Source organism: Sphingomonas psychrotolerans (assembly GCF_002796605.1).
Classification (GTDB): domain Bacteria; phylum Pseudomonadota; class Alphaproteobacteria; order Sphingomonadales; family Sphingomonadaceae; genus Sphingomonas; species Sphingomonas psychrotolerans.
In genome coordinates this window covers 4,755,261-4,812,931 of record NZ_CP024923.1, presented here as the reverse complement: position 1 = coordinate 4,812,931, position 57,671 = coordinate 4,755,261, and the positions used below count along the sequence as shown (strand labels likewise).

Annotated in this window: 48 protein-coding genes (2 of these 48 cut by a window edge); 20 read left to right on the top strand and 28 right to left on the bottom strand. The window is 66.1% G+C overall.

Features of this window, described 5'->3' with window-relative positions:
* The 5 genes from CVN68_RS21785 to CVN68_RS21765 form a co-directional block, all read left to right on the top strand.
* Window positions 1–1,233 carry the 3' portion of a UDP-glucose dehydrogenase family protein gene (locus CVN68_RS21785; RefSeq protein ID WP_100284053.1) on the top strand. Its footprint begins 84 nt before the window's first position, so the window shows 1,233 of its 1,317 coding nt (coding positions 85–1,317); its start codon lies beyond the left edge, outside the window; the stop codon is at window positions 1,231–1,233.
* A 401-nt stretch (window positions 1,234–1,634) separates the two neighbouring features.
* A complete protein-coding gene (cysD, locus tag CVN68_RS21780) occupies window positions 1,635–2,552 on the top strand; it encodes a sulfate adenylyltransferase subunit CysD (protein WP_100284052.1) in 918 nt (305 codons plus the stop codon).
* The gene (cysN, locus tag CVN68_RS21775) at window positions 2,549–4,462 is read left to right on the top strand and encodes a sulfate adenylyltransferase subunit CysN (RefSeq protein WP_100284051.1); all 1,914 of its coding nucleotides are present in this window, start codon (window positions 2,549–2,551) and stop codon (window positions 4,460–4,462) included. The genes cysD and cysN overlap by 4 nt, the downstream gene beginning before the upstream one ends.
* A complete protein-coding gene (locus tag CVN68_RS21770) occupies window positions 4,459–5,178 on the top strand; it encodes a 3'(2'),5'-bisphosphate nucleotidase CysQ (RefSeq protein ID WP_100284597.1) in 720 nt (239 codons plus the stop codon). Before cysN ends, CVN68_RS21770 begins: the two co-directional genes overlap by 4 nt.
* A gap of 168 nt (window positions 5,179–5,346) precedes the next feature.
* The gene (locus CVN68_RS21765) at window positions 5,347–6,489 is read left to right on the top strand and encodes an SET domain-containing protein (RefSeq protein WP_100284050.1); all 1,143 of its coding nucleotides are present in this window, start codon (window positions 5,347–5,349) and stop codon (window positions 6,487–6,489) included.
* Between the two features lie 92 nt (window positions 6,490–6,581).
* Here CVN68_RS21765 and CVN68_RS21760 read toward each other — a convergent pair whose 3' ends face one another.
* Together CVN68_RS21760 and CVN68_RS21755 are read right to left on the bottom strand one after the other, a co-directional pair.
* The gene (locus tag CVN68_RS21760; protein WP_233503482.1) at window positions 6,582–8,411 is read right to left on the bottom strand and encodes a sensor histidine kinase; all 1,830 of its coding nucleotides are present in this window, start codon (window positions 8,409–8,411) and stop codon (window positions 6,582–6,584) included.
* An 8-nt stretch (window positions 8,412–8,419) separates the two neighbouring features.
* Window positions 8,420–10,234 carry a two-component system response regulator gene (locus CVN68_RS21755; RefSeq protein WP_100284596.1) on the bottom strand — a complete coding sequence of 605 codons (1,815 nt, stop codon included), beginning with the start codon at window positions 10,232–10,234 and terminating at the stop codon, window positions 8,420–8,422.
* A gap of 384 nt (window positions 10,235–10,618) precedes the next feature.
* Here CVN68_RS21755 and CVN68_RS21750 point away from each other — a divergent pair, with 384 nt between their 5' ends.
* The 4 genes from CVN68_RS21750 to CVN68_RS21735 all read left to right on the top strand — a co-directional run bounded on the left by CVN68_RS21750 (window position 10,619) and on the right by CVN68_RS21735 (window position 15,234).
* Window positions 10,619–11,491: an HpcH/HpaI aldolase/citrate lyase family protein gene (locus CVN68_RS21750; protein ID WP_100284048.1), complete on the top strand. Its 873-nt coding sequence runs from the start codon at window positions 10,619–10,621 to the stop codon at window positions 11,489–11,491.
* A 72-nt stretch (window positions 11,492–11,563) separates the two neighbouring features.
* Window positions 11,564–13,714 (top strand): PAS domain-containing sensor histidine kinase, encoded by a 2,151-nt coding sequence (locus CVN68_RS21745; RefSeq protein ID WP_100284047.1) that lies wholly within the window; start codon window positions 11,564–11,566, stop codon window positions 13,712–13,714.
* Complete coding sequence (locus CVN68_RS21740; RefSeq protein WP_100284046.1) at window positions 13,711–14,067, top strand: response regulator; 357 nt, start codon at window positions 13,711–13,713, stop codon at window positions 14,065–14,067. The genes CVN68_RS21745 and CVN68_RS21740 overlap by 4 nt, the downstream gene beginning before the upstream one ends.
* 273 nt (window positions 14,068–14,340) lie before the next feature.
* On the top strand, window positions 14,341–15,234 hold the full coding sequence (locus tag CVN68_RS21735) for a hypothetical protein (protein ID WP_100284045.1): 894 nt from the start codon (window positions 14,341–14,343) through the stop codon (window positions 15,232–15,234).
* 42 nt (window positions 15,235–15,276) lie between these two features.
* Here CVN68_RS21735 and CVN68_RS24235 read toward each other — a convergent pair whose 3' ends face one another.
* The 5 genes from CVN68_RS24235 to CVN68_RS21715 all read right to left on the bottom strand — a co-directional run bounded on the left by CVN68_RS24235 (window position 15,277) and on the right by CVN68_RS21715 (window position 19,970).
* The gene (locus tag CVN68_RS24235; RefSeq protein ID WP_267893723.1) at window positions 15,277–15,405 is read right to left on the bottom strand and encodes a hypothetical protein; all 129 of its coding nucleotides are present in this window, start codon (window positions 15,403–15,405) and stop codon (window positions 15,277–15,279) included.
* Window positions 15,406–15,703: 298 nt separating this feature from the next.
* Window positions 15,704–18,259, bottom strand: coding sequence for a bifunctional lysylphosphatidylglycerol flippase/synthetase MprF (gene mprF, locus CVN68_RS21730; RefSeq protein ID WP_100284044.1), 2,556 nt, complete (start codon window positions 18,257–18,259; stop codon window positions 15,704–15,706).
* Between the two features lie 5 nt (window positions 18,260–18,264).
* Window positions 18,265–18,627: a DUF2147 domain-containing protein gene (locus CVN68_RS21725; protein WP_233503481.1), complete on the bottom strand. Its 363-nt coding sequence runs from the start codon at window positions 18,625–18,627 to the stop codon at window positions 18,265–18,267.
* Window positions 18,628–18,698: 71 nt separating this feature from the next.
* Window positions 18,699–19,382, bottom strand: coding sequence for a virulence factor (locus CVN68_RS21720; RefSeq protein ID WP_233503741.1), 684 nt, complete (start codon window positions 19,380–19,382; stop codon window positions 18,699–18,701).
* A 186-nt stretch (window positions 19,383–19,568) separates the two neighbouring features.
* A complete protein-coding gene (locus CVN68_RS21715; RefSeq protein ID WP_233503480.1) occupies window positions 19,569–19,970 on the bottom strand; it encodes a hypothetical protein in 402 nt (133 codons plus the stop codon).
* Between the two features lie 835 nt (window positions 19,971–20,805).
* Between CVN68_RS21715 and CVN68_RS21710 the strand changes: the two genes are divergently transcribed.
* The 8 genes from CVN68_RS21710 to CVN68_RS21675 all read left to right on the top strand — a co-directional run bounded on the left by CVN68_RS21710 (window position 20,806) and on the right by CVN68_RS21675 (window position 31,284).
* Entirely contained in the window at window positions 20,806–21,045 is a 240-nt protein-coding gene (locus tag CVN68_RS21710; RefSeq protein ID WP_100284040.1) for a hypothetical protein, read from the top strand.
* A gap of 427 nt (window positions 21,046–21,472) precedes the next feature.
* Window positions 21,473–23,041: a capsular polysaccharide export protein, LipB/KpsS family gene (locus CVN68_RS21705; protein WP_158299021.1), complete on the top strand. Its 1,569-nt coding sequence runs from the start codon at window positions 21,473–21,475 to the stop codon at window positions 23,039–23,041.
* Window positions 23,038–24,276 carry a capsule biosynthesis protein gene (locus CVN68_RS21700; RefSeq protein WP_100284038.1) on the top strand — a complete coding sequence of 413 codons (1,239 nt, stop codon included), beginning with the start codon at window positions 23,038–23,040 and terminating at the stop codon, window positions 24,274–24,276. The genes CVN68_RS21705 and CVN68_RS21700 overlap by 4 nt, the downstream gene beginning before the upstream one ends.
* Window positions 24,273–25,541: a glycosyltransferase family 4 protein gene (locus CVN68_RS21695; protein ID WP_233503479.1), complete on the top strand. Its 1,269-nt coding sequence runs from the start codon at window positions 24,273–24,275 to the stop codon at window positions 25,539–25,541. The genes CVN68_RS21700 and CVN68_RS21695 overlap by 4 nt, the downstream gene beginning before the upstream one ends.
* Complete coding sequence (locus CVN68_RS21690; protein WP_233503478.1) at window positions 25,538–26,347, top strand: ABC transporter permease; 810 nt, start codon at window positions 25,538–25,540, stop codon at window positions 26,345–26,347. Before CVN68_RS21695 ends, CVN68_RS21690 begins: the two co-directional genes overlap by 4 nt.
* Window positions 26,348–26,351: 4 nt before the next feature.
* Entirely contained in the window at window positions 26,352–27,596 is a 1,245-nt protein-coding gene (locus CVN68_RS21685; protein ID WP_100284036.1) for a capsule biosynthesis protein, read from the top strand.
* Complete coding sequence (locus CVN68_RS21680; RefSeq protein WP_233503477.1) at window positions 27,596–30,064, top strand: glycosyltransferase family 4 protein; 2,469 nt, start codon at window positions 27,596–27,598, stop codon at window positions 30,062–30,064. The genes CVN68_RS21685 and CVN68_RS21680 overlap by 1 nt, the downstream gene beginning before the upstream one ends.
* Window positions 30,065–30,216: 152 nt before the next feature.
* The gene (locus CVN68_RS21675; RefSeq protein ID WP_158299020.1) at window positions 30,217–31,284 is read left to right on the top strand and encodes a DUF4214 domain-containing protein; all 1,068 of its coding nucleotides are present in this window, start codon (window positions 30,217–30,219) and stop codon (window positions 31,282–31,284) included.
* A gap of 6 nt (window positions 31,285–31,290) precedes the next feature.
* On the opposite strand, the gene CVN68_RS21670 is transcribed toward CVN68_RS21675, so the two are convergent.
* A complete protein-coding gene (locus CVN68_RS21670) occupies window positions 31,291–32,079 on the bottom strand; it encodes a glycosyltransferase (protein ID WP_100284034.1) in 789 nt (262 codons plus the stop codon).
* Window positions 32,076–33,209, bottom strand: coding sequence for a hypothetical protein (locus CVN68_RS21665; protein WP_100284033.1), 1,134 nt, complete (start codon window positions 33,207–33,209; stop codon window positions 32,076–32,078). The genes CVN68_RS21670 and CVN68_RS21665 overlap by 4 nt, the downstream gene beginning before the upstream one ends.
* An 89-nt stretch (window positions 33,210–33,298) precedes the next feature.
* Between CVN68_RS21665 and CVN68_RS21660 the strand changes: the two genes are divergently transcribed.
* On the top strand, window positions 33,299–33,961 hold the full coding sequence (locus CVN68_RS21660) for an ABC transporter ATP-binding protein (RefSeq protein WP_100284032.1): 663 nt from the start codon (window positions 33,299–33,301) through the stop codon (window positions 33,959–33,961).
* Between the two features lie 11 nt (window positions 33,962–33,972).
* On the opposite strand, the gene CVN68_RS21655 is transcribed toward CVN68_RS21660, so the two are convergent.
* The 6 genes from CVN68_RS21655 to CVN68_RS21630 form a co-directional block, all read right to left on the bottom strand.
* Complete coding sequence (locus CVN68_RS21655) at window positions 33,973–34,158, bottom strand: hypothetical protein (protein WP_233503476.1); 186 nt, start codon at window positions 34,156–34,158, stop codon at window positions 33,973–33,975.
* Window positions 34,159–34,207: 49 nt separating this feature from the next.
* Window positions 34,208–35,341 (bottom strand): polysaccharide biosynthesis/export family protein, encoded by a 1,134-nt coding sequence (locus CVN68_RS21650; RefSeq protein ID WP_100284031.1) that lies wholly within the window; start codon window positions 35,339–35,341, stop codon window positions 34,208–34,210.
* Window positions 35,338–36,690: a glycosyltransferase family 4 protein gene (locus CVN68_RS21645; protein ID WP_100284030.1), complete on the bottom strand. Its 1,353-nt coding sequence runs from the start codon at window positions 36,688–36,690 to the stop codon at window positions 35,338–35,340. The genes CVN68_RS21650 and CVN68_RS21645 overlap by 4 nt, the downstream gene beginning before the upstream one ends.
* The gene (locus CVN68_RS21640; protein WP_100284029.1) at window positions 36,687–37,934 is read right to left on the bottom strand and encodes a glycosyltransferase family 4 protein; all 1,248 of its coding nucleotides are present in this window, start codon (window positions 37,932–37,934) and stop codon (window positions 36,687–36,689) included. The genes CVN68_RS21645 and CVN68_RS21640 overlap by 4 nt, the downstream gene beginning before the upstream one ends.
* A gap of 262 nt (window positions 37,935–38,196) precedes the next feature.
* Window positions 38,197–38,679, bottom strand: coding sequence for a helix-turn-helix transcriptional regulator (locus CVN68_RS21635; RefSeq protein WP_100284028.1), 483 nt, complete (start codon window positions 38,677–38,679; stop codon window positions 38,197–38,199).
* Window positions 38,680–39,064: 385 nt separating this feature from the next.
* On the bottom strand, window positions 39,065–39,694 hold the full coding sequence (locus CVN68_RS21630; RefSeq protein WP_158299019.1) for a hypothetical protein: 630 nt from the start codon (window positions 39,692–39,694) through the stop codon (window positions 39,065–39,067).
* Window positions 39,695–39,948: 254 nt separating this feature from the next.
* Between CVN68_RS21630 and CVN68_RS21620 the strand changes: the two genes are divergently transcribed.
* On the top strand, window positions 39,949–40,773 hold the full coding sequence (locus CVN68_RS21620) for a cell wall hydrolase (RefSeq protein ID WP_100284025.1): 825 nt from the start codon (window positions 39,949–39,951) through the stop codon (window positions 40,771–40,773).
* 10 nt (window positions 40,774–40,783) lie between these two features.
* Here CVN68_RS21620 and CVN68_RS21615 read toward each other — a convergent pair whose 3' ends face one another.
* The 12 genes from CVN68_RS21615 to CVN68_RS21560 form a co-directional block, all read right to left on the bottom strand.
* On the bottom strand, window positions 40,784–43,198 hold the full coding sequence (locus tag CVN68_RS21615; RefSeq protein WP_158299018.1) for a tetratricopeptide repeat protein: 2,415 nt from the start codon (window positions 43,196–43,198) through the stop codon (window positions 40,784–40,786).
* Between the two features lie 78 nt (window positions 43,199–43,276).
* Window positions 43,277–44,122 (bottom strand): type II secretion system minor pseudopilin, encoded by an 846-nt coding sequence (locus tag CVN68_RS21610; protein ID WP_100284023.1) that lies wholly within the window; start codon window positions 44,120–44,122, stop codon window positions 43,277–43,279.
* Window positions 44,119–46,173 (bottom strand): type II secretion system secretin GspD, encoded by a 2,055-nt coding sequence (gspD, locus tag CVN68_RS21605; protein ID WP_158299017.1) that lies wholly within the window; start codon window positions 46,171–46,173, stop codon window positions 44,119–44,121. The genes CVN68_RS21610 and gspD overlap by 4 nt, the downstream gene beginning before the upstream one ends.
* A complete protein-coding gene (locus CVN68_RS21600; protein WP_233503475.1) occupies window positions 46,173–46,682 on the bottom strand; it encodes a hypothetical protein in 510 nt (169 codons plus the stop codon). Before CVN68_RS21600 ends, gspD begins: the two co-directional genes overlap by 1 nt.
* Window positions 46,642–47,196 carry a type II secretion system protein GspM gene (gene gspM / locus CVN68_RS21595; protein ID WP_100284020.1) on the bottom strand — a complete coding sequence of 185 codons (555 nt, stop codon included), beginning with the start codon at window positions 47,194–47,196 and terminating at the stop codon, window positions 46,642–46,644. Before gspM ends, CVN68_RS21600 begins: the two co-directional genes overlap by 41 nt.
* Window positions 47,193–48,212 (bottom strand): PilN domain-containing protein, encoded by a 1,020-nt coding sequence (locus tag CVN68_RS21590; RefSeq protein WP_100284019.1) that lies wholly within the window; start codon window positions 48,210–48,212, stop codon window positions 47,193–47,195. Before CVN68_RS21590 ends, gspM begins: the two co-directional genes overlap by 4 nt.
* Window positions 48,209–48,874: a prepilin-type N-terminal cleavage/methylation domain-containing protein gene (locus CVN68_RS21585; RefSeq protein ID WP_158299016.1), complete on the bottom strand. Its 666-nt coding sequence runs from the start codon at window positions 48,872–48,874 to the stop codon at window positions 48,209–48,211. Before CVN68_RS21585 ends, CVN68_RS21590 begins: the two co-directional genes overlap by 4 nt.
* Window positions 48,875–48,898: 24 nt before the next feature.
* Window positions 48,899–49,267 carry a type II secretion system protein gene (locus tag CVN68_RS21580; protein ID WP_100284017.1) on the bottom strand — a complete coding sequence of 123 codons (369 nt, stop codon included), beginning with the start codon at window positions 49,265–49,267 and terminating at the stop codon, window positions 48,899–48,901.
* Window positions 49,264–49,704 (bottom strand): pilus assembly FimT family protein, encoded by a 441-nt coding sequence (locus tag CVN68_RS21575; protein ID WP_158299015.1) that lies wholly within the window; start codon window positions 49,702–49,704, stop codon window positions 49,264–49,266. The genes CVN68_RS21580 and CVN68_RS21575 overlap by 4 nt, the downstream gene beginning before the upstream one ends.
* Window positions 49,688–50,110 carry a type II secretion system major pseudopilin GspG gene (gene gspG, locus CVN68_RS21570; RefSeq protein WP_100284015.1) on the bottom strand — a complete coding sequence of 141 codons (423 nt, stop codon included), beginning with the start codon at window positions 50,108–50,110 and terminating at the stop codon, window positions 49,688–49,690. Before gspG ends, CVN68_RS21575 begins: the two co-directional genes overlap by 17 nt.
* A gap of 18 nt (window positions 50,111–50,128) precedes the next feature.
* Window positions 50,129–51,340: a type II secretion system F family protein gene (locus tag CVN68_RS21565; protein WP_100284014.1), complete on the bottom strand. Its 1,212-nt coding sequence runs from the start codon at window positions 51,338–51,340 to the stop codon at window positions 50,129–50,131.
* Window positions 51,340–53,049, bottom strand: coding sequence for a GspE/PulE family protein (locus CVN68_RS21560; protein WP_233503474.1), 1,710 nt, complete (start codon window positions 53,047–53,049; stop codon window positions 51,340–51,342). The genes CVN68_RS21565 and CVN68_RS21560 overlap by 1 nt, the downstream gene beginning before the upstream one ends.
* Before the next feature lie 554 nt (window positions 53,050–53,603).
* On the opposite strand from CVN68_RS21560, the gene CVN68_RS21555 reads away from it, so the two are divergent.
* Entirely contained in the window at window positions 53,604–55,550 is a 1,947-nt protein-coding gene (locus CVN68_RS21555) for a type 2 periplasmic-binding domain-containing protein (protein ID WP_100284013.1), read from the top strand.
* Window positions 55,551–55,924: 374 nt separating this feature from the next.
* On the opposite strand, the gene CVN68_RS21550 is transcribed toward CVN68_RS21555, so the two are convergent.
* On the bottom strand, window positions 55,925–57,671 hold the 3' portion of the coding sequence (locus tag CVN68_RS21550; RefSeq protein WP_100284012.1) for a tetratricopeptide repeat-containing sulfotransferase family protein. The gene runs 92 nt beyond the window's last position; only the last 1,747 of its 1,839 coding nucleotides appear in the window; the start codon falls outside the window, past its right edge; it ends in the stop codon at window positions 55,925–55,927.

Here is a 57,671-nt window from a genome sequence, read left to right as displayed (position 1 = left end):
GTCGACAAGGACGCGCGCAAGATCGAACTGCTCCACCAGAACGTCATGCCGATCTATGAGCCGGGGTTGGCCGAATTGGTCGCGTCGAACGTGAAGGCGGGCCGCCTGACCTTCACCACCGATCTTGCCGAGGGCGTCAAGGACGCGGACGCCGTGTTCATCGCCGTCGGGACACCCAGCCGCCGGGGCGACGGTCATGCCGATCTCTCCTATGTCTATGCGGCAGCGCGTGAGATCGCCGAGCACCTGACCCGGCCGAGTGTGATCGTCACCAAATCGACGGTGCCGGTGGGCACCGGCGACGAAGTCGAGCGGATCGTCGCCGAGATGGCGCCGGACAGCGGCGCCAAGGTCGTCTCCAATCCCGAATTCCTGCGCGAGGGCGCGGCGATCGAGGACTTCAAGCGCCCCGATCGCGTGGTCATAGGCACCGACGACGAAGATGCCCGCCAGGTGATGCGCGAGATCTACCGGCCGCTGTCGCTCAACCAGGGCGCGCCGCTGCTGTTCACCGGACGCCGCACCTCCGAACTGATCAAATACGCTGCAAACGCGTTCCTCGCGGTCAAGATCACCTTCATCAACGAGATCGCCGACCTGTGCGAGACTGTCGGCGCCGACGTCCAGGAAGTGTCGCGCGGGATCGGGCTCGACAATCGCATCGGCGCCAAGTTCCTGCACGCAGGCCCCGGTTATGGTGGCTCGTGCTTCCCCAAGGACACGCTGGCGCTGCTCAAGACCGCGGCCGACAACGAGACGCCGCTACGCATCGTCGAGGCGACGGTGCAAGTGAACGACAATCGCAAGCGCGCGATGGGCCGCAAGGTGATCAAGGCGATGGGCGGCGACGCGCATGGCAAGACCGTCGCGGTGCTCGGCCTCACCTTCAAGCCGAACACCGACGACATGCGCGACGCGCCCAGTCTGTCGGTAATCGCGGCGCTGCAGGACGCCGGCGCGACCGTGCGGGCCTATGACCCCGAGGGTGTCGAGCAGGCGCGCCCGATGCTGCCCGGCGTCGACTTCTGCCCCAATCCCTATGCCGCGGCCGAAGGCGCCGACGCGCTGGTGATCGTCACGGAATGGGACGAGTTCCGCGCGCTCGATCTGGGCCGGATGGCCAAGACGCTGCGGACCCCCTTGCTCGTCGACCTGCGCAATATCTATCCTGCGGCGGAGGCCGAGCGCGCCGGGCTCAGGCTGGTGGGTGTGGGCAAGCCCAAAGCGAACTGATCGTCAGGCGATCTTGCCTAGCCGCTCGCCGGCATAGGTCGACGCACGGATCGGCTCCCACCGCGAGGGGGGGGGCGAGATACCAGTCGATCGTTTGCGCGAGGCGGGGTCGAAGGTCTCACGCTGTCGCCGATAGCAGTTCGTCGGCGACCGTAGAAGCCGGTGCGGCCATATGTCCCTTCGCGCACATCGCGTCGCCGTGGGTATTGTCGTCGGGGACCGCGCCGCAGGGCACCGCGAGAAACGCCTAGCAATCACCGCAACGGCGAAAATGGGCTGACAATTTTTCTTCTCCGCTCCGAATTAGGAACGCCTCGCAAGCAAGGCCCCCTGCCCCCTACATCCAGATTGTCGAATAGCGGTAGAAGGTTCACGAAGCTTTAGCCGTGCACAGCGTGCCAATGGGATCCGAATTGCCTTCCTCCCCCCTCACCCATCTTCAGCGCCTCGAGGCCGAGAGCATCCACATCCTGCGCGAAGTGGTCGCCGAGGCCGAACGGCCAGTGATGCTCTATTCAATCGGCAAGGACAGCGCGGTGATGCTCCACCTCGCCAAGAAAGCCTTTTACCCCGCGCCACCACCCTTCCCGCTGCTCCATGTCGACACGACGTGGAAGTTCAAGGCGATGTACGAGTTGCGCGACCGGGCCGCGCGGGCCGCGGGGATGGAACTGATCGTCCACCGCAATCCCGACGCGCTGGCGCAGGGGGTCAATCCGTTCGATCATGGCAGCCTGCACACCGATCTTTGGAAGACCGAAGGGTTGAAGCAGGCGCTTGATCTTCATGGCTTCGACGCGGCGTTCGGCGGCGCGCGACGCGACGAGGAGAAGAGCCGCGCCAAGGAGCGTGTCTTCTCGTTCCGCACCGCCAGTCATCGCTGGGACCCGAAGAGCCAGCGCCCCGAGCTCTGGCACCTCTACAATGCCCGCAAGGCCAAGGGCGAGAGCATGCGGGTGTTCCCGATCTCAAACTGGACCGAGCTCGACATCTGGCAATATATCCGCGCCGAGGGGATCGAGATCGTGCCGCTCTATTTCGCCGCGCCGCGCCCGACGGTGGAGCGCGACGGGCTGATCCTGATGGTCGACGACGAACGCTTTCGACTGGAGGCTGGCGAGACGCCGGTCGAGCGGTCGGTGCGCTTCCGCACGCTGGGTTGCTACCCGCTCACGGGCGCCGTCGAGAGCGAGGCCGCCAGTCTCGAGGACGTCATCCAGGAAATGCTGCTCACCACCACCTCCGAACGCCAGGGCCGCGCGATCGATCACGATCAGGCGGCAAGCATGGAGAAGAAGAAGCAGGAGGGGTATTTTTGAACTCCTATCGCCCCGACGCGCTGATCGCGTCCGACATCTCCGCATACCTCACGCTGCACCAGAACAAGTCGCTGCTGCGGTTCATCACCTGCGGCAGCGTGGACGACGGAAAATCCACGCTTATCGGACGCTTGCTCTACGATTCGAAGATGATCTTCGAGGACCAGCTGGCGAGCCTCGAAGCCGACAGCAAGCGTGTCGGGACGCAGGGCCAGGAGATAGACTTCGCGCTCCTCGTCGACGGACTCGCAGCCGAGCGCGAGCAGGGCATCACTATTGATGTCGCCTATCGGTTCTTTTCCACCGAAAAGCGCAAGTTCATCGTCGCCGACACGCCGGGTCATGAGCAATATACCCGCAACATGGTCACGGGCGCATCGACCGCCGATCTTGCCATTATCTTGATAGATGCCCGAAAAGGCGTGCTTACCCAGACACGGCGGCACTCTTATCTGGCGCATCTGCTTGGAATCAGGCACATTGTCGTCGCGGTGAACAAGATGGATCTGATCGGGTACGATCAGGCCGCGTATCAGGCGATCGTCGACGACTATCGCGAGTTCGCGAAATCGATTGGAATTCAGGACTTTACGCCGATCCCGCTCTCGGGATTCAAGGGCGACAACGTCACCGGGCCGTCGGCGAATACGCCTTGGTACGCCGGGCCGGCGCTGCTGGAACATCTGGAACAAGTAGACGTCGAAGTTGACACCGACCGCACCAGGCCGTTCCGCCTTCCGGTGCAATGGGTGAACCGGCCGAACCTCGACTTCCGCGGCTTTGCCGGACTGATCGCCAGCGGTGTGGTCAAACCCGGTGACGCAGTGAGAATCCTGCCCTCGGGACGGACCACCAGTGTGGCGCGGATCGTGGCGATGGACGGCGACCGCGACGAAGCCGGCGCCGGAGAATCGGTGACGCTGACGCTCGCCGACGAAGTCGATTGCTCGCGCGGCGACGTCATCGCCGCTGCCGACGCCCCGCCACAGGTGGCGGACCAGTTCAAGGCGACGATCGTCTGGATGGACCAGGCCGAATTGCTGCCCGGCCGCGCCTATTGGCTCAAGCTCGGCACCCAGACAGTGAGCGTCACCGTGCGCGAGCCGGAGTACACGATCGATGTGAACACGCTGGCCAATGCGCCAGCCAAGACGCTCAAGCTCAACGACATCGGCGTGGCCGAGATCGCCGCCGACCGCGGAATCGTGTTCGCGCCCTATGCCGACAGCCACGATCTCGGCGGGTTCATCCTGATCGACAAGGCGACCAACGCCACCGTCGCCGCCGGGATGCTCCACCATGCACTGCGGCGCGCGCAGAACGTCCATTGGCAGGCGATCGAGATCACTCGCGAGGCGCATGCGGCGCAAAAGGGCCAGCAGGCACGTCTGTTGTGGTTCACCGGGCTTTCGGGCTCGGGCAAGTCGACCATCGCCAATCTGGTCGAGAAGAAGCTGCACGCGATGGGCAAGCACAGCTTCCTGCTCGACGGCGACAATGTCCGCCACGGGCTCAACCGCGACCTCAGCTTCACCGATGCCGACCGGGTCGAGAATATCCGCCGCGTCGGCGAAGTCGCCAGATTGATGACCGATGCCGGGCTGATCGTGCTGACTGCGTTCATCTCGCCGTTCCGCGCCGAGCGCGAGATGGTGCGCGCAATGCTTCCACCAGGCGACTTCTTCGAGATATTCATCGACACGCCGATCGCCGAAGCCGAGCGGCGCGACCCCAAGGGGCTGTATCGCAAGGCCAGGGCCGGCGAGATCGCCAACTTCACCGGCATATCGAGCCCCTATGAAGCCCCCGAACGGCCGGAAATCCGGATCGACACGACGAAGGAGACGCCCGAGGCCGCGGCCGAACGGATCGTCGAGACGATCATGGGAACGTGGAGCCCGGTGATTTGACCGACGCCGAACTTGCCCGCGATATTGCAACCGAGGCGGGGGCGCTGCTGCTGCGCATTCAGGACGAATGCGCCGGCGGCGATCGCGGCGACCGCGAGGCGAATGTGCTGATCCTCGAACGGCTGCGCGCGGCGCGGCCCGAGGATGCGATCCTGTCGGAGGAATCGGTCGACGATCCGACGCGACTGGCGCGAAGCCGGGTGTGGATCGTCGATCCGCTGGACGGCACGCGCGAATTCGCCGAACGGCGCGATGATTGGGCAGTGCACGTCGCGCTGGCGGTCGACGGGCGGGCCGAGGCCGGCGCGGTGGCGCTGCCGCGTCTGGGCGTGACTCTATCGAGCGACGCACCGCAGATGCTGGCCGAACCGCAGACGCCCCCGCGGCTACTGGTCAGCCGATCGCGACCGAGCGCTTTGTGCGTCGACGTCGCCGGGCGGATCGGCGCAGTGTCGGTGGGCATGGGATCGGCCGGGGCCAAGGCGATGGCAGTGGTGCGCGGCGCGGCCGAGATCTATCTGCACAGCGGCGGCCAGCACCAATGGGACAATTGCGCGCCGGTCGCCGTGGCGTTGGCTGCGGGGCTGCACGCGTCGCGGATCGACGGATCGCCGATCGTGTATAACGGGCGTGCGACGGAGATCCCCGATCTCCTGATCTGCCGGAAGGAATGGGCCGAGACGGTGCTGGCGGCGGTGAGGGAGTGCGGGCGCTGAACGTCATCCCGGCGGAAGCCGGGATCTCATGCCCGTCGTGCCTTCGCTCGAGATCCCGGCCTTCGCCGGGATGACGCATGGAAAGGCGCGACTCGCGGATTCACCGCGAGTCGCGCGTGGACGAGAGTCAACCGACATGGTAAACGCCGCCTTCGGGAGGGGCGTTTGTTGGGGCTCGACATCTGGTTCGTGCTGGCGATCGGGCTGAGCTTTGCAGGCTATGCCGTGTATCTGCTCGGGCTGCGGCACCAGACGGTCCGGCCCAATCGCGCCTCGTGGCTGATCTGGGCCGCGGCGACCTCGCTCGAAGCGCTGACCTATGCCGCGGTGAACCCCGGCGCACCGCAAGGCTGGGTGTTCGCGCTTTCCGCGATAGCCTGCGTCGCCGTGACGATCAGCATCTGGCGGCGCTCGTCCTGGGCACCGCCCTCACCCACCGAGACCTTTTGCATCGCCACCTGCCTGACCGCGCTGGTGCTGTGGCTCGTATTTCGCGAAGCCTTCTGGGCGCACATGCTGGTGGTGGCGGCGGTTCCGGTGAGCTTCTGGCCGACCTGGGCGAGCGCATGGGCCGATCGTTCGCGCGAACGATCGCCGGCCTGGGGGCTGTGGACCTTCGGCGATCTGGCGACCTTGCTGATCGCGGTACGGGGGGCCGAACTCGGCCTCGCCGAGCTCGGTTATATCCTCGTCGAACTGCTCTGCCATGCCAGCGTCTGGTTCCTGATCGGGCTGACGACGATCAACCCGCTGCGCGCGTTCGGCGTCCGCCGCGGCGGCCTGCGTATCTTCGAGCGCTACCGGGCTTCGAACAATCTCTTCAGAGTCGGCGACAACCACCTCGGCAAGGCCGTGTTCGCCGCGGCGCCCTTCGCCGAGGGCGCCATATTGCTCGAATTCACCGGGCGCCGGCTGCCCGCACACCAGCTGCCCAGCCTGATGCAAGGGCGCAGCGACCGGTTCGTCCAGGTGACCCCCGATCATTATATGGGGCCTTCGGGCCAGCTCGACGATCTGGTCAACCACAGCTGCGCGCCCAATGCCGGGCTGCGCTTCACCGATGAGGGGGTATTCCTCGTCGCGGTCCGCGCGATCGCGGCGGGCGAGGAGATCAGCTGGGACTATTCGACGACGCTGCGCGAATCCAACTGGCACATGCTGTGCAAGTGCAAGGCGCCCGAATGCCGGCGGGTGATCGGCAATTTCGAGTCGCTCGACGCCGAGCGACAGGAGTGGTTTCGCGCGCGGAACCTGGTGGCGCCGTATCTGCGGCGGCGGGATGATGTGGGTGGGAAGCGGGCTGCCGGGTAGCGGTGCCGTGCTCCTGCGCAAGCAGGAGCCCAGGATGATCGAGCGGTTACCTTTGTGACTCCGGGTTCCTGCTTTCGCAGGAACACTGTTGGTCAGGCGGCGAGGTCTTCGGCGGTAATCGCGGCGTTTAGTGTCAGCACCGCCCGCGCGCCCATTCCTCTGCCCTCGCTGCGCAATTCGAGCGCGCCCTCCATCGCCAGCATCGAATTGGCGCACCAATGCAGCCCGAGCCCGCCGGATTTGTGCGCGCGAGTCGAGAAGCCGCGCTGGAACAAGGTCGGCGTCTGCGCGGGATCGAAGCCTTCGCCATCGTCGCGGATGACGATCTCGGTGCGCTCGCCCTTTTGGTGGACCGAGACGGCGATGCTGCCCCCGTGCCTGCCCGTGGCGGCGATCGCCTCGGCGGCGTTGGCGAAGAGATTGCCGATCACCTGGCTCAGGATCACCCGGTTGGCGCGCACGGGATGCGACTTCGACGGGAAGCTGAACGCGATCGAATTCTCGCCCGAATAACGCGCGATCGTGGCGTTCTGGGCGACGATTTCGCTGATGTCGCAAATGGCCAGCGCAGGGCGCGCATTGGCCGCCTGCTGCTGCTCGCCGATGATCTCGAGCACCTGGCGAAGCGCCGCGCGGCCGACGCCGAACTGTTCGCGGCGATCCGCGCGCTCGCGTTCGATCGCCTCGAACGCCGCGGCGAGGAAGGCGAGGAGCTTCTGCCGGCGTTCGGCGGGCAATGCCGGGTCGGCGATCTCGGCGAGCGCCCGATCGATCGTCGCCCGATCGACCGTGGCCGGCCGATCCGCGCTTTGGCTCAGCACCATGGTGACCGGGTTCAGCGCGTTGCGGACATTGTGCATCACCGCGACAGCGCTTTCGCTGCGGCCGAGGCTGAAGCTCTGGACCTCGAGCCGCTCGCGCAGATCCTTCAGCTGGCGCAGCATCGAATTGAAGCTGGTGACCAGACTGCCGATCTCGTCGTCGCGGGCACGTTCGGTGAGCAGGCCGAGATCGCCCGAATTGCGCACCACGCCCATGTGGCGTTCGACGCGGTGAAGCGGGCGGAGCACCAGCCGGCCGATCATCCGGCGCAGCACCAGCAGCACCACGACCAGCAACAGCGACGAGCCGAGCACCGCGAGCATCAGCATGCGCTTGCCGAGGGTCGAGAGATCGCGCGGGACAACGTAGGCGGCAGTGGCGACGGCGCGTCCGTCGGCCCCCGGTATCGGCACCGCGATGCGGGTGCGCGCGGCGCTCGACGCGATGGTCACCGCATCGGCGGGCGCGGCGAGGGTCGCCTCGATCTGGAGCAAGGTGCCGAGTTGTTGCGACGTGACCGTGCGCGCCATCAGCACATAGCCGCGCGGACTGCCGCTGCCGTCGCTGCGGCGCACCCGGGCGATGCCGATCGCGGCTAGCGTGTCACCCAGCTTGAGGTAGAATCCGGCCGAGCTGCGGCCGTGCAGTGCGGCTTCGAAATCGAGCCGTCCGATCGCCGCGGTGAGCGCACCGCGCATCGCGGGCAATTCGACTTCGTGGGCAACATCGATCCAGCGGGCGATCACCACCGAGCGATCGGGGCGGACATAGGCCATACCGTTGACGTCGAGATTGGCCATCGCGAGAGTCGAGAAGCTCTCTTCCTCGAAGGCCCGCCCGGGATTGGCCATATAGTCCCACGACGCATTCCAGTCGCCATAATCGCGCACTGCATTCTCGACCTTGGCGGCGAGATCCTCGACCACGGCCCGGGTGCGCGCGACATGCGCGGCAACGGCATCGCGTTCGAGCCGATTGAAGTTCGGCGTGATGACGGTGGCGAGCAGCAGAGTCAGCGCCGTCGCGCCGAGCAGCCCGACCCCGGTCAATATCAATACGAGCTTGGCGCCGAGCGAGCGCGGCAAACGCAACCGCGCCATGCCGCCCATCAGCCGTGAGTCCCGGTGCCTGCGACCTCAAATTCGGGCTGGGGCGCGAGGCTGCCCTTTTCGGCGAGCACCAGCGCGTCCTCGGCATCGACCGGACGCGAGAGATGATAGCCCTGCATGTGGCTGCAACCGGCGATGCGCAATGCTTCCAGCTGGGCTGCGGTCTCGACGCCCTCGGCGACGACTTCCATGCCGAGCGCGCGGCCGAGATGGATCACCGAATGGACGATCGCGGCGGATTCGCGCTCGCGGCCCATGCCGTCGACGAAGCTGCGATCGATCTTGAGGCAATCGAGCGCGAAGCGGCGGATATTGTAGAGCGACGAATAGCCGGTGCCGAAATCGTCGAGCGCGATGCGGAAGCCCATCTGGCGCAGCTTGAACAGGATCTCGGCGGCGCGCTCGACATTGTCGAAGATCGCGGTCTCGGTGATCTCGATCTGGAAGCGGCCGGGCTCGACTCCGGCGCTGGCGACGCGCTCGACGACATGCGCGACGAAATTGTGCCGGCGGAACTGACGCGGGCTGAAATTGACCGAGACATATTGGCCGGGCCAGCTTTTCAGCACGTCGATCGCTTCGTCGATCACCCAGTCGCCGAGTTCGTGGATCAGGTTTGATTCCTCGGCGATCGGGATGAACATCGCCGGCGGGACCATGCCATATTCGGGGCTGCACCAGCGGATCAGCGCCTCGAAGCCGGTGATGTCGAGATCGCGGCCGACGATCGGCTGGAAGACCAGCTTGAGTTCGTTCTTGGCGATCGCTTCGGACAGCCCGCCCTCGATCTGGCGGCGGAAGCGGATCGATTCGTCCATGCTCTCGTCGAACACGCGGACGCAGCCGCGGCCCTGGCGCTTGGCTTCGTTGAGCGCGAGATCGGCGCGGCGCATCACGTCCACCGGATCGCCGATCCGGCCGGGCTCGACCACGATCAGCCCGATCGAGGCGCCGCCCTGGACCGAATGGCCGAACACCTTGAAGCTGGTGCTGACGGCTTTGAGCAAGCGCTCGCAGCGCATCACCGCATCGTCCTCGCCCGCGACATGGATCAGCATCGCGAATTCATCGCCGCCGAGCCGGGCGACGAATCCGTCGCGGAGGCTGGTCTGGAGGATCTCGCATACCATGCGGAGCAATTCGTCGCCGGCGAGATGACCGAGCGTGTCGTTGACCAGCTTGAATCGATCGAGATCCAGCATCGCCATCGCGAAGCACTGGTCGCCTTTGACGGCCTGGCCGAGCGCGTGGAGGAAGGCGAGGCGATTGGGCGCGTCGGTGAGCGAATCGTGATTGGCCATGTGGATCGCGCGCGATTCGTTGGCGGCGAGCTCGAGCTTCTGTTCCTCGAGCAGGAGAATCGCCTTTTTGAGGTCGAGATCCACGGTCCAGCGGTGCGCGAGCGCAGTCGCGGTCTGGAGGACCTCCTCGGCCTGGAAGGGCTTGGCGATGTAGAAGATCTTGTCGGCGGGGCCGGCGGCGCGGCTGATTTCGATCGGCGAGAAGTCCGAATAGCCGGTGACGATGACGAGGTTGATGTCGGGATCGAGCGCGCGGATGCGCTTCGCGGTTTCCTTGCCGTCGATGCCGGGGGGCATGCGGACGTCGATGAAGGCGACCGAATAGCGTTCGCCGGTGCGCAGCGATTCCTCGACCGCGGCGACGGCGTCGAGGCCCTGCATCCGGTGGTCGCAGACGAAGCGGAGTGCGGGCTCGGCGGGGGTTTCGGCGCCGAACAATTCGGCCGCCATCGCGCCGAGCGCCTCGGCACCGCCATCGGGCACGGCGAAGCACTGGCGATAGGAATCGTGCATCGCCGGCTCGTCGTCCACGATCAGAATGCGAAGCAAGCCTATTCCCCCCGAAATATGTCCGAACACGGTAACCGAACAAGGTTAACGCGGCGTAAAATCCGCACCTTGGCGCCGCGTGCCGTCCCCCCGGCGCGCGGTAGAAGCCCGTATCGGATTTTTCCCGAACGGACGCGCGGCGGCAGATTGCGTAGAGAGACGCCGCGGATGCCGCCGCCTCCCAGCGGCTTCGCCTGTAATGCGTGCCGTGCCTCCTCCCCCTGGAGCGGCGCTGTCCGGGAGCGAGCCGAAGCCGATGGATCCCCCTCTGCGGCTTCGGCTCGAGCTCCCCCCGGTTTACCCGGACCCCACCGCGCTCTAGGTCTTCAACCTCAACCCGGAGGATCCATGGCCGACCCGCTGATTGCACGCTCGCTGTTGTTCGCGCCGGGCGATTCCGAGCGCAAGCTGGCCAAGGCCGGCGCGAGCGGCGCCGATCTGGTGCTGCTCGACCTCGAGGACGCCGTCGCCCCGTCGAACAAGGCGGCGGCGCGCGCGCTGGTCGCCGGGCATTTGCGGAGTGCGGAGCGGGCGCAGCCGCAATGGGTGCGAGTCAACCCGCTCGACAGCGCGCATGCCCTCGCCGATCTCGCCGCGATCGTGCCGGGGCGGCCCGACGGGATCATGCTCCCCAAGGCGACCCGCGCCGACGCCGAAAGGCTGCATCATTATCTCACTGCGCTCGAGGCCGCCGCCGGCCTGACGATCGGCGGCATCCGCACGATCGTCGTCGCGACCGAGACCGCCCCTGCCTTGTTCGGGCTCGGCGATTATGCCGGCTGCCCGCGCCTCGCCGCGCTCACCTGGGGCGCGGAAGACAGTGCCACGGCATTGGGGGCGACCGACAATCGCGACGAGAATGGCGAATACGACTTTCCCTATCAGCTGTTCCGCGCGCTGGCGCTGGCGGGCGCCGCTGCCGCCGGTGTTACGCCGATCGAGACGATCCATGGCGACTTTCGCGACCTCGACGGCCTCGCCAAGGTGGCCGCCAAAGCGCGCCGCGCCGGCTTCCGCGGGATGATGGCGATCCATCCTGATCAGGTCCCGGTGATCAACCGCGCCTTCTCGCCCTCCGAAGCCGAGATCGAGCGCGCCGGGCGGATCGTCGCGGCATTCGCGGCGAACCCGGGCGCGGGCACGATCGGGCTCGACGGCGCGATGCTCGACATGCCGCATCTGAAGCGCGCCCGGGCCGTGCTCGCAATGCCGAGAAACTGAGCGTTTCGATTGGATTATCCGAAGGTTACCCCTACGAAGACAGGACAGCAGGTGAAGGGCGCGTACCACAGGATGAGCGAGGCCGAGCCCGGGCACGAACCACTGCCGGTTGGCGAGGACGAGTTCCGCATGATCGCGGACAGCGCGCCGGTGGTGGTGTGGGTGACGCGGCTCGACCGCACGCGGAGCTTCGTCAACCGCGCCTATGTCGCGTTTCTCGACGTGCCCTATGAGGAGGCGCTGGCATTCGACTGGCGCAAGATCATCCACCCCGACGACGCAGCGCGCGTGCTGGCGCAATCGATCGCAGGCGAGGCCAGCATGGAGACCTTCGAGCTCGAAGGCCGCTATCGCAACGCCAGAGGCGAATGGCGCTGGCTGCGCTCGACCTCTTCGCCGCGCCGCGACACGCATGGGCGGCATATCGGCTTCATTGGTGTTGCGCACGACGTGACCGAAGCCAAGGAGGCCGAGCGCTCGCTGCGCGACAGCGAGGCGCAACTTTCGGCCTTCATCGCGCAATCGACCGCGGGGTTTGCGCAAGTCGATCTCGATGGGCGCTTCACTCTGGTCAACGACCGCTTCTGCCAGATCGCCGGCTGGAGCGGCGACGAACTGATGGGGATGCGGATGCTCGACATCACCCATCCCGACGACCGTATTCATAACCGGCCGCTGTTCGATCGCGCCGTGGCGGAGGGCACGCCCTACACCCACGAGAAGCGCTATATCCGCAAGGACGGCGGCGTGGTCTGGGTCAACAATTCGGTTTCGGTGATCCGGCGCCCCGACGGCGAGCCGTTCGGGGTGCTCGCGGTAACGCTCGACGTCACCCGCCGCCGCGAGGCCGAGGCGCAATTGCGCAAGAACGAGGAGAGCCTGCGCCTCGCCACCGAAAGCGCCGGCATGGCCACCTGGGAACTCGATCTCGAGACCATGGACGGCGAATGGTCGCCCAACCGCTTCGACCTGTTCGGCATGCCGCGGCGACCCGACAGCCGGGGGACCTTCGCCGACTGGATCGAGCGCATCCATCCCGAAGACCGCGAGATGGCGGGCAGCGCCGCGCAGCGCTGCTTCGCGACGGGCCAGTCCTATACGATCGAATATCGGGTGTGCCGCGCCGACAATGGCGAGGAGCGCTGGTTGCAGAGCCATGGCAGCCGGATCGATTATGCCGACCACCGCCCCAGCCGCTTCGTCGGCGTTTCGCTGGACATAACTACGCGCAAGCGCGCCGAGGAGGAGCTTCGCGAGAGCGAAGTGCGGTTCCGCACCATCTTCGAGCAGGCGAACGATTTCCTGATCACCACCACGCTCCACCAGGTGATCACTTCGGTGAACCCCGCGGTGCTCGCGTCGCTCGGCTATGCCGAGGAGGAAGTAATCGGCGCGACGATCGGCCAATTCATGGACCCCGATCAGGTCGCGCTCAGCATGGAGGCGTTCGAGCGCAAGATGCGCGAGGGCGGCACCACCCGGCTGACGGTGACCGTGCGTGCCCGTGACGGGCGGCCGCTGATCTGGGAAATCAACTCGCGCCTGACCACCGACGCCGACGGCAAGCCGACCGGGCTCCACGCGATCGGGCGCGACATGACCGAGGCCAAGCGCGCCGAGACGCATCTGCGGCTGCTGGTCGACGAGCTCAATCACCGGGTCAAGAACACGCTGGCGATCGTCCAGGGGATCGCCCAGCAGAGCTTCAAGGATGCCACCGACCCCGCGATCGCGCGCAAGGCGTTCGAAGGCCGGCTCGCCGCACTTTCCGAGGCGCATAACCTGCTCACCCGCGAGCATTGGGGGCCGGTTTCGATGGCGCAGATCATCGGCGACGCCGTCGCGCCGCACGGCCGCGATGCCGGCCGGTTCGAACTCGACGGACCCGATCTCCCGATTCTCCCCAAGACCGCGATCAGCCTCGCGCTCGCGATCCACGAACTCGCCACCAATGCCGTCAAGCACGGCGCGCTGTCGCAGTCCGAAGGGCGCGTGCGCATCCATTGGGCGAAGATCGAGGCCGGCAGCGGCCCGCGGCTTTCGCTCGTCTGGCAGGAACGCGACGGCCCCGATGTCGTCACCCCGGCGCGCCGCGGCTTTGGAACGCGGATGATCGAACGCGGCCTTGCGGCCGAACTGGGCGGCACGGTCAAGATCGACTTCCGCCGGGAGGGACTGATCTGCACGGTCGATGCGCCCTTGCCGGAGGGGGGCGCCCAATGAGCGGCTATCGAGGATTGCGCGTGCTCGTGGTGGAGGACGAACCGGTCGTGGCGATGTTCCTGGAGGACATATTGCAGGGGCTGGGCTGCGAGACCGTGGGTCCCGCCGGCCGGCTGACCGAGGGACTCGCGCTGGCCGAACACGAGATACTGGGCGCCGCGATCCTCGACATCAATCTCGCGGGCGAGCGCAGTACGCCGATCGCCGCGGCACTGCTTCGACGCGGTATTCCCGTGGCCTTTGCCAGCGGGTACGGTGCCGCGCCCGAAGGCTTCGAGAGACTGCCGCTGATCGAGAAGCCCTATCGCGAGGCCGATATCGACGCGGTGCTCATGTTGCTGACGGCGACATAGTCCGCGCATTGCCCGGAGTGATGTGCACCATCGCTGGCCAGCGGCGCTTGACGAGTGCAGTGCGGCGCGGTCAGAACGCGCAGCATGAAAGAACTTGTTCCTGACGGCTTCGCCATGCCCGGCATCGTGCGACGGCGGCAGGTCGGAACGACGTCGACGGATGGCATTTCTGTCGGACGACTTGCCGGCCGGTATCAGGGCCGGATCTGATCAAATAACCTTGGGCAAATCGCCAGCCGATGCTAGGGGCGCCTGCCCATTCAGGAGACTAAGGTGTCATCCAAGCCTGTAACGAACGACGAGCCGGTCGACCTTGGCCTGTTTGTGCGTCGTGCGCATTCCCAATATGGCGAGGATGGCATTCTGCGAGAACTTTTCGAGCGGAAGGGCATCAAACACGGCTATTTCTGCGAGTTCGGCGCGTGGGACGGCCAGCACCTGTCAAATACATATGCCATGTATGAGAACGGCTGGTCCGGCTGTTACATTGAAGGGCTGGCGGAGCGTTTCGAAGACCTGAAGCGAAATATAACCCGCGAAGAGATGGCTCTTGTGTGCGCCTTTGTCCGCGCTTCGGGGGAAGACACACTCGACAACATCCTCGATCGCTCCCTGCCCTCGGGGACTCCGCTGGACCTGCTTTCGATCGACATCGATTCCGACGATCTCGCGATCTGGGAATCGGTGCAACGGCATCGCGCCAAGGTTGTCATCATCGAGTTTAATCCGACAATTCCCATCGACGTTCGCTACAAGAATGCGCCTGGCAAAAATCGCGGCAATTCTCCCCTGTCGATCTACGAATTCGCGACGTCGCAAGACTATGAGCTGGTCGCAGCCACGCACTGCAATCTCATTTTCGCCGATCGCGCCTTCAACAACGGGCAATTCCGGACCCTCACCTTGCAGGATCTCGGTGCGAACCGCGGTTATCGCTATTTCTTCGGTTATGACGGGACCTTGATGCAGGTGGACCCTTCAACCGGAGGTGATGTGATCGAGCGCGAGTTTTACGTCGTTCCGTGGAGCAACACCGTCTTTCCACAGCCGATCCCGAGGGCCTTCCGTAAATTCGCCGAAGGTTCGCTCCCGTGGAAGATCAGCGGCGTGTTGTCGCGTGTGGCGGCGGTGGCATCGCGGCCGATTACGGCGCTGAAGCGACGCTGATCCGGCGGGCCTTTCCGCAGCGACGATGCGCTCTCACGAGGATCAAAAGCGCAAGCCAAGCGCGGCGCTCGCCATGTGGTCCTGATTGCGCTGCGAAACGATTCCGCGATAGCTGAGATCGAACGCCAGCTTCGAGCCGAGCGCCGCGACGATCCCGAGATCGCCGACCACATTGTCCTCCGCTATCGGCAGACCTGCTTTCGAACCGCGCCCCGTCGATCATCATCGGCACCCGCGGCACGCGATCGCCGAACGCAATGCTGCCACCCCGCGGAGCCGCGCAGCCAAACGGTGCGGCCGCCGAACGGCAGCGCGGGCCGCAACGGACCTGAACGTGCGTCCGCTTCCGGTCAGCGACGCGGCGATGCTGAATGACAGACTTCGGGCGCACAGCTGCCGAACGGTTGCTCAGGCTAGCCAGGAACTCCCGGATATGGTGGCGGCTTCAGAGCGGCTCAGCGCTGGCGGGTTAGCCACCAACGACATGCGCGAGGTCCACGATCGCAGCGGGCACCGATACGCCGGGAGATATTCCTACATAGCGCGGAATCCAGCGGGGCGCGAACTTGCTCTTGAACGCGCGCAGGCCCGAGAAGCCATATAGCCGTTCGCCATGCCCATATACTGCGGCACCCAATCGCGACCAGATTGGCGCAAGCGTGCCACCCTGGAGGCCGGAAAGCGGTGCCATGCCGAGATTGAAACGATGAAACCCGCGCGCCGCCGCCAATTGCAGCAGCCGCACGAACAACAGATCCATCGCGCCGTAAGGCGTACCCGGCAGATGCCGCATCAGATCGATCGACATTTCCTCGCGATTTGGTGTTTCCCAGATATTGGCGAATGCGACGATCTCGTCCTCGAGGCGCAGTATCGCGCAATCGAAACGCGACAGATAGCCCATGTCGAAACGGCCGAGGCTGAATCCCTTCTCCGGTCCTGCCTTGCCCGCAAGCCAGGCGCCGGAGACGCGACGCAGCGGCCCTTCATGCGCCAGAACCTCCTCGGCTCGAATGACATCGAACACGAGCCCCGCTGCAGCCGCCTTGTTGGTGGAGTGACGCAGCGATTTGTATTGGCTACCCTGAAGCGCATAGCCCTGCGTGAGATCTACAAGGGCCTCCTCGCCATACTTCATCGGCTGAAGCCCCAGCTCCACGATGAGGGGAAGCATGTCTGCGCTCACCTCGTAGAGGCATAATCGCCCGCGCGCGGCGTCACATCGACGGCGGAACTCCCAGATCAACTCGGGCCAGGCAGCGGCAGACCCCACCGGATCGCCCATCGTAATCCAGGTCCGGCCCTGGACGCGGTACATGAGGAACGCATCGCCGGCCGCCGAAATCAGAAAGCTCTTGTCTCCCGTAAACGCCAGCATGGAGTCGGTCCGCTGCGTCGACGCCAGCGCCGCCACCGCCACTTCCGCAGGAAGCTCCGAGGGCTCACTCGTCGCGGGTGCGACCGACAGGATCCGCCAGAAGGCCCAGCCCGCGACGAACATGGTCGCGCCCAGTGTCGCTCGCAGGAAACGCGGCGCGTCTCCACGCCAGGCAAAGTCCCACCAGAGATCGCCCGAATAGGGAATGTGCTTGTAGGCGAAGAAGCCTGCCCAAGCGCTGAGTGCAAGCGCGATCATCGCAGCCGCCCACCACCAGCTCTCCACGGGCGCGGATCCGATGCCCGAGCGACGATAAAAGGCCGGCCGGCTATATTGAAGGAGCCCCGCCACCGCGAGCAGCACGCCCGCCTCCTCGAAGTCGATCCCCTTGAACAACGAGAACAGCGCGCCGATCAGGAGGAGCGCACGCGCAACATGGAAGCCGCTCTTCAGCCGCGCCTGGATCGCCGGTGCAACGAGCAGCAACGCAGTGCCTGCGAGGCTCGCCGCGAAGTGCGAGGCCTCGATGAAAGGGAGCGGCACGACGTCCCGCAGCACGGCTATGCGCCCATGAAGCGGCGGCAGCGCGCCGGACACGAGCAGGACGAGCCCGCCTGCGAACACGAGCATCGACAGGAGCGGCGGCGCGAGCACCTGGCCGATACGCGCTGCGACACCCAGCCCGACCTGCATCCGCTTGCGAAGCCGGTGCCCCTCGAGCGCGACCAGAATGGCTCCGGCTATTCCGAGCGGCAGCAGATAATAGATTATGCGGTACAGCAGCAACGCGGCGAACAGCTCAGCGTGACCCAGCGGAACCAGAGCGAGGATCGTGGCTTCGAATACCCCTAGCCCACCGGGCACATGCGAGATGAACCCGGCGATGATCGCAAGGGCATAAGCGAGAAGGAAGGTGCCGAAGAGCGCAGGCGGTGCTCCGGGCAGCAAGATGTAGAGCGCCGCGGAAGCACAGGCCAGGTCCATCACGGACACGACGATCTGAGCGGACAGGAGGCGGACCGGCGGAAGCGGGATGGCATTGCCGCCGATCCGAAGCTCGGCAACGCCGCGACCTCGCAGCACCAGCGCCGAGATGAGCCCGACCAGCAGGCTGGCCCCGAGCAGATGCTGCGTCACCGGCCCGATGTGGAGGCTTGCGATGGGAACACTCGTCCCCGCAAACAGCAGGGCAACCGAAGCCACTGCGGCGAGGCCGGACCAGAATGCCATGGAGGTGATCACTGTGATCCGGGCGACGTCCGCGAAGTCGAGGCCAGCCGCGCCATAGGCACGAAGCCGCGCCGCTCCTCCGGTCAAAAGCGCGAAGCCCAGATTGTAGCTGAGCGTATAGCTGGTGAACGAAGCGATGGCGGCGGTCCGCCAGGGCAAGTCGCGACCGATGGCGCGCAAGGCGGCCCAGTCATAGAAGGTCAGCGCCAGATAGCTGCCCGCGGTGAGGAAGCAGGCCAAAGCGAGCCGCCAGATCTCCATCGAGGCGATTACCTCGCGGATCTCGTGATAACGAACCTCGGCGAGAATTCCCCGGATCGCCTCGAATGCCAGAATGGCGATCACGAGCACGGCGAGGGCGAGCAGCTGACGGCGTCGCCCCCACACCAGATCGCAGACGCGCAACGGGGCGACCATCGCACTCAGATGCGCGTCCAGTCTTGCGACTTGCAGATCAGGCCCCCGAAAATACATCCGGAAATGCGGAGCACATCGGGTGAGCGCTGAACGATGCGCGACGAGAAACTTCGGGCCATATCGGGAACGAAGACCGTCCCCGTCCATCGGCCGCTCCCGGTCTTCCGATAATTTTGCAGCAACTCGGTGCCGACGAGGCGCTCCACCCCCGCCTCGCGTGCGTCGTTCTGCGCTTCGGCACCGGCGGCGACGATCTCGCCGCACAGCTCGGCGCCGCAAAGCAAGGTCTTCACGACGATAGTGCGCCCGGGGTTGGTCCAGGTGCCGAAGATCGGATCGCGCGAAGCCGACGCTGTGGACGGGCGCACAGGCCCGGAGGCTTGAGCAGGCATTGCAGCCGCTACGCACAGCGCCAACGTCAAGGGAAGGAAGAGCCGCATCAGAAACGCTCCTGAAACTTCAGCACAGGACCCAGCTCGCGCAGGATTGTCTGCACGAGCAGACGATGATCGTTGCGCAGGAAATGTCCGCCAGGCAGCGCAATCCGCCGGGCATTCGTCATCGTGAGCGCTGGGCACAATGTGTCGGTCTCGGTCACGCCCTGGATACAGGTGAGCGGCAGCCAGTCGAGACGCGACGCTTCGGAACCATCGGCATCGGGGGTGCCGCGATAGCTCAGCCCTGACGGATCGGCGCGAAAATAGGCGGTCGCACCCGGCACCACCAGCACGGCAGCGGCGACCCGGCCGCGCAGATCTTGCGGCAGATCGGCCAAGCCGACGCGAACGATATCGGCGCCAAAGGATTGTCCAAGCACGACGATGCGGCTGGCTCCCGTCTGCCGCAGGGTCTGCCGGATCGCATTCGCGACGATCGCGTCGGTCTCGGCCCGCGTGCGGCGCGATGCGAACGCAGTGGAGGAAGAAACGCCGAGAACCGGAATGCCCGCCTTGACGAGCCCGTCGGAGATATAAGGGCCCATTCCGAACCGCAGTCCCATGTCCCCGGAGAAGAACACTGCCGCTACGGGTTTGCCGCGGGTCCCCGCGCCGAACAGGTGGACAGGATCACGGTCGAAAAAACCGGCAACCGCGTACAGGCCCAGCAGAACGGCGCCCGCCATCGCGAGCACGACGCACAACCAGCCGAGCCCGGTCCTTGGAAGCCAGCGCGCACTAGAACGGGGGTTCGTGGACTGTGCCATGCATCGATACTGCCCCATCCTGTCTGTCGAGATCGTGGCGAGTGAATGAACTATAGTTCATCTTGAAAGCTGGCCTGGCCATAGTCGCTCGCGAGCGCCTCGCCTTCACTTGCTCACGGCATAGGTGATCACGAAGCAGGCAAAGGTGAGCAAAAGCATCGCTGCGATGAAGGCGCGGTCGGCGATTTGCTCGAGCCAATGGACGCGGCCGGAAGCTTGCCTGCGGATCGCGACATACGAAGCGAGGGTGGCTATGAGGAACAGCACGGCATCCACCGAGAGGATGTCGTCGGCGAGCGTCTCGTGCCCGTGGACGACGGCCACCACCCTGAGCAGTCCGATGCCGGTAAGACAGACGCCGACCAGTGCAGCGGCAACCGGGCAGATCAGGCGACACGTCCGCTCATCCAGCGCAATCTGCCGCGACTCCCGTCTTTCCGACTCGCCGCGCACTCTCCGGCCCGTCATGTGTCTGATCCCACTGCCTGAAGTACCGAGCGCAAGCATGATAGTGCGCCTCGCTGGCCAGGGAAGCGGAAAGCGCCCGAATGCGAAGCGGTACGGCGCCCCGTGCCTCTCGGGACCTTGCGCAATGGAAAGCAACCTAAGTTAGTACGCATCTCGGGTTCATGAAGATCGCAGATATTCGCCGCGTGACCGAGGTACGCGCTTGCGGTTGCCGGGGAGAGTTGTCGGCGCGTCTTAAGACGGCGGAGTCATCCCCCGCAGGAGATAACGAAGGGAGCATAGCAGCGGGACCGAGTTTCGCCCGTCGCGTAAGCTTGAGCGGGCGCGCCGTTAAACATCTCATCCCAACAAGACACGGTTACCCTGCCTCGTACATCGCTACGAGACTCAGCTATTTATTTCGGACTCAGCTTTTGTTTCCCGACCCCAAGTCGTGGCATCTTTCATCTAAGTTCTGACACTTTGCCCTCGTTGCAACGCGCGACTTTGCGGTGAAAGTTTTGACACCAAGCTCAAGTTGCTCTTGGCTATTCCAAAATGCCCTATCCGGCTACACGGCGATGATTTAATAGATTGAACGCCTTGCGGCGAGTTCCTGATACTCCCGCCGGGGCCGAGGCGCTTGAAGACACGCTTCCCATAATATGTACTATTGCCCCTTGATGCGAATGCTGCAGGAGGATGAACTCCGTGTCTTCGCCGAAACTTCCGGGACCGTATCACTTCACAGAAGAGAAATACGCATCCTGGTTCCAGGAAGGGCGGGGTCAAGGGGAGGGCGTTGCCTACAAGCCCTTTTTGCAGGTCCGGAACGTTAGATCCAAGGGGCGCAAACAGACTTCCTGGGATCCTGCATGAACGTTTAGTTCACCTGATGACTGACTTGCAGCGAAATGCATTTTTGCATTTCGAATGGGTGGACAATGTCGTCGACATTCAAGAGCAATTTCCCCTTGAACGAAGCGTAACCCGGCGCATCGGCATCGCTGCGGGCATGGGTATCCTGCACGGCCAATCTTTGTCGTGCTCGATCTGGCGCTTCGCGATCCTCGGCGAGCGCTCTCGCGCCTGCTGGCGTTTCGGAGGTTCGCGCGAGAGCCACTCGATGCAGTGACCCTGCGCAAACGCTGCGGGTCGCGGAGGTGCGTTCGAATGCCGCAATGTTGATCGCGACTCCGTCAGTCAGATCCGGGACGGCCCCCCTGACCGCCAACGAGCAATGTGTCCCGGGCTGGCCAAACCGGGCGGATATCCCGATCGATGCTCGAATCGACGCAACGTGGTGGCGCGGGCTTCGGCGGGCCTGATTTTATCGCCGCGGCTCGGGAAATCCCCAGCCCGACGGCGCACCGGGCCTGCGATAGCAGCGGCCGAGCGTCGCGATCGCAGATTTGCCAATGGCCATAACCGTCTCCGCCCCTTCCACGCGCGCTGTCGCGGAATTTCGCTGTGCGGCCAGCCCACCGCTCTTGAGAGCGCCCGCAATCTTCGCCACGCGATCGCGCGCGCCACTCGCAATCCGCAAAGATGCAGCGAGTCCGATGCCGCTGACCGACACAGCACGCGAACGTGCGGACAATCTGATCCGGCGGCTGAAAAACGCCCGTGTCGGCGGCAGCTTCTGGGGCGGACGCCCCGAACTCGCCAAAGGCTGCACGGTGTGGGAGCCCCGCCGGGGCGATGCCGCGGCCTTTTGCCCGGCTGCCGGCAACCCGATCTTCCTGTGGGTCGACGAAGATCCTGCGGTGGGAGCGTCCGGGCATTTGCCGGGGCTCCTGACCGGTGAGCTCGATCCGTGGCATTTGCTCGACCAGGTCGCGCAAGTCGTCGCACCGGCGGATGACGCTCTGGCGATCATCGCACGACTGCTCGGCATCCCCGTCATCGATTCCGTCACCGGAAAACCGTTGGCGCATGATCTGCGCGCGCGCCGGTCGCTCGCATGGCAGGTGCTCGAAGCGCCGACCTATCGCGAACCGTTCACCGGATCGGAGATACCGCCCGAAGCCGCCATCGATCTGCTCGGCGAATGGAGACGCCATCTCGACACGGTCGGTGGAATCGGCGTCCAGTTCGGGATGCGCGGCTGGAAGCGCTCGCAGATCGACCGCTTCCTCACCGGTGTGTCGGGGGTGCCGCGGCACGCGCGGACGACGAGAGCTGCGCTGGAGGTCGCCGGCACGAAGCAAGCCGCCGTCGCCATCTGGCCATCGCGCGTTCCCCTCGAATTCGAGGCGCGCGCCGCCGCGAGTGGCGTCCCGGTCGCTCGGGTCGAGGACGGGTTTCTGCGCTCGCCCGGGCTCGGTGTCCATCTGGTGCCGCCGCAATCGATCATCGTCGATCGCGAGGGAATTCACTATGATCCCGCGCGGCCAAGCGACCTCGAGAGACTGCTCGCCGAACACCGGTTTCCGCCCGAACTGCTGTGCCGCGCCGTCGCGCTGCGCATGACCATCGTGTCCGCCGGGCTGGGCAAATATGGAAGCGGCGGCAAACCGCCCGCGATCGTCTTGCCGCCCGATCGGCGCAGCATCCTCGTGATCGGCCAGGTCGCTGATGATCGGTCGGTCCTGATGGGCGACGTTGCGGGAGGCGGAAACGCGGGGCTGCTCGAACGGGCCCGTGCGCACGCGCCGGATGCCTTTCTCCTCTACAAGCCGCACCCCGATGTGCTTTCCGGGCATCGGCGCGCTGGACTACGCCGCGAAACGCACCACCTCGCGGACCATATTCTCAACAGGCCGTGCGGCCTGGCGCCGCTGCTGAAAGTTGTAGATGAAGTCCATGTACTGACCTCGCTCGCCGGGTTTGAGGCGTTGCTGCGCGGCTGCGACGTGATGTGTCACGGCGCGCCCTTCTATGCCGGATGGGGCCTTACTCATGATCTGGTGTCAGTGCCGCGCCGCAAGCGCCGGCTGACTCTGGATCAGCTGGTGGCGGGAGCGCTGCTGCTCTACCCGCTCTATCTCGACCCGGACACCGGCCTGCCCTGCTCCGCCGAACGGCTCGTCGCCCGTCTGGCAGGCGCCACCCCGCGCCCTTCGCTGGTGAACCGGCTGCGGCTATTCGAGGGCCTGATCCGCCGCGCACTCCGGCCCGCGACGGCATGACGCGAACCTTTCTCTTCCTCCAGGGCCCTCCGGGGCCCTTCTTCCGGCAGCTCGGCGAGGCGTTGCGCTGCGCCGGGAGCAATGTTCTTCGCGTCAACTTCAATGGGGGCGACCGCTTCGACTGGCGCGGGACCGCATTCGATTTCCGGGGGCGAGCGGACACTTGGCCGGCGGCGCTCGCTGGCCTCGTCGAACGGCACGCCGTCACCGATATCGTGCTGTTCGGTGATTGCCGGCCGTTGCACCGCGCCGCGGTCTCCGTTGGTTGCACGTGTAATGTCGTCGTGCACGTCTTCGAAGAAGGCTATGTCCGTCCGGACTGGGTCACGCTCGAGCAGAACGGCGTGAACGGCCATTCGTCGCTGCCGCAGGACGCGGAATATTATTGCCGGATGGCGGAGGGCCTCGCGCCGATCCCAAACCTACCCGCGGTTCCCGCCAGTTTTGCCCAGCGCGCGGGCGAGGCAATCGCTTATTACGGCGCATCCGCGCTGATGTCGCCAGCGTTCAGGTATTTCCGGTCGCACCGCCCGTCCTCGCTGACCGCGGAGACAGCCGGCTGGCTACGCCGCCTTGGTCGGCATCCCTTCGTCGCGTGGCGAAGCAAGGCAGTGCTTCGCGCGCTCGACTCGCCTTATTTCGTCGTGCCCCTGCAACTCGACTCGGATCATCAACTGCGCGTCCATTCGGCCTTCGGCAATATGGAAAAAGCCATCCGGGAGATCCTCAGCTCGTTCGCCGCGCATGCCCCGGAAGGACCGGTGTTGCTGTTCAAAGGCCATCCGCTCGACAATGGCCTGCGCAACTGGCGCAAGCTGATCGAGGACGCGGCGACCACGCTCGGAATGGTCGATCGAGTCCGTTATCTCGAATGCGCGGACATCGCGAAACTCGTCGCCCATGCGCAGGGTGTGGTGACCGTCAACAGCACCACGGGGACGCTCGCACTTGCCGCGGGCGTTCCGGTCAAGGTTCTCGGGCGCGCGGTCTATGACGTCCCCGGCATCGCGCATCGGGGGCCGCTCGATGGCTTCTGGCAAGCCCCCGGATGCCCCCAGATCGAGCTGTTCCACGCCTTCCGCAGAGTGCTCGCGCATCGCTGCCTGCTTCGCGGCGGCTTCAGCAGCCTGGAAGGACGCACGCTGCTGATCGAGCCCGCAGTCACGCGCATGCTCGCGGCGAGAAATGCGACGCGGCACCCCGGATCGGCGCGCACGCTGGAGGCGATTGCGTGAAGCCGGAACGCCTCCTTCACGACGCATCGACCTTTCGGATCAAGGCGTCTCCCCAGGCGGCGACCGGGCCCGAGATCGTGCTCGATCTCACTCGCCTCCTGTCGCGAGTGCGTCACGCGACTCCGACGGGAATCGATCGCATCGAGCTGCTTTATGCCCGCGCATTGCTGGCCCGCGTGCCGGAACGACTTCAGTTCGCCGCAACGCATCCGCTGGGTGGGTATGGCCGGCTCACGCCCGCCGCGGTTCTGCGCTTTCTCGATGCGACCGAATTGCGCTGGAGCGAGACCGGTGGAGACGAAACCGCGCGCGCCGCATGGCGGCATCTCCTCGCATCGCTTGCCGGTTTGTGGCCACAGCCGGTGACGCCGGCGATCCGCACGCGGATCGTGCTGCATGTCTCGCCCAGCGCGCTCGAAGACGAACAGCGTGTCGCGGCGCGTCTGCGGCGCGAGAATGCCCGGCTGGTATGTCTCGTCCACGACCTGATACCCCTCACCCACCCGGCATTCGCCCGTGCCGACGCCCCGCGCCGCCACGCCCGGCGGATGGTCAGCGTAGCACGCCACGCACACGGCGTGATCGCCAACTCCAGCGCGACCGCGGACGCGTTCGCAGCTTATTTGGGTGCAGTCGGCCAGTCCGTGCCGAAGCTCGCCGTGGCGCCGTTCGGGGCCGTCACGCCCCGGCCCCCGGCGCCGGCCACGCCAGCGATCGACCAGCCCTATTTCCTGTGCGTCGGCACGATCGAGCCGCGCAAGAATCACCTCCTGCTGCTCCAGCTGTGGCACCAGCTCGCGGAGAATGCGGGCGACCGCGAGATCCCCAAGCTCGTCCTCATCGGGCGGCGCGGCTGGGAAAATCAGAATGTGTTCAATCTGCTCGATCGCTCGCGGCTTCGCCCGCACGTCCGCGAACTCGGACGGGTTGCCGATCAGGCGCTGACGGGCTGGCTCGCCGGTGCAGCCGCTTTGCTGATGCCCTCCTTCGCAGAAGGGTTCGGACTCCCGGTAATCGAAGCGCTCGCCACAGGAACGCCGGTGATCGCGAGCGACATAGCCGCGCATCGCGAGGCCGGCCGCGACGTTCCCGAATATCTCGATCCGCTGGACGGACCGGGCTGGCGTCGGGCGATCCTCGATTATGCGGACCCCGCTTCCCCACGACGGCGCGCACAGCTTGCGCGCCTCGGTGAGACAGTGCTGCCGACATGGGACGATCATATCGATCGCGTGCTCGCGTTCGTCGAGGCTTCCGCATCGTGATTGCGCGGAACGCCTTTGGCGGCCTGGCGCACTATCTCGATGGCCTCGACGTCCAGCGCTCGGTGGTGGGAGCGCTGATCATGCGCGAGCTGCACACACGCTATGGACGCGAGAATATCGGCTATGCGTGGCTGCTCGTCGAACCGATGCTCCTCGCCACTTCGGTGGCGGTACTGCACGGGAATGCCGGCGCGCATGGCGGGGAAGACCTGCTGCCCATTCCGTTCGCGCTCGGCGGCTATTGCATGTTCATGGTGTTCCGGTCGGTGATCGGGCGCGCCGAGTCGACGCTCGAAGCCAACAAGCCCCTGCTGTTTCACCGCATGGTGACGATCTTCGACATGCTGGTCGCCCGCGCGCTGCTCGAGGCCGCATCGACATTGCTCGCGCTCGTCGTGCTGCTCGGCCTGTCCTGGACCCTGGGCTATGGCGGCGTGCCGGCGTCTCCGCTCGTAATGCTTGCCGGCTTCGGCTATATGGTCTGGTTTTCCTTCGCGCTGTCGATGCCGATCTGCGCCGCCTCCTATTTCAGCAAGGCGGTGGGCAAGTTCGTCCATCCCTTGACCTATCTCGCCATGCCGATCTCGGGAACGTTCTTCCTGCTCGCGTGGGTACCGGAACCCTATCGCGGCATGCTGTACTGGTTCCCGCTCAATCAGATCTTCGAAATGTTTCACACCGGCCAATTCGCATCGGTGCGGAGTCCCTATTTCGACGTGATGTACGTCACCTTCTGGTGTCTGGGCCTCACCTTTCTGGGCCTGGTCTCGCTCCGCATCGTCCGCAAACACGTGCATCTGAGTTGATCCGATGGCAACTGTCCCCCTTCATCCGCCCGAGCCCGAACCCGATTTCGTGGAGCTGCAGGCACAGCCGGCGCCGGAGCCCGTCTCCCGCGCGCGGCAGCAAGACGAACCTCACCCGCATCGACTGGAACAATATCCGCCGGGCGCCTCCGACCCAGGTCGCAGGCGGCTCGGCTGGCTTCGGAATCTTGCGCTGGTGGTGCTGCTGCCGACGGCGTTGGTCGCGATCTTCCAATATTGCGTGATCGCCAACCAGTATGAATCGGAGACGCATTTCGTCGTCCGGACATCGGGCCAGAGCGGGTCCGCCGGCTCGGGCCTCGGGCAGTTGCTGGGCCTCGAAACCAACCCGACCGCGGCCGACAACCAGACCGTCGTCGATTATCTCCTGTCGCATGATGCCGTCGCGAACCTGCAGCGAAGCGTGGGGCTCGCGTCGATTTTCCTTCGGCCGGAAGCGGATATTTTCTCGCGGCTCGAGCGCGATGCCCCGCCGGAAACGCTGCTGCGCTATTATCGCGAGATGGTGAATGTCGATGTCGGGCGTGAGACCGGCATCACCCGGATCAGCGTACGCGCGTTCCGGCCGGCGGATGCCGAGCGGGTCGCCCAGGAATTGCTCAAGATCGGCGAACAGCGGGTCAATGAATTCAACAAGCGGCTTCTGGAGAACCGGCTCACCGGCGCGCGGGAATCGCTGATGACCGCCGAGCGGGGAGTCGGCGAAACCCAGACCGCGTTGACCGGCTTCCGCCAGTCGGGCCGGGACATCGATCCCGAGCGCACCAGCACCGCGCGCATCACCATGGTGACGCAAATGCAGGCGGAGCTTGCACAGGCGCGCGCGCGGCTTTCCAGCATGGCGAGCGCGCTCCGCCGCGACAGTCCGCAATATGTCACCATGGCAGCACGGGTCCGCGGGCTCGAACAACAGGTAGCAGCGGCAGAAGGCAGCCTCACCGGCTCGCATCGTGCGACGGCGGCGGGACTCGGCCAGTTCGAAACCTTGCGGCTCCGCCAGGCATTCGCCGCCAAGCGTTTCGAGGCTGCGACAGCGGCACTCGACGCCGCGCGCGAGCAGGCCGTGCGCCAGCAACTCTTCCTCGTCCGGGTCGTGGAGCCCAACCTGCCCGGCAAAGCCCTGTATCCGAAGCGCCTCAAGCTGGTCGCCACTGTCTTTTTCGCGCTGTTGCTGACCTATGCGATCGGCTGGCTGATCCTTGCAGGCATCAAGGAACACGCCGCGTGATGACCGACCTGCTGATGAACCTTCCGCTCAAGCTTCGCCGCTCGGCCGGCGTCGCGGTCACGCCGCAGATGCACCGGACGATCGCGCTCGGCAATCAGGCCCGCGACGAAAGGAACTGGCAAGCCGCCGCGGCTGCGTACCGCTCCGCGCTCGAGACCGATCCGTCGCTGACGCACATCTGGGTCCAGCTCGGCCACGCGCTCAAGGAACAGGCGGATTTCGGCGCGGCGGAGACCGCCTATCGTACGGCCGCGGAATCCGCGCCTGCAGAGGCCGAGCCGTGGTTGCACCTGGGGCATCTCCACAAGCAACGCGGCGATCGCGCGGCTGCGAACCGGAACTATATGCGCGCACTCAAGCACGCTCCCGACAATCCGGACGTGTTGCAGGAAATGGCGTATCTGCTCGACAGTGGCGACGGTGCACAGATGCGTGAGTTGCTTGCGCTGATCGGCCGCGAGGAAGCGGAACCCGACGCCGCGCCGGCCCCGGGGGAGGCGGCGGAGGCGCTGCGGCAGATCGAGGCGCTGCTTCCCCGGCTGCTCGAGGAGACCCGCGGCGCCGCGCGGCTGCGGGTAGAGGCGCTGTCCGGTCTCGTCCGGAGCGTGCGGTCATCCAGCCCGGCCGCTCCAGGCCCGGACGCCCAGGATCGGCCGGTCCTCGTCTTCGACGTCTCGGATCTGATCTCTTATTTCCGCAACGCCCGACTTCCCACCGGCATCCAGCGCGTCCAGATCGAAACGATCGGCGCTGCGCTCGCTCTGGGCGATTTCGACGTGCAGATTTGCGCGTTCATCGAATCGCGGGACGACTGGCTCGAGATACCCGCCGCCAGCTTCCATTCGCTTGCCAGGCTCAGCCTTGCCGGCAATGATCGCGGCGCACCCGAATGGATCGGCGCACTGGCGAGACTGCACTTGCGGCTTGCTACGTCCGAGCCGATCGAGATGCCGCGCGGCGCCTATCTGATCAATCTCGGCACCTCGTGGTGGCTGCAGAATTACTTTCTCTTCGTCCGGCAGGCCAAGGCGCTCCGCGGCGTGCGCTATGTCCCCTTCGTCCATGACCTCATCCCGGTTATGGCCGCCGAGCATTGCGTCAAGGAGCTTACGCAGGATTTCGTGAGCTGGGCGGTCGGTGCCTTCGAGCATGCCGACCATTTCCTCGTGAATTCGGAATCGACCAGAACCGACCTTTTGCACGTCGCTTCGATGCTGGGCCACGAAATCGATCCGGTCGACATCGCAGTGGTTCGTCTCGATGCCGATTGCCGCAAGCCGGACCTGGTCCCCGCGCACCCGCGCCAGCTGTCGCACTGGGGATTGAAGCCGAACGGCTTCGTGCTGTTCGTCTCGACCATCGAATCGCGAAAGAACCACCTCGTCGCTTTCGAGGCCTGGGTCACGCTGCTGAAGCGTTACGGTGCCGGCGCGGTCCCCAAACTGGTGTGCGTCGGCAATCGCGGCTGGCTCAACGACGCAGTCTATGCGCGGCTCGATAGCCATGCGGGGTTGCGCGAGCACGTGGTGATGCTGTCGGGTCTGTCGGACGCCGAGCTCACGCTGCTGTACCGGACCTGCCTCTTCACCATCTATCCGAGCCGATACGAAGGCTGGGGCCTGCCGGTGACCGAAGCGTTGTGCCACGGCAAGGTGGCGTTGATCTCGGACGCCTCCTCGCTGCCTGAAGCGGGCGGCGATCACGCAGTCTATTTTCGTTCAGGCGATGTCGAAGCGTTCGCCACCGCGCTGGAGCGGCTGATCCGCGAGGACGGTTACCGCGAAGCATTGCAGCAAAAGATCGCCGCCGGATTTCGGCCGCGTGCGTGGAGCGACATCGCGACCGACATGGCAGCGGCCGCCCTGCGCTGGCGCGGCGACGAACCTCAGGTGCAGGCCGACGTACCGGTCGCAAGGCTGGGGGCGTGGCATCCGCTGGTGCGCAACTATGCCACCACCATCTGGCCCGGCATGCGCTCGGCCGAGATATTCCGCGCCGGAGACGGCTGGTGGGGCCTCGACGATTGGGGCTGCTGGACCAAGTCGCACGGCGGACGGCTGGAGATCGGCACCGGCGCTCCCGGTCTGGCGATCCGGCTATGCCTGCAACTGCATGGAATCCCGGGACGCGAGGTGCGCTTCGCGGTCGATACGTCGGACCAGGCGACGCGCGTCGAAGGAGTGTTGAAGCCCGGCGAGTTCAAATGGATCACCATGACGGTGACACCGGATCCGACCGGAATCATACGGTTGGAAGTCAACGGCAATACGAGCGCCGACCTTGCCGAAATAACCTCCGGAGGGGACCCGCGGAAAGTCTCGGTCGGCGTCGCGGGATTCTTCCTGTGTGCCGCGGACGATCGCCAGGCCCGGTTCGACTTCATCGAGGCTCTTACGCTCGGAACGCTGAGCGACCTCGCATTCGGCCGGCCCGGTCCCGGTTCGGCGGGGGCGAACCAGCCCCGATGAGGTCGACGCCTGCCGCAGGCAGTGCCGATGTCGCGTCGATCGTCCGCGGCGACGGCGAAGCGGCGTTCGTAATTCTGTTCGCCGACGACGATGTTCGCGCCGGATTCTCGGGCCCGGTTGCCGACCATATCGGCAAACGGCCGGATTGCCGGGTGGCGATCGTGGCGCCGGATACAGCGGCGATCGATCCGGCCGCGATGGCCGAACTGCTTCGGGCCCGCGTGCCGGAACAAGCGCGGGTGCTGATGATCGGTCACGGTGCAAACGCGAATATTGCGGCTGCGCTGGCGGCGGAGCTGGGGGCCGCGCTTCTGCTGGTCGCGCCTGTCGAACCGCGCGACCACAGGGTTCTCGAAACGCGCGCGCGCGCCGCGGGGATCGCAATCACCACAAGCGAACAAGCGGTCGGATGGCTTGCACAGGTCGCGACGCTCGACCTGCATCGAATGCCCTTGCCCGGCGCGGCGCTGCCGATCGCATTGCGCCAGTCGGGCACGATGGCGGATATCCTCGGCGCGATGATCGATGGCCTGCCGCTGCCCGACCTGTCGGGGTCGATCGCCGACTGGCATCGACGGCACGGCTATGGGATCGAGCTTGCCGATTCAGTCCAACGCTCCGTATCCGGCGAATTGCACCTGCACGGCCGGATCGCCAACACCGGCGAGGCGCCCCTCCACTTCGGACGTCGCCAGCCCGACCGCCTGCTGATCGGCGCACGGGCCCGGACCGGTCGGACCGCGGCATGGACGATCGAAGCGCGCGCGATGCCGACACAGGCGGTATTGGCACCAGGCGCCTCGGCAGGATTCTTCATCAGATTCGCCGCACCACCCTCAAATGCGGAAGACGATGTCGAGATCGAGCTCTCGCTCGTTGCCGAAGGGGTCTTCTGGTATTGCGACCTCGGCTTCCCACGGCTTCGTCTCGCCACGGCATCGTCCCTCGACGGCGACCCGCCCGCTTTTCCACCACAGCCCGCCAAGGCCCTTCCGGCGTCGGCCGTCCCCGTGAACGAATGCGCGACGCTCGACGATCTGTCGAACTGCTACCGGCTGATCCTCGGGCGAACGCCTGACCCGGATGGCTTTTCCTATTTCAGCCAGCTCCTGCAAACGGGGATGACCGTGGACGAACTCGTTTCGATCTTCGTCACCTCGCCGGAAGCGCGCGCGCGCTTCGTTATGCTCGGCCGGCCGGCATCTCCCACGGCGAACTGACCGGCATCAAGCGATCGCGCGCTCGATTGCGCCTTGCTCGTAGAGCGGCAGGCCGCGCGCACTTGCATAGGCATTGGCCTGGCGGATCAGATACTCCAGATTCTCGCGTATGAAAGTCGAGTGCCAGAACGGATTGGTTCCATAGCGATATCCCGGCACGAGCGCCGCGCGCAGGACCATATAGGCGTAAAGGCGGTTCTTTTCCTCTCCCAACGGCCGAGACTTGAACTGCGCCAGATGGTGGAGGACGAGCGCGCTTCGCCCGGCGCGCTGCCAGGTATTGCCGTCACGATCGCAAATCTCTTCGTGAATCAGCCCTTCCCAGCGGATGTCGTGGCGATTGCGGTAGATCCGGCGCTGCGTCTCTTCCTCGAAAGGCCCGCTGGCTCGAAGCCGCTCGATGTCGATCCTCGCGCCCGGTTCGGACGCATAGTTACGGCGATGAACATGGAACACGTCGCATTCCGCCGCCGCGATCTCGCCGCGGAGCAGCGGCGCCTGCGCAGGATCAATCCATTCGTCGGAGTCGATTGAGAAGAGCCATGGCGCGACCGTGAATCGCGCACCATGATTGCGAGCATGCGCGAAACCGAATTGCGAGAGATTGGCCTGATCGTAGCGCGCGACATGATCCTTGCCGGAAAGCAGGTCCGCGTACAGATCGCCGCTTCCGTCCGTCGAGCCCATGTCGACGACGATCACCTGATCCACCACCGCCTTGATCGCCGGCAGCGTGAGCGACAGCATCTCGACTTCGTTGAAGGCGAGCAAGACGGCCGCGATCTCGACGGTCAAATGACCGCTCCCTCGGCGAGGCACGAAATGCCCGTCCGGTCCACGACCAGTCCGATACGCGCGGAATTGAAGCCGAACTCGTCGAACCAGAATCGTCCCTCGCGCACGAGGGCCACGACGACCTCGTGTCGACCCGGGGGAAGGTTGCCGAGGTCGATGGTGATCGCGAAGCGGTGAACGCTTCCCGGCGTCAGGTCGCCCGGCGGAAAATCGAAGCGCGCCTCGCGCTGGCTGCCGCCGAAGCGTCCCTCCGGCCACAGCCGGGCACCTAGGCGCACCGGATGGGAAGCTGCCGCGTCGCGCGCAATCTGCGACGCAGAATGCATCGCCAAGGTGCCGGAAATCCCCAGCATCGATCCATCGATTCTCGTCCCAGCCGGATCCAGAGCGAGGCTATGCCGGCTTTTCGCCATCCAGCCGGCGAAGCGGTCCGACAAGGACAGATCGGTTCTGACGCCGGCAATCGCTTCGTCGATCATCATGCGCATCAGCCCGGACTCGCGCAACGCGACCACCAGCGCTCCGTGCGCCAGCGGCTCCGATCCCAGCATATGCAGCGCGGCATGGCGCTTGAGATGGAAAGCATGCTGCACATCGAGGCACTCGCCGCTGGCACTGAGGCAGATGGTGATCGCCTGATCGGGCAAAAGGTGGCGCGTATCGTGATAGAGCGGCGCGAGATCGAGCAGCCGGGCATCGCCCTGGCGCTGGACGCGCTCGACCTGCGCGTCCCAGCGGTGGTCGCCCCAAGCGTCGAGCGCGCCATGGGAAAGAATGGTCTGCGGCGCAAGCGCGATGATCGTCTCGGCGCCGATCAACCGACCGAACAGCAAGGCGGCATAGCCTCCCATGCTGTATCCGATGCAGATGACTCGCCGGAATCCGCGCGCATGTTCGGCGAGGGCATCCGCAAGAGCCGACGGACCGCCCGGAAGATCGGGAACCCCATGGTACCAGCTGGTGTCGGGATCGCGCAGCAACAGTACCGCGCAATCGGAGCGGTCCAGCAAATTGTGGAATTCGAACGGCTTGGCGACGCTGTCCACGCCGAGACTCGAAAAGGCGATGACCAGTGCCTCGCAGCCGAGGGGCCCCGTCTGAAAAATCGAGGTTTCTGCCGTTCCGATCATCGCGCCCGCCTGTGCCGGATGGCACGCGGATTCGCTTGACCGGGCTTCCTCATTCGCGCCAATCGGATGTCGACGGGAGGGACCGGCGCATGATCAGTTTCGAGCGGGTCAACAAGATCTATCACGGCCGCAATCTCACCAGAAAAGTACTCGAGGACACCAGCTTCGTCCTCCGTCCGGGGCAGGCCCTGGGGATCTGCGGAGCGAACGGTGCGGGCAAGTCGACGCTGCTTCGCCTCATCGCCGGCGTCGAACATCCGAGCAGCGGAATCATACATCGCGGAATGAGCGTCTCGTGGCCGATCGGCTACACGCATTGCTTTCAGGCGAGCTTGACCGGGGCGGACAATAGCCGGTTCATCGCACGGATCTATCGGCAGCCTGTCGATCGTCTGCTCGCTTTCGTCGAGAATTTTGCCGAGCTCGGGGACTATTTCAACCAGCCGGTGAAGACCTACTCGGCCGGCATGGTGGCGCGTCTCGCCTTTGGCGTTAGCCTCGCCATCGACTTCGATTGCTATCTGGTCGACGAAGTCACGGGCGCAGGCGACCAGCGCTTTGCGGAACGCTGTCACGCCGCCTTGGCCCATCGTCGGTCGACCGGAACGCTGGTCATGGTCTCGCACAGCCCGACGACGCTGCAGGAATATTGCAGCACGGGCGCCGTGCTGCACGACGGACGACTGACCTTCTACCCGACGATCGACGAGGCGATCGAAATTCACCAGGCCCAGCAGCGGCTGGCCGCCTGAATCACCGATCCTCATCGCGTCAATTCTCGAACCCCATAGAATGGCGAGAAGAGTTGGTTGATGATCTGGACCAGCTTGGCCGCCTGATTGGAGCGCGCATTGGCGATGTAGATCACGTCGCCGTTGCGCATCGCGAAACGCTGCGAGACGAAATAGCTTTCGGGTCGCAGCATGTTGAGCCGATAGATGACGGGCACCGGCGCGCCGCCGGGCGTCTCAGCGGCTGGCCGCCTGAATCACCGATCCTCATCGCGTCAATTCTCGAACCCCATAGAATGGCGAGAAGAGTTGGTTGATGATCTGGACCAGCTTGGCCGCCTGATTGGAGCGCGCATTGGCGATGTAGATCACGTCGCCGTTGCGCATCGCGAAACGCTGCGAGACGAAATAGCTTTCGGGTCGCAGCATGTTGAGCCGATAGATGACGGGCACCGGCGCGCCGCCGGGCGTCTCAGGTGCGGCCCAGCGAAAGACGAACACCGCAGTCGGATCCGCCTGACGGTCGGAGGGGCCGCCGGCCCGCGCGACTGCCTGCGCGAGCGTGAGCCTCCGCATCTCGAACGGAATTTCCGACACCTTGTCGCTCGCGCCGAAGACGGTGAAGCTCTGCAGATTGCGGAGGAGCTCGATGCGATCCCCCGGCAGCAGCAGCAGATCGTCCGGCGATCCCGCGAGCAATTCGTCGAGACCGATCTCGGCGCTGCGTCCGGCGCGCGTAACCCGGATCATCGTATCGTGCGGCGCCGAGGTCGTGCCGCCCGCCAACGCAATCGCATCCAGCACATGCTCGCGTGCCAGCGACAGCGGAATCCGGCCGGGCGCCTTCACTCCGCCCAGCACGAACACGCTGTTGGTCATGTTCTCGCGGACGACGATGTTGACCTGCGCCTGTTCGGAATAGCCCCGCAGCCGCGCCTCGACGCTTCGGGCGAGCGATTGTGGGGTCTGACCGGCAGCCTCGACGGCCCCGGCATAGGGGATCTGGATCGTGCCGTCGCGCGCGACGACGATCGCCGGTAATGTGCTCCCCGTGGCGGCAGGCTGGACCTCGGTCACCGCCGGGCCTGCGAAGAGTGCGGTACCGATTTCGAATACCGAGATCTGCAGGACGTCGCCGGGACCGATCCGGTCGATATCGCCCTCGGCCGCAAGCCCGGCGAGCGCCCCCGCGGGCGCCGGTGCTGTGTTGACATCGGACAAGGCCTCGGCGTCGAGGTCGATCAATTTCGCAGGCAGTCGGGCGGTCGGGCGCGACGCCGCGATCACTTCGGGCGCGGTCGGGCCGCTCGACGGCAAGGTGGCGCAGCCGGCGACGAGAAGCGGAAGCGCCAGCATCGCCCCCCGGCCACGGGCAGCCACGAACGCGAACAGGGATGTCATATGGTTGCCGCCCCGAAGGTCACTGGTTGCGCAGGTACGGTGTCGTGCACAGGCACGACAAGCGATCGGTAGAGTGCGGACAGGTTCGCGCGAAACCGCGCCGGGGCGAAGCGATCGGCCTGCGCCGGCCCCATCGCCGCGAGCGCACGGCGAAGTTCGGCATCCTCGTCCAGTTTGCGGATGGCGGCCGCGATTGCGCCGACGTCATAGGGATCGACCAGCAGCGCGGCGCTCCCGGTAACTTCGGGCAGCGATCCGCCGGTCGAGGTCATGACCGGCACGCCGCGCGCGAGCGCCTCCACCACCGGCAGACCGAACCCTTCGTAGAGCGATGGGAATAGCACGCCGCGCGCGCCGGCGATCAGCACGTCGAGCATCCGCCGCGGCAGATAATCGAGCTTGCGGATCCGCGCCACGCCCGAGAGGCTTTGCGATCCGGCGCTGCCCAGCAGGCGCAGTTCATTCTCCGAACGCCAGCCGCGCCCGCCCACGATGACCAATGGCGTCGCCACTTCGCTCGCGAGATAGGCCTCGATCAGGCGCCCGACATTCTTCTTGGGCTCGATCGCGCCGAAATAGAGGAAATAGCCCTGCGGCTCGAGATCGAACAATGCGCGAAGCCGCCCGGCCAGCACGGCGGAGTCGATCGCCGGAACCGGATCGATCGACTGATAGCAATTGACCACCTGCCCGGGATCGGCGCCGAGAAATTCGACGATATCGCGCCGCGAAGCCTCGGAGACGGTGCAGATGCGCGCGGCGCGACCGATGCAGCTTCGCAGCAGCCGATCGTGCAGGCGTTTGTTCTCGAGGCTGGTGTGCGGGAGCCGGAGCGGCACCAGATCGTGGATCGTGTAGATATTGACCGCGCCGGCCAGATGGATCGGCAGCGGATAGGTCCAGTGCATGATCTCCGGCGGATCGGCCATCGTGACCGTGAGAAAGCGGCGATAGCGTTTGAAGTGACGCGCCGCGACCGACCACAGAGACCCGAAACTGTGCAGCGTCGAGAAGCTCGGCAGGCGCTCGGCGAACGCCTCGGCGCGGACACGGCCCTGTACCGGCACCTCGACCAGCCGCCGCGCCCAAGGCGCGACAAAGAGCCGCGCGCGCTTTGCGGCGGCGGGCGAGGTCTCAGGCTGATCGTCGCGGCCAAGCTCGGCGAAGAACAGGGTCTCGCGCAAATCGCGCGACGAACGCGGCGGGACGGGCAGTCCGAATACGAGATCGGGCGCGCGGCCCATCTCCGCGACGGTGCGGGCGAGCGTGCGCGAATAGGTCGCGACGCCGGTGCCGTGCGGAAGGGCGAGGTTCAGCCCGTCGATACCGATCCGGAAAGGGCGCGTCACGTTCGGCCCCGCGGTGCTGTGGCGATCGCGTCCGCATAGAGCGCGCGAAGCCGCCGCGCATAGACATCCGGCGTGAACTTCAGACCGCGGGCAAAGCCGGCGGCGCGCAACCGGGCGCGGAGTATCTCGTCGCTTTCGAGCCGACGGATCGCCACCTCGATCTGCGCGGTCTGCCGGGGATCGACCAGCAGCGCCGCGTCGCCGGCGATTTCGGCCGGCGCGCCCGCGCTGGACGTAAGCACCGGACAGCCGAGCGTCATCGCCTCGGCAATCGGCAGGCCAAAGCCCTCGGCGAGCGACGGAAACAGCAAAGCGCGGGCGCGTCGCATCATGCCGAGCAGCTCGCGGCGCGGCATCCACGGCAAGCGGATCACGCCGGCAAACCCGCGCAGCGTTTTCTCGAGCGCCTCCTCCCCCGGCACCTGCGGTCCGACGATCACCAGCGGCAACGCCGTCCCGCTCGCGGCGTGCGCACAAGCGAGCCGGTCGAGGTTCTTCCGCGGCTCGACTCGCCCGCAGAAGAAGAAATAATCGCCTGATCGCAAGCCGGGCGGAAGGCTCGGGTCCGATTGCAGCGGCGCGTCGATCGCCTGCAAGGTGTTGACCACCCTGCCCTCGGGGATCCCCAGATGGTCGACCAGTTGGCGGCGGACGGTTTCGGAGACCGTGACCAGACCATAAGCATGCGCGGCAATCTGGCGCAGCACCGCCGCATGCCGCGTCGACGAGACGCGGGTGAGCTCGGGATGGGTCAGCGGGATCAGGTCGTGGATAGTGTAAAGGTTCCTCGCCCCGCGGAGATAGAGCGGCAGCGGATAGGTCCAGTGCATCACCTGGGGGGGGCGATCGAATTCGACCGGCAGTAACCGGCCATGCAGGTTGAAGAAGACATGCGCCTCTCGGAAAAGGTCGCGGACCACCCAATGCGCCGCCGCTTCGTCCGGGGCCGCGACGTCCGCCAGGCGTGCCCCCGCTCGCGTGGCCGCGATCCAGCGGCCCAGCCGCGCCCGTCGCACCGGTCCGGCCGGACCGTCGCCGAGCAGCAGCGGGGAGGCTCCCGCGGCCGGCAGACAGGCCGCCAGTGTCCGTGCATAGGTAGCGACGCCCGTGCCGGCGGCAGCGGTCAGCATGCGATCCTCGACGCACACCTGCACCGGCGCTTCGTCCAGCGTGTCAACCCTGCGAACATAATTGGGGTCGTAGAGTTGCCGCATCCGTTCGATGTTCGAGAGGCGCGCGCTCATCTTCTGCCTCGACGCCGATCGCGCCGACGCCGCGATCCCTCATCGCGTCGTCCTCGGCCGGCGGCGGTGCACGCGCTGGGATCTGGTGCTCGCATTCTCTCGACAGACTGAGCCGCGACGCGGCCGTGGTGCGAGCCGCCGCTGCGCTATCCGCATCGCCGTCCCGTCTCGCGGGTCTATCCTTGGGTCGCTGCGGTTACCCTAGTCGTTTCCACAGGGGACCGCGACTATCGACAAACGGCCGGACGCTCACGCCTGCGGCTTATCCGCCGAAGCCCGGATAGCCGCTTCGCACGCTGCGGCGCCAGCGGCCGGGCGAAACCCCGAGCAGCCGCGTGAACGCCTTGGTGAAGTGGCTCTGATCCGCGAAACCGCATTCGTCGGCGACTTTGGAGAGCGGCATCGTGTCGTCGAGGAGCAAGGTCATCGCCTGCGCGATCCGGCGCTGCATGTACCAATGATACGGCGCGACGCCTTCGGTCTCGCGAAAAGCCTTGATGAAATGGCTGACCGACATGTTGAGCCGGCTGGCGACGTCGGTCAGGGCGAGGCGCCCGGCCATCTGGGTCAGCATCATGTCGCGCGCGAGTTTGACCTGCCACGGTGCCAGATGGGCCCGCGCCCGTGGACGCGGGCGATCCGGCAGCGCCTCCAGTCTGCCGTCGAGCATCAAATGGTGCTCGAACGAAGCGGAACTCTCCTGACCAACGGCCGCGGCATCCGCGATCGGCATATACTCGTCCATCGCTGTCTCCCTGGCGCAGGGTCGGACTCAGGAAAGCTATCGGCCGCACACAAGCGTTGCCAGAGGTCTCCCCCGGCGCCCTCGCATCAAGGGCCTGAGCACTCTCCTATTTGTTAGACACATCGGCCGCGCGATTCTGGCAGAGCCCCTATCGATTATTTACGCAACGACGAAGTCGGGACGCTCAATAGTCGAGACGATCAGTGTTTTTAGATACCCGAGAGTAAACCCCGGGCTGCCCCCGAAGTTTATTTTGCCGAATTTCCTATAGGAATTGCTGAAGAGCGGCCATCTTGCAGGATCGCACATCCACTTTCTTGTAGATATGGAAACTATACCTTTTCTCGGCGGGGACGCCGGACGAATCCTGGTGTCCGGATTTGCGTCAGCGCGCGGCCCCCGCCGCGGCCCCGCCCGATGCCAATTTGCAGCGCCCGGAATACAGCGCATCGAGGTCCCAGGTGACCGCATCGGTAGCCTTGGTCATGAACATGTCGACCAGTCCCGGCTGCGCCTCCGATGGCTGAAGGATGATCATGTTCACCGCCCCTCCTCCGATCGGCGTGGTCATTTCGACGCGCTCCGGCCAATAATCGACGACGCGTTCGAACGGCCGTCCCGCGGCACCCGCCGAAATCCCGTCAGGATCCGCGACGATACGCGTGCGCGGATCGACCGGCTCGGGGGGCAAGGTCGAGCGCGGAGGCTCCGTCGTGCGCACCGGAATCGACGGGAGCAACAATGCGAACGGGTGGCTGCCCTCATATTTGAACTCGGATGGCGCTTGTTCGCGCGAGGGATCGAAGTTGGTGATCCTTCCGAGCCGGCACTCGAGCAAGCGTGTCGGAAGCATGGAGATTCTCGGCGCGGCTTGGGTCCGCTCCGAAGGGGCGGGAGAGGACCGGTCCGCCGCAGGCTTCGCCGGCATCGACGTTTCGGGCGCGGACTGGAACCAGGCGAAGGTGGATAGGCCCAGCGCGGAAACCAGTCCGGCGAGGGCGATCTTGGCAATCATCCAAATGGCTCCGTTTTAGATAGAGGCAGGGCACTGAACCCCGCCTGGATCGCATTTTGTACCAATAATTGACAAATTATCGGGAAGTCGATTCGACGCCGTCGCCGTCTTCGTAGATATATCCGCCATCAAAACTTGACACGTCGATTTTACAGAGAGGTTACAGCTCAGGTCATCGCAGCGTAACTTGTATATATCATCATAATTTTTGAGATGTTCACGCAAGTCGTCCGTCTTTATTGGTAATTCCGGGAATGAACGTGAGAACGGCCGAGATCGCGCGTCAATCCGATCCACGACAGGCGCTTGCGGAGGGCTTCCGCGAGCGGCGTGCGATCGGGCGGCAGGGTAGCGTGGGCGACAATCGACTCGAACGCCCGCCGCAGACCTTCCCGCGCGAGGCGTGTCGCAAGAAAAGCGGAACGAATCGGCTTCGAATGATCGGCCTGGCCGCCCTTGTCGCCGGTCCTTCGGCCGCCCTCCCCACCCGAGCGCAATCCACCCTGCCCCGGCCGGTCGAGGACCGGACCCGGGCAGTCGAGTGCCTGACGCTGGCCATCGCCTATGAAGCGGGGTTCGAGAGCGCCGAAGGCCAGCAGGCGGTCGGCGAAGTCGTGCTGAACCGCGCGCGGCATCCCTCTTTCCCAAAATCGGTGTGCGGGGTCGTCTTTGCCGGCTCGACGCTGAAGACGGGGTGCCAGTTCACTTTCACCTGCGACGGATCGATGCGGCGCATCCTTCCCGAAAGAGTCATGGCCCAGTCGCGCAAGATTGCCGGCGAGGTGATCGACGGACGACTGCCGCCATTGGTCGGCGATGCGTTGAACTATCACGCCGATTATGTGTCGCCTTATTGGGCGCCGAGCCTCGAGCGCGTCACCAAGATCGGCGCGCATATCTTCTATCGGCGTCGAGGCACGGCGATAGCGGTGCTCGCCGGCCGGCCGGTATCCGGTTTCGCGCCGAACGCGGGCCAGGCCGCCGTGCCTGCACCCGTCACGGCGCCCGCGCCCGCTTTCGCGCCCTGGGGGCTGGCTCCGCCAGTCCCCGCGCCCATTCTCCAGCCTGTGGGATCCTGACGCGCGTCGATCACGCCGTGATGCGGATGTCGTCAGGAGCCTCGCCCGCGTGGTGGCGCGCATAGATCGCCGAATAAGCGGCCTCGAGCTTACGCGCCATTGCCGGCGGCTCGAACAGCGTCGATCGCAAGCGGCCTCCGATCAGCCGCGCGCGGATCGCCGCGAGCCGCGCGGGGTCGTGCGCAAGCGCGACGGCAAGCGCCTCATATTCGGCGAGATCGTCCGCTACGAGTTCGCGCAGGTCCAGGGCCGTGAGCAGGCTCGCCGCCACCCGCGCGGCGAAGCTCCGCCCCGGGCAGGTGAGGATCGGCAAACCGACGCGCAGCGCGTCGCTGGCGGTGGTGTGGGCGTTGCACGGCAAGGTATCGAGGAAGAGATCGGCGAGCTGCAGCCGGTCGAGATGGCGCTCGGTGGGCTCGCTCCCGGCAAAGACGATCCGCGCCGGATCCACGCCGAGTTCGGCCGCGTTGCGGGCGAGATTCTGCCGCGCGGGTTCGTGGTTCACCCAGAGCCACAGCACGCTCGCTTCCGCCCGGCGCAGGATCGACATCCAGCATGCGAAGATGTCGGGGGTGATCTTGTAGTTCTGGTTGAAACAGCAAAACACGAAACCCTGCTCCGGCAGCCCGACGGCCTGCCGCGTGGCCAGCCGCGAAACCGGCTTGAGGCTGGCATTGGCCTGATAGGATGCGGGGAGATACACGATCTTCTCGGATATCGCGTTCCGCGCATCCGGACGGATCAGCACCTCGTCGGCGAAGAGATAGTCGATCGCCGCCGCGCCAGAGGTGCCGGGATAGCCGAGATAGCTCACCTGGATCGGCGCGGCACGCTCGGCAAAGATGCCGAATCGGCAATTCTGGGTATAGCCCTTGAGGTCGATGGCGATGTCGATCTCCATGTCGCGCGCAATCTGCGCGGCCGCCGCATCGTCCTTGAGCCGAACGTCGACGAACGTGTCGAACGCGCCCTTTGCCCGCGACCGCCATTGATCGCCCATATCCTCGCCGAACCAGAATGCCGCGAGCTCGAAACGATCCCGGTCATGCGCCTCGAGCGTCTCGGCGAAGAGCTGCATCGTCGCATGATGATGGAAATCGGCCGAGAAATAGCCGAGCCGGATCCGCTCGTGACGCGGATAGCGGCCGGAGAGGGGCGTCGCGGGGATCTGCTGATGGCTGTCGGCAAGGATTTGCGCGCATCGGTGCTGGAGCGCCGGATCATCGGCGAGCGCCAGCACCGGAAAGGGCATCGCCCCCGGATCCCCCGCAGCCGCCGCGTGCCGGACGGCGTCCAGCTGCGCGTCGAAATCTTCCCATTTCGAAAGGTGCATTGCCGCGTGCAGCCGCACCGCCGAATGCTCGAGCGCGGGGTCGAGCGCTTTCGCCCGATCGAAGGACAGGAGCGCCTCCGCGTGATGGGTGCGCGAAACCAGCAGAAAGCCGCGTTTCTGATGCGCCGCCGCATTGTCCGGGGCGACCGACAGGAGATGATCATAGCATATCAGTGCGCTCCGATGCTGCCCGAGCTCTTCCAGCGCCCCGGCCAAGCCCCGGAGCGCGGCGACATTGTTGACGTCGATCGTCAGCACCCGCTGATACACCCGCCCCGCCTCATCGAAGCCTCGACGCCGGGAAATCAGGCCGGCGAGCCCAAGCAATGCGTCGACGTGGCCGGGCTCGCCCGCGAGACAGCGACGAAAGCAGCTTTCCGCCGCGTCCAGCCGGCCGACGCGGGCGAGCGCGGCGCCAAGATTACCCAGAATCTCGGCATGTCCGGGATCGAGCGCGAGCGCCTGCTCGAATGCTTCGACCGCTTCCTCGGGGCGATCGAGGAAGTTCAGCGCGGTCCCCCGATTGCACAGCGCCTCGGCGTTGTGCGGATCGAGCGCGAGCGTCTTCTCGAAGCTGTGCAACGCCTCTTCGTGACGGCTCAGCGCCGCGAGCGTCCGCGCGCGCATGCTGTATGCGGCGGCGAAGGCCGGCTCGCGCGCGATGAGCAGGTCGAATTCGGCCAGCGCCTCGTCGAACCGGCCAACCTCGCGTAGCAGATTCGCGCGATTGTTGCGCGCGTTGAAATTGTCGGGGGCGATCAGCAGCGCGCGCTCGACGCTCTGCAGCGCCAGCTCGAACTCTCCCGCGAGGGCGAACGCGGCGCCCCGGAAATCATGCGCCTCCGACAGCCGCGGATCGAGGGCGATCGCACGGTCATAGCTCGCGACCGCCTCCGCCAGCTGGCCCAGATCGGCGAGGGCATTGCCGCGGCAGCAGAATGCCTCGGCGCTGCCGGGATTGATCGCGATGGCGTCGTCGAACGCCCGCAACGCATTGGCCGCCTTGCCCTTGCCGAGAAAGGTCGCGCCGCGCTCCAGCAGCGCCTGCATCTGGGCATATTGGACCTTCAAGAGAGAATTCGAACCGGCCACCGCTTCCGCTCCCTTGCTTCCCTTATCCAGACACGCCGCCGCCCTCGGTTCGGCAAAACTTTCCGCCAATTGCCGCCGTCACTCATACGCCCGCACGACATAGGGCCGATCGGCAACCCCGGTGAGCTCGACCACCAGAGTGCGCACGGCCCGCCCGCCACCGGGCAGGCTGGCGACCGCCTCGATCGAGATCGGCCGGTCGACGAGCGTCGGCGCACTGGCGAACGACAGCGCGGTGGTCTGGCCAGCAAGCTCGCGTGCCCGCTCGATCGCGGCCGGCCCGCCCTCGCCGCCGGTGTCCATGACCGCGAGTGCACGGGGGTCGGCATATTGCGCGTCGAAGCCGCTGCGCAGCGTCCAGGTCGTGACATAGGGACGGATGCGCGCGACGGTGTCGGCGTCCAGCCCGCGGACAAGCGCGAGTTCGTCGATGGAAGCGAACCGGCCATCGGCGGGGAACAGGCCCACGGATCGGTAATAAGACTCCTCGGCGCCGAAGGGGCGTTTGATCGTGTCGTCGTCGATCCAGTCGAGCAGCGAATCGCGCGCGATCAACAGCCGTTCGCCCTCAAGGCCGGCGCGTTCGAGCAAAGTGGTCGCCTGCGGTTCGTCGAGCAGGCCCAGCGGAACCTTGCCGCGCTCGTCGCGGAGGGCGATCCGCAGGCCCGCGCCGGCGAAGCGCATCGAACGGATCCGGCCGTCCGCGGCCCAGCGCTGCGACGCGTCGTCGGCCAGCAGGCGGCTGAGCGCGAACGCGACCCCCGCATCGGCGGCGGCGACGGCCTGCATCCGCGCCTGCTCGGCCCCGGCATCCTCGATCCCCATCCGGGTTGCGCTGAGCACGGCGAGCGCGATCGTCGCGAACACGGCGATGCTCGCTACCGCCGCCACCAGCGCATAACCCTCCTCGCCGCGCGGGGTCATGGGATCCGCCCCTCGGTGCGGAACGGCTCGAGCGTGCGCAGCTTGGCGCGCAGTTCCTCGGTGACCGCGCGGCCGTCGTCGGGTGTGCGGATCACGTGAGGCTTGAGCAACACGATCAGTTCGGTGCGGTTCTGGACATTGTTGTGGCTGCCGAACAGCCCGCCGATGACCGGGATCCGCGACAGGATCGGAATGCCGTTCTTGCCGAGGCTCTTCGACTCTCGGAACAGCCCGCCCAGCGCGATGACCTGACCGTCCTGCACCGCGACCGAAGTCGAGATCCGCCGCGTCGAGATGGTCGGGGATGCCGGAGTCCTGTCGCCGCTCGCATTGGGCGCGTTGACGTTGACGTCGCTCACTTCCTGCGAAATGTCGAGCAGGACGAGCCCCCCGGCATTCACCCGGGGCGTGACCTTGAGGATCACGCCGGTGTCGCGATAGTCGATCGAATTGACGATCGGCGCGTTGGGATTGTCGACGCTGACCGCGCTTCCCGATGACACCGGCACCTGGTCGCCGACCTGCAGCGCCGCGGTCTGGTTGTTGAGCGTGACCAATTTGGGGGCAGACACCACCTTGATGTTGGTCCGCTGCTCGAGCGCGTTGAGCGCGACCGAGATGCTGCTCCCGGCGAGAAAATAGGAGAAGCCCGCCTGGGTCGGCCCGGTGGGCATGGCAGCCCCGTCGGTGACGCGGAAATTGCTGTCTCCGGTCAGCCAGTTCCACTGGACCCCGTAGCGCAGGGTGTCGGTCAGGGTCACTTCGGTGATCGCCGCTTCGATCATCACCTGAACGGGAGGCACGTCGAGCTTGCGCAGCGCATCCTCGATCGTCGCATAGTCGCGCGGAGTGCCGTAGACGACGACTGCGTTGTTGACGTCGTCCGCAGTGATCTTGCCGCCCGTGGCGGGACTCTCGCGACCGCCGGCATCGGGCGCGGCATTCGCGGCGCCGCTTCCCGGCTGTGCGGCATTGGCGCCCGGCTTCGGCGCGGGCGAAGCAGTGCGGGCCGCGGGCTGGTCGTTGGCGGCGAAGGGGTCTTCGTTCCCCGTGTCATCGCCGCCGCCGCCATTGCCGAACGCGCGGTTGAGCGTGCCCGCCAGATCGCGTGCGCGGCCGTTCTGGACGCGATAGACGAAAATCCGGCGCTCGGCGCTCTCGCCTTCGCGGTCGAGCACCTCGATCCACCGACGGACATCGTCGAGATATTGGCGCTGGGCGCTCACTGCGAGGATGCCGTTCAATCGCTCCATCGCGATCAACCGGACGAGGCCGCGCGTCGGCGCATCGGCGGCATTAATCAGCTTTTCGAGCTCGGGGACGATCAGCCGCGCATCGGTGCGTTCGGGCACGAACAATGCGAAGCTCATATTGCGCAGCCAGTTGACGTCGAATTGCTTGACCAGGTCGCGTGCGCTCGCGCGCTGGCCGGTCGTCCCGGCGATGGTGATGCGGTTGCCCGCCGCGTCGACTGCAGTGACGACGCCCGGAAGCGCGCCGTCGAGCACCTTCTTCACTTCCTCGGCATTGATGAACTCCAGCGAAACCACTTGGGTGCCGAAGCCGACCGCGTCAGGAGCGACCGGGGCCTGGGCGGCAGTCACCGTCCGCACGACATAGCCATTGCCCACCGGCGCAAGCGCGAGGTTGGCGGCGCGCAGCGCGGTCTCGAACAGCGGGATGATCTCCGATCGCGCGACATTTCCCGGGGTGACGAGCGAGACCTGCCCACTGACCCCCGCCTCGACCTCGACGGCGATTCCGGTGATCTGCTGTACCGAAGCCGCAACCGTGCGGACATCGGCCCGCGGCAGGTTTATCCCGATATCGCCCGGCGTCGCGCTCTGCCGCGGCGGCACGGGCGCCGCCGGTGGCGGGCTCTCGCCGCCGACGATCGTCGAGCGCACCAGCGGCGCAGCGCGCTCCGCCTCGCGCACGATCGCCGGCGTCTCGGGGACGGCGATGGGCCGGGGCGGCGGATTGCCGGCACAGCCGGCGACCGCGAGCGCCATTCCCGCCACGCCCGCTCGAAGCTTGGTACGCGCACCCATCACTGACTCCCATTGCCCGCTGCTGTGGTGACCGGACCCGACGGGCCGAAGCGCACGGTCATGCGCTCGCCGGCGCGTGCCAGCCGGACCTCTTCCTGGCTCACGCCGCGGACCTGCCATTCGCCGATCCTCGCCCCGGGTCCCGCGCGGAACGTCCGACCATCGGGTCCTTGGGCGATCGCATAGCCGGCGCGTCCGATCCGGATGGCGCCGACCACGGCATAGCTGCCGAGCAGCGTCTGCGCCGCGGCGCTTTCCTTGGGCGGCATGAGGATCGGCGTGAACATCGATCGCGCACCGATCGCCGGGTCGACGACCATTGGTGACGGCCGGGTCGCGGCGAGACCCGCCGGCGCGCCTCCCCGCACCGGCCCCGCCACCGGCAGGTCGAACGCGCCGCCGACGAGCGTCTGGAACGCCAGCGCCGCACAGAGCAGCGCCGCGAGTACCAGCGGCAGCACCGACGACCTATCGAGCGGCGGCAGGGCGAAGCGGGATCGAAGCTTCAATTTCCATGTCCATGCTGGGGGCTTGACCGGGGACGATCACATTGCCGGCAGTGATGCTGACGGTCTCGACGATGAGCCAAGGCGGCTGATTCTGCAGATGTGCCAGCGCGGCAGCGAGCTGCGGCAGCGTCATCCGCGCCGAGGCGCGCGCCCGCGCCCAGCCCGGAGACGCTTCGGCATCGCTGCCTTCGCGGAACGCGCCGCCGGCGCTGTCGACCGCGCGTTGCAACCGGTCCTTGAGCCATTCGCGTCCCGCCTCGGCATTCCCTGCGGCCGCGACGAAAGAGACGCTGGCCGCGCGCCGCAGTTCGGCCTCGCGGCGCAGCCGCGGGATCGTGGCGATGGTGCGAAGATTGTGCGTATAAGTCAGTGCGAGCCGGTCGAACCGCTCGGCCCGCGACTGGAAGCCCGCCACGACCGGCGCGACGATCAGGAAATAGCCGGCCGCGATCAGCGCGGTGAGGATCAGCAGCGCGATCAGGCGCCGCTCGCGGGCGGAAACGGGGCGGATCAACGCCCGACCCTTGCGGCAAGATCGAAAGGATCGCCGGTCGGCATCGTCGCCTGAGTCTCCTGCCCCATGTTGCGCACGTCAGAGAAGCGGCCGGAGCGGCGCAGCGCCGTCGCGACATCGGCCCTGGCCGGGCGATAGCCCGCGAGGCGAACCGTCTCGCCGTCCCAGACGAAGCGCTGGAGCCATGCGCCTTGCGGCAGCGCGTCGCCGACCGCGGCGAGGACGCGCAACGGATCGTGCACGCGCCGCAACGTCAGCGACCGCGCGATGAGACGCTGGTCCTGCTCGCCGCGACGCGCGATCTTCTGCGCGACGGCGACTGCGGGCTGCTGCTCCGCGACGAGCCGTTCGAACCGCGCCACCCGCGCGGCATCGCGCCACACCCACAGGGTCAGGTTGAGCAACAGCAGGACCGCGACCAGCCCCCATAGCAGGGTGGTGGCGCTCCGCCGGGTCGCGAGCAGGCCGGCCTCGCGCATCGCCGGCGCGAAGTCGAGCGGCGGCGCGCGGCGATCCTCTTCCTCAATCACCACGGCCGCCGGAACCAGTCCGGCAGCGGTTGCGACGCCGGCGATCGCGCGGGCTTTGTCGATCGGCAGCCCCGCGACCTGGATCCGGATCTTGCCCGCTTCCGCGCTGCCCGCGACCCGCGCCGCCACCAGCGCCGAACCCGCTGGGATCGGCAGCAGCGCATCGGCCTCGAATGCGACCATGCGCCGCAAATCGCGTTCGCCGATCGCCGGCCGCGTGATCGATCGTATCAGGCAATCGGCGGGCGGGATCACGATCGTCCCGCGCGTTCCCGGCTTCGGTGCCGCGCGGGCGCGGCTTCTGCCGCCCGCAAGCGCGACGAGCGCGCCCTGCTCCATTGCGAACCTAGCCGTGTTGCCTGCGCGCGCCCCTGGCAATCGGGCGGGCAGCAACCCGCGAATCTCGTCGGCCCACCAGCGCCAGCCCTGAAGCAGCCATCGACCCATCGTCTGCATGTCCGCATCGAGAAGCACCCGCGCGTTCATTGCTCCGCTCCGCATCCGCCGGTCACCTGGTCGACGAAACAGGTGGTGGTCGCCACGTGCGGCCGGATCAGCAGATCGGGCCATTGGCGCCGGTCGCCCGCGGCGAATTCGACCCGGATACGGATCAGCTCAGGCGGGCTTGTCCGGTCCCACCAACGGTTCAGCCAGGCGCGCTCGCCGCCAGTGATGGGGACGCCGCGGTAGCTGATCGACAGACTGGCCGTGTCCCGCAGCAGTGTCGTCGGCGTCCAGCCGGTGAGATCGTAGCCGCGCGGGTCGATCCGCGACTTGCGCGTGCTCGCCGCATAGAGAACCAGGTCGCCCGTGGCGGTGCGTATTAGCCGAAAACGCTGGAGCGCTTGCGGCGCGTGCCGATCGGGTGGCGGCGCGATGTAGTTCAGCATCGCCTCATTTCCGCGGAACTCGATCACCGGTCTCGCAGTATCGAGGCGCGCCACCGGCCGAAGCCGCTCTATCCCGATCCGCAAGGTGCGCTGCGCGGCGATGACTTCGTCCAGGCCCGAGGCGCGCATCCGCTCATGCAACGCGATCAGCCCCGCCATCCGCAGGACCGCGAGAAGCATCGACGCGGCCATTCCCATCAGCGCCAGCCCGACGAGCAATTCGATCAGCGTGAACCCCGACGCGTTCGCACGGTTCACGGGAGAAGCATGCGGGCGCATGGCTCAGTGCGCGAGCCGAAGCGTCTGAACGCTGGTGAGGCTTCGGCCCGTCGTCCCATCGGTGACGGTGATACGTACCTCTTCGAGCGGGATGCCAGTGTCGCGCGCGCCGCCGCCGCGTCGGGCGCGGGTGATCCGCCAGTTGAAGCCACGGGCTTTGCCGGTGTCGGCGACGGTATGCGAGTCGCTGGGCGCGGTCGTCGCGGCGAGCAACGACTCGGCGAGAAGAACGGCCTCGCGGCGTTTTGCAGTCGCCTGCGCGAAACCCGCGTTCGCGCTCACCATTTCGAACAGCAGCGCCGACATCGCCGCGATCACCGCGAGCGCGACCAGCGTCTCGACCAGACTGAAGCCGGAAGCGTCTTTGCTCATCGCGCGCGCTCGATCAGGCCGAGCGCGTCATCGACGAAAAGCCGCTGGCTGAAGCGACCGTCCGACACCTCGACGGGGCCGCCGATCGCGCTTCCATCGGCGAAGAACTGGATGCCCCGGTCCGGCAACGCGATCGTAGCCGTCTCCGGCAGGCGGTCTTCACGACCGGCGTAGCGAAAGCCATGGCCGTCACGCGCCGCGACGAAGCGGACGGCCATCCCGCCCCCCACCGCGGCGGCGCGCGCCGAACGGAGGCCCAGCTCCACCCGCCGCGCCGAATCGACGAAGCTCTGTCGCCGCATCGCCTTCTCAACCGAGGGAAAGACGATTCCGGCCATGAGCGACAGGATAGCGAGGATCACGAGGAGCTCGACCAGCGTGAATCCGCAGGTCGGCGCGGCGGAATGGCGGCGCGGCCGCTCAATAATCGCCGACATCGCGGGCCTCGCCGGTCCCGCCCGGCTGCCCGTCCGCGCCCAGCGAATAGACATCCACTTCGCCGTGCTCGCCCGGGATCCGCAGCAGATAGGGGCGGCCCCACGGATCGACGATCGCCGACTGCTCGGCCAGATAGGGGCCGTTCCAGTTGGGCACGTTGGGCGGCTGCTTGACCAGCGCCGCGACGCCTTCCTCCTGCGTCGGATAGCGGGTCGCGTCGAGCTTGAAGAGGTTAAGCGCCGCGGCGACGTTCTTCGCCTGCACCCGCGCCGATTGCGATTTCGAGCTGTCGAGATATTTCATCACCTGCGGGCCGACGATCGCCGCGAGCAGCCCGAGGATGGCGAGCACCACCAGCAGTTCGAGCAGCGTGAAGCCCGCTTCGCGTCCGTGCCTTGTTTTCATGACCGTCCACCCTTTTGCTCATGATGTCAGCGCGAGATCGTTGAATCCGAGAATCGCCGACATGATCGAGGCGATGATCGCGGCGACCGTCGTTCCCAGCACTACGGTAATCACGGGGGTCAGGATGCCGATCAGCCGCTCGATCCGCGTGCGGATGTCGCGATCGAGCACGTCGGCGAGGCGGCCCAGCATCATGCCGAGCTGCGAGGTCTCCTCGCCGGTGCGCAGGAAGCCGATCGCGAGCCGCGGCAGCGCGCCCGATGCGGCGAGCGGCGCGGTGAGCCCGCCGCCTTCCTTCACGCCGTCGGCGACGCGCGCGATGGTTTCCCCCAGCACCTGATTGGAAATCGTCCGGCGCGCCAATGCCAGCGCCGCGGGCAAGGCCACTTCGCCTTCGATCAGCGCGCCGAGCGTGCGCGCGAACCGCGCGGTGTCGATCCGACGGACGAGCTCGCCGAGCAGCGGCAACGCCAGCACCATCCGATCGCGGGCGAGCCGGACCGCGGGGCGGCGAAGCGCGATCGCCGCCACGAACCCGGCGACCGCGACCGCGAGCAGCATCGCGAGGCCATAGTCGCGCAGTCCGCGGCTGGCGGTCATCACCACGACGGTCGCGGCGGGAAGCCGGTCTGCGGCGCTGGCGAACATGCTTTCGAACTGCGGCACGACGAACAGCAGCATGAGCAGCACCACGCCGACCGCGATAACCAGCAAGGCGATCGGATAGATCATCGACGATCCGATCAGGCGACGCAGCTCGGCGTCCTGCTCCAGCGTCGCCGCGAGCCGCGACAGCGCCTCGCCGAGCCTTCCATTGGCCTCGCCGGCCTCGGTCATCGCGATGGCGGTGGCGGAGAAGAGATCGGGCTTGCGCGCCATCGCACGCGACAGGGGCGCCCCTTCGCGGACCTCGCGCAATATGTCGGCCAGATGGGCCGCGACGCTCTTGTCCTCGACATTCTCGATCGCCAGCGCGAGCGCGCGATCGAGCTGGAGTCCGGCATCGATCAGCACTGCGAGCTCGCTGATACAGGTGCATGCGGCCGCCCGCGCCTTCGCGCCGGCACGCCGTGGTCGCCCCGGCGCGCGCGGCGGAACGACGACCAACTCGAACGGGATGGCGCCGTTCCGCCGCAGATTCGCCACCGCATCGTCGCGGTCCAACGCGTCCATCTGTCCGGTCAGCGCGGATCCGTCAGGGCGGATCGCGCGATAGCGCCACGTCGCCATCACCCGTCCCCGCTCGCGACGCGCAGGACTTCCTCGATCGTCGTCAGCCCCTCGCCTGCCTTGGCCACGCCGTCCGCGGCGAGGCTGCGCATGCCGCCCTGCTCCGCGGCGGCGAGGATCTCGCGGGTGTCCGCGCGGCGCAGGATGAGACGCGACACCGCCACGTCGACTCGCAGGAATTCGAGCAGGGCGATTCGCCCCGAATAGCCGCTGCCGCCGCACCGGACGCAGCCGACCGGATGATAGAGGCGGTGGATACCCTCGGCCTCGAGCAGCGGACGCAGCGCCTCGGGCGCGTCCTCGCGCGGATCGTACGGCGTCCGGCAGTCGGGGCAGAGCCGGCGCACGAGCCGCTGCGCGAGCACCCCGGTCAGCACCGAGCCGAGCAGGAACGGCTCGACGTCCATGTCGAGCAGCCGCGAGACCGCGCCCGCCGCGGTGTTGGTGTGCAGCGTCGAAAGGATCATGTGCCCGGTGAGCGCCGCCTGGACTGCGATTTGTGCCGTCTCGGTGTCGCGGATCTCGCCGACCATCATCACGTCGGGATCTTGGCGCAGGAACGAACGCAGCGCCGATCCGAAGGTGAAGCCGATCGCCGGATTGACCTGGGTCTGGATGACTCCGTCGAGGCGGTACTCGATCGGGTCCTCGACCGTGAGCAGCTTGTGTTCGGGCGCATTGAGTTCGGACAATGCGGCATAGAGCGTGGTGGTCTTGCCGCTGCCGGTCGGGCCAGTGACCAATACGATTCCATGCGGGCGCGTGATCGCCTCGCGCAGCCGCCCGGTCAGCGCAGCGTCGAAGCCGAGCGCGGCGAAATCGAGCGCGAGCTTCGAGCGGTCGAGGATCCGCATCACGACGCTCTCGCCATGGATCGACGGCGCCGTGGCGACGCGCAGGTCGATCTCGTGGCCGCGCACCGAAATGCGCATCCGCCCGTCCTGTGGGAGCCGCCGCTCGGCGATGTTGAGCCGCGCCATCACCTTGATGCGCGAGACCAGAGGCGCGCGCATTGCCACCGGCAGCCGCCCCGCATCGCGCAGCATCCCATCGATCCGGAAGCGGATCGCCAGCCCGTCGTCGCCGGGCTCGATATGGATGTCGGAGGCGCGCTGGTCGACCGCGTTCGCGATCAGGCGATTGACCGCGCGAATCACCGGCGCGTCGCTTACCAGGTCCTTCAGCCGCTCGAGATCTTCGTCGTCGACGGCGTCTTCCACCGCGTCGGCGCTCGCCCGCTGGCCATGATAGAGCCGCTCGATCGCCGCATCGATGTCGCTGGCCCGTCCCACCACCCGCTCCACCTGCCGCTGGAACATGAAGGCGAAGGCCTGCACCACGAACGGATCGAACGGGTTCGACACGACGATGTGGACCACATCTGCGTCGATCGCGACCGGCAGCGCCCGGATATCGCGGAGAAAGGCGAGCGAGAGTTCGGGACCTTCGATCGGCGTGGCGGGAAAGGCCTCGGCACCGATCGCGGCAAGACCGCAAAAGCTGGCCAGCTCGGTGACGAGCCGGTCCTCCGAGAGCATCCCGAGCCGGGTCACGACGGCGTCGAGGCGCTCCCCCGACTCGCGCTCGATCAGCAAGGCGCGCTGCAGTCCTTCCTCGGGAAGCAGCCCCCGCGCGGCGAGCATCGAGGCCAGGCCGGGGGCGCGCTCCGCTGTCGCGCGTGCTTCCGCCGGCTCCGGCGCGCCTGGCACTATGTCACAGGAACCTTCAATATTTGTCCCGGGCACCATGCTATCGTCGATCATGCACCACCTGCTGGTCCCGGCGCGCCCATCGGGTATGCGAATTTGAATTCGACGCCTAGAGGCAGTCTTATTCGTAAAATGCTACAATAAAATTGCATTTATCTTCTAGAATTTTTCAGCTTACCGTTAGATAAATTCTACGTTTATGAAGAACTAATCTAACGTATTTGTTCGCGCTTTCATACAAATTCATATAACAATTCTGTCATCTAAGCGGTGTAACTGTTCATTTGTCGGTTCGATATCGAGTCACATTCGATAATATCGATACATGATGAAACAGTTTACCGGCGCATAGGCACGATATCATCCAAATGATTCACGATGCGCCACAATGCAGAACGAGGGTCTGACGCCGATCGCAGGATTGGTTACCCAGACTTTACGTGACCTTAAGAACAATAAATCGACCGGACCCGACAACTTGTTTTCGGGAATGGCAGAGCTGTGACTCGAAAGAATCGACTTTCTTAAGGCATGTTCCAAACAGGAGAAGACCCATGAAGCGTTTCAAGAACGCGCTGTTTCTGGCGACCGTCGCCTCCAGCGCTCTCGCCTCGTCCTTCGCCCAGGCACAGGTTACGGCCAGCAATGACGGCGAGCGCGCGGTGCACGGCACCGGCGCTACGTCGATCCAAGGCGTGCTCGTCCAGGAGCTCAACTGCGTCGACGGCAATTCGAGCCTCGGCCTGATCGGCACCTCGACCACCGCCGGCACCGTCTCGACGATCGCCGAGCCGACCAACCTGCCGTCGCCGTCGGGCGTCTTCAACTGCTCGACCCAGTCGCTCTTTCCGGGCTTCCTCGGCCGCTATATCGGTTCGGGCTCGGGCACCGGTCGCAGCTCGTGGGTTGCCCCCGGCACGCTCACTTCGACCGCCGCATTCCAGATCGGCGCGGCCAATCCGAACCCCTTCGCCACCTGGACCAAGATCCAGTTCGCTTTCGCCGACTCCTCGGTGACCGACGGCGATCTCACCACCTATACGGGCGGTGCCGCGCAGACCAATGGCGGCGCGCCGGTCATGTTCCCGAAGTTCGTGCTCCCGGTCGCGATCGCCTATAGCCCGACCTACGGTCACAACGACACCACGGGTTCGGACTACAGCTTCAACATCCAGTTCCCGCAGCTCATCCTCAACAACGTCATCGGCGCCGGCGGCCTGCGCATGAGCCAGGCGACCTATTGCGGCGTGTTCAACGGCAGCATCACCAACTTCCTGGACGCCAGCTTCACCACCGACAATGGCGGCGTGAGCCTGATGGATGCCGATGACGGCACCGAGAATCCGGGTCGTTGGGGCACGGACGGCGTTCCGGTCCGTCTCGTCGGCCGTCTCGACCGCTCGGGCACGACAGACATCTTCACCCGCGCGCTTGCCGCGCAGTGCGGAACCGGCGCGAGCAACAACTACAAGCGCAACGCCGAGACGCTGCCGTACAACCGCGGCGAGTCGGCGACGACCCGTCCGACCTTCGGCACGGTTCGCGCGGACACGGGTCTGCAGACCACGAGCACCCAGCCTGAAGCGGGCTCGGGCACGGCAACGCTGGTCGGTTCCGAATATTTCAACGGCACCGCCATCGTCGTACCGGCCGAAAATGCCGGCAAGGCAGCGACCTCCTATCCGATCGGCGTCAACGGCAGCGGCCGGTTCCTCGTCGCCGATGGCAGCGGCCGCGTCGCCAGCGCGATCAAGTTCGCGCCCGACTATGCCTCGCCCTCGAAGGCAGTCGTCAAGCTCAACGGCAAGATCGGCTATATCGGCGCCGATTATATCGACGGCTCGCCGAGCGCGCCGGGCGGCCTGAAGGCAGCGGCACTGAAGGGGGGCACCTCGGGGTCGTGGTTCATGCCGAGCGCGGCGAACGCCACCACCGCCTTCGGTACGGTCCTGCCGCCGCAGTCGGACAGCAGCGGCACGCTGGTCGACAATGTCGCCGATACGCGCCAGGTCCATATCCCGACCTACAAGGGCGGCGGCGCGAACGTGTTCGGCAATGCCACGCGCGACAACCCGCTCGCCTGGTACGAAGTGATCTATACCGGCACCGGGCTCGCGAACCCGACCAACGGTTATCCGATCACGGGCTCGACCCAGTATCTGGGCTATACCTGCTACGCCGCCGACGGCACCGGTTCGAACGCAGCGGCAATACGCAACTTCCTGAACTTCAACACCGACTATGTCACGACGCTCGACGCAGCCGGCGCCAACCGCACCGGTCTCTTCACCCGCGTTGCCGCGACGTACAACAACTCGGGCCTGCTCGCGCGTTCGAACATCGGCGCGCTTCCGGCTTCGTGGCAGCACGCGGTTCGCCAGACCTTCCTGGTGAACTCGGCCGAAGTCTCGAGCGTCAACGGCACGCTCGGCGGCTACAACCTCTACGTGTCGGACTCGAGCGGTTCGAACTCGACCTGCACCAGCCGTGCCGGCATCTAATCGCCGCCTGGCCTGAAAGGGGCGGCCCCGGAGAAATCCGGGGTCGCCTTTTTCGTCTCCGGCGCTGCCACCGGAAAGGGCCCACGCCGAGCGGAATCCTCGGGACTCGCAAACAGGAGAACCCAGACCAAGACCAACAGGGGAGAAGATCCGCTTCAACAACGCATTGCTGCTGGCGACCCTCCCCTCCGGCGCCGTCGCTTCCTCCCTCGGTTTCGTGGCAGCACGCTATCCGCCAGACATTCCTCGTCAATCCCGCCGAAGCCTCGGCGCTGCACGAGACGTTCAGCGGCTACAACCTCTACGTGTCCGACTCGAGCGGTTCGAACTCGACCTGCGCCGGTCGCGCCGGCATGTAGCCGGAAACGTCGCGGCTAGCGCTCGATCGAATAGCCGAGCCGTTCGATCGCGGGCTCGAGGATCGGAATCACGGGCTCGAGATGCCTGAGATAGTTGCGATAGCGGAAGCGCGAGCGCGTATAGAGCTTCTCGGTCACCTGCGCATAGCTGGCGGTGCGGGCGTGCCGGGCATTCTCGTGAAATGCGAGCACCGCCGGATCGAACGGCTCGCCGATAAAGTCGAGCATCGCCCGCACTTCGCGCTCCTGATCGGTCACCAGATCCTCATAGCGCACTGCGTGATATTGGAGCGGCATTACCGATCGATAATGCGCGATGAGGTCCGCGATCAGCGCATAATGCGTCGCGGCGCTCTCGAGCGCGCTGGCGCAGTAGAAGCCGTGGGTGAGCGCGTTCGAGAAGACCGAGAGCACCACGTCGAGCGGGTGACGGACGAGATGAATGATCGGCGATTTCGGAAATAGCAGGCTGATCAGCCCGAGATGCGTTTCATTGAGCGGCATCTTGTCGGTGAACCAGCTTTTGCCGGGCGCGACCGCGCCCATTTCGTGCGCCTCGTTGAGATACAGGTCGCGCAGCGTGTCGATATGCCCGCGTCGATCGCCGAGCCACAATTCGCTGAGCGCGACGGGATAAGCGCCGGGGCTCCCCAGCAGAAGCTGGGCGCGCTGCGCGATCGAATTCACGATCGGCAGCTCGTCGCCCGCCGAGATGTTCGGATGCGAGTTCAGCGTCTGCTCGACCAAAGTGGTCCCCGAACGCGGGAAGCCCAGGATGAAGATCGGCTGCGGGCTGGCTTCGCGAACCGCGGCACGCGGCAGCAGCCGGGTCCGCCCTTCGGTGAAGAAATCCTTGAGGCCTTCGACGAGCTTGTTTGCCTCCTCGGCGAGATAGCGCCCCCCGCCTTTGCGGATCCGCGCCTTGCACGCATCGAAACAGGCGAATGCCTCGTCATAGCGGCCGAGCGAATCGAGAATCTGGCCTTTCGACAGCAGCGTCCCGGCCTGCTCCTCCTCGCTCGCGGACTTGTCGAGCGCATCGAGCGCCCGTTCGGGCTCGTGCACGCGGCGATGCAGGCCGGCGCGCCGCACGGCGACCAGCGGGCTTCCGGAGTGCATCGCCTCTGCGCGGTCGAGCAATGCGAAAGCCGCGGTGAAGTCGCGCGCTGCTTCCTCGAGCGACGCCCAGTCGAGCAGGATCTGGAGGCTGAGCTGCCCCTCCCCGGAGATCCGCTCATAGATCGCCCGCGATTCTGCGAACCTGCCCTGTTCGCGCAATGCCGCGGCGCGCGCCGCCTGAAGGTCGGGAGCGTTCCTTTTGTCGGGGGCGGCGAGATGCTCGGCCGACTGGAGGTGAAACTCGGCAGCCTGCGCCTTGCCGCTCGCCAGAAAGATGCGGCCCATCAGGAAATGCGCCACCGACTCCTCCGGCGCGAGCCGCAACAGCATCCGGCCATGGCCATGGGCATGCGGCATGTCGTTGCGCTGGAGGAAGAAGCCCGCGGCTATCGAGCGAATGGTCGCGTCGTTGGGAAACAGCCGCGCGAGCCGATTGATCGCAGCCGCGGCCGCTTGCACCTGACCGACATCGCGGAGCACATTGAACAGCGCGCCGAGCGCCTCGCGCTGCCCGGGCGATATTTCGAGCACTTCGATCGCGAGACGCCGCGCCGTATCGCGATCGCCGTCATGATAAGCGCGCGTCAGGGCAGTCAGCGCCGCGGCGTGCCGCTCGGGCGCGACGATCTCGACGTGCCGGGGA

Excerpts from the sequence above, each read along its gene's own strand:
- CVN68_RS21575 (WP_158299015.1), bottom strand. The coding sequence starts at position 49,704 with ATGTCGGCGATTATTGAGCGGCCGCGCCGCCATTCCGCCGCGCCGACC.
- cysD (WP_100284052.1), top strand. The coding sequence starts at position 1,635 with ATGGGATCCGAATTGCCTTCCTCCCCCCTCACCCATCTTCAGCGCCTC.
- mprF (WP_100284044.1), bottom strand. The coding sequence starts at position 18,259 with ATGGTCGCCCCGTTGCGCGTCTGCGATCTGGTGTGGGGGCGACGCCGT.
- CVN68_RS21755 (WP_100284596.1), bottom strand. The coding sequence starts at position 10,234 with ATGCACGATTCCTATCGCCAGTGCTTCGCCGTGCCCGATGGCGGTGCC.
- CVN68_RS21610 (WP_100284023.1), bottom strand. The coding sequence starts at position 44,122 with ATGACCCCGCGCGGCGAGGAGGGTTATGCGCTGGTGGCGGCGGTAGCG.
- CVN68_RS21620 (WP_100284025.1), top strand. The coding sequence starts at position 39,949 with ATGAACGTGAGAACGGCCGAGATCGCGCGTCAATCCGATCCACGACAG.
- CVN68_RS21630 (WP_158299019.1), bottom strand. The coding sequence starts at position 39,694 with ATGATTGCCAAGATCGCCCTCGCCGGACTGGTTTCCGCGCTGGGCCTA.
- CVN68_RS21685 (WP_100284036.1), top strand. The coding sequence starts at position 26,352 with ATGGCAACTGTCCCCCTTCATCCGCCCGAGCCCGAACCCGATTTCGTG.
- CVN68_RS21700 (WP_100284038.1), top strand. The coding sequence starts at position 23,038 with ATGACGCGAACCTTTCTCTTCCTCCAGGGCCCTCCGGGGCCCTTCTTC.
- CVN68_RS21705 (WP_158299021.1), top strand. The coding sequence starts at position 21,473 with ATGCCGCTGACCGACACAGCACGCGAACGTGCGGACAATCTGATCCGG.
- CVN68_RS21650 (WP_100284031.1), bottom strand. The coding sequence starts at position 35,341 with ATGACATCCCTGTTCGCGTTCGTGGCTGCCCGTGGCCGGGGGGCGATG.
- CVN68_RS21710 (WP_100284040.1), top strand. The coding sequence starts at position 20,806 with ATGACTGACTTGCAGCGAAATGCATTTTTGCATTTCGAATGGGTGGAC.
- gspD (WP_158299017.1), bottom strand. The coding sequence starts at position 46,173 with ATGGGTGCGCGTACCAAGCTTCGAGCGGGCGTGGCGGGAATGGCGCTC.
- CVN68_RS21565 (WP_100284014.1), bottom strand. The coding sequence starts at position 51,340 with ATGGCGACGTGGCGCTATCGCGCGATCCGCCCTGACGGATCCGCGCTG.
- CVN68_RS21760 (WP_233503482.1), bottom strand. The coding sequence starts at position 8,411 with ATGGCGCGGTTGCGTTTGCCGCGCTCGCTCGGCGCCAAGCTCGTATTG.
- CVN68_RS21720 (WP_233503741.1), bottom strand. The coding sequence starts at position 19,382 with ATGGCGGGCGCCGTTCTGCTGGGCCTGTACGCGGTTGCCGGTTTTTTC.
- CVN68_RS21750 (WP_100284048.1), top strand. The coding sequence starts at position 10,619 with ATGGCCGACCCGCTGATTGCACGCTCGCTGTTGTTCGCGCCGGGCGAT.
- CVN68_RS21745 (WP_100284047.1), top strand. The coding sequence starts at position 11,564 with ATGAGCGAGGCCGAGCCCGGGCACGAACCACTGCCGGTTGGCGAGGAC.
- CVN68_RS21680 (WP_233503477.1), top strand. The coding sequence starts at position 27,596 with ATGACCGACCTGCTGATGAACCTTCCGCTCAAGCTTCGCCGCTCGGCC.
- CVN68_RS21555 (WP_100284013.1), top strand. The coding sequence starts at position 53,604 with ATGAAGCGTTTCAAGAACGCGCTGTTTCTGGCGACCGTCGCCTCCAGC.
- CVN68_RS21635 (WP_100284028.1), bottom strand. The coding sequence starts at position 38,679 with ATGGACGAGTATATGCCGATCGCGGATGCCGCGGCCGTTGGTCAGGAG.
- CVN68_RS21740 (WP_100284046.1), top strand. The coding sequence starts at position 13,711 with ATGAGCGGCTATCGAGGATTGCGCGTGCTCGTGGTGGAGGACGAACCG.
- gspG (WP_100284015.1), bottom strand. The coding sequence starts at position 50,110 with ATGAAAACAAGGCACGGACGCGAAGCGGGCTTCACGCTGCTCGAACTG.
- CVN68_RS21715 (WP_233503480.1), bottom strand. The coding sequence starts at position 19,970 with ATGCTTGCGCTCGGTACTTCAGGCAGTGGGATCAGACACATGACGGGC.
- CVN68_RS21665 (WP_100284033.1), bottom strand. The coding sequence starts at position 33,209 with ATGATCGGAACGGCAGAAACCTCGATTTTTCAGACGGGGCCCCTCGGC.
- CVN68_RS21660 (WP_100284032.1), top strand. The coding sequence starts at position 33,299 with ATGATCAGTTTCGAGCGGGTCAACAAGATCTATCACGGCCGCAATCTC.
- CVN68_RS21590 (WP_100284019.1), bottom strand. The coding sequence starts at position 48,212 with ATGAACGCGCGGGTGCTTCTCGATGCGGACATGCAGACGATGGGTCGA.
- CVN68_RS21640 (WP_100284029.1), bottom strand. The coding sequence starts at position 37,934 with ATGAGCGCGCGCCTCTCGAACATCGAACGGATGCGGCAACTCTACGAC.
- CVN68_RS21580 (WP_100284017.1), bottom strand. The coding sequence starts at position 49,267 with ATGAGCAAAGACGCTTCCGGCTTCAGTCTGGTCGAGACGCTGGTCGCG.